This window comes from Neisseria sp. P0009.S008, from assembly GCF_051958615.1.
Taxonomy (GTDB): domain Bacteria; phylum Pseudomonadota; class Gammaproteobacteria; order Burkholderiales; family Neisseriaceae; genus Neisseria; species Neisseria subflava.
This window is the reverse complement of record NZ_JBQCVG010000001.1, coordinates 79634-137304: the sequence shown is the minus strand read 5'-3', so window position 1 is coordinate 137304 and position 57671 is coordinate 79634. Positions and strand designations below refer to the sequence as shown.

General features: G+C 46.6%; 49 protein-coding genes, 1 tRNA gene and 3 pseudogenes (1 of these 53 cut by a window edge). 26 read left to right on the top strand and 27 right to left on the bottom strand.

What is annotated here, in order from left to right; all coding sequences use genetic code 11:
* The 10 genes from cas1c to pip all read right to left on the bottom strand — a co-directional run.
* Positions 1–142, bottom strand: the 5' portion of a protein-coding gene (cas1c, locus tag ACTHSQ_RS00665) for a type I-C CRISPR-associated endonuclease Cas1c (RefSeq protein ID WP_440370925.1). Its footprint begins 872 nt before the window's first position; the window shows 142 of its 1014 coding nt (coding positions 1–142); its start codon is at positions 140–142; the stop codon falls past the left edge of the window.
* 343 nt (positions 143–485) lie between these two features.
* Positions 486–1280, bottom strand: a complete 795-nt coding sequence (locus ACTHSQ_RS00660; RefSeq protein WP_308887362.1) for a hypothetical protein — start codon at positions 1278–1280, stop codon at positions 486–488.
* Positions 1281–1338: 58 nt separating this feature from the next.
* A complete protein-coding gene (cas4, locus tag ACTHSQ_RS00655; protein ID WP_440370924.1) occupies positions 1339–1998 on the bottom strand; it encodes a CRISPR-associated protein Cas4 in 660 nt (219 codons plus the stop codon).
* A 14-nt stretch (positions 1999–2012) separates the two neighbouring features.
* The gene (gene cas7c / locus ACTHSQ_RS00650) at positions 2013–2879 is read right to left on the bottom strand and encodes a type I-C CRISPR-associated protein Cas7/Csd2 (protein WP_005636528.1); all 867 of its coding nucleotides are present in this window, start codon (positions 2877–2879) and stop codon (positions 2013–2015) included.
* Between the two features lie 11 nt (positions 2880–2890).
* Positions 2891–4669 carry a type I-C CRISPR-associated protein Cas8c/Csd1 gene (gene cas8c, locus ACTHSQ_RS00645; protein ID WP_440370923.1) on the bottom strand — a complete coding sequence of 593 codons (1779 nt, stop codon included), beginning with the start codon at positions 4667–4669 and terminating at the stop codon, positions 2891–2893.
* A complete protein-coding gene (gene cas5c, locus ACTHSQ_RS00640; protein ID WP_440370922.1) occupies positions 4666–5340 on the bottom strand; it encodes a type I-C CRISPR-associated protein Cas5c in 675 nt (224 codons plus the stop codon). The genes cas8c and cas5c overlap by 4 nt, the downstream gene beginning before the upstream one ends.
* Before the next feature lie 122 nt (positions 5341–5462).
* Positions 5463–7214, bottom strand: coding sequence for an ATP-binding protein (locus ACTHSQ_RS00635; RefSeq protein WP_440370921.1), 1752 nt, complete (start codon positions 7212–7214; stop codon positions 5463–5465).
* On the bottom strand, positions 7204–8253 hold the full coding sequence (locus tag ACTHSQ_RS00630; protein WP_440370920.1) for an SIR2 family protein: 1050 nt from the start codon (positions 8251–8253) through the stop codon (positions 7204–7206). The genes ACTHSQ_RS00635 and ACTHSQ_RS00630 overlap by 11 nt, the downstream gene beginning before the upstream one ends.
* A 110-nt stretch (positions 8254–8363) precedes the next feature.
* Positions 8364–10652: a CRISPR-associated helicase Cas3' gene (gene cas3, locus ACTHSQ_RS00625; RefSeq protein ID WP_440370919.1), complete on the bottom strand. Its 2289-nt coding sequence runs from the start codon at positions 10650–10652 to the stop codon at positions 8364–8366.
* A gap of 121 nt (positions 10653–10773) precedes the next feature.
* Positions 10774–11703: a prolyl aminopeptidase gene (gene pip / locus ACTHSQ_RS00620; RefSeq protein WP_070714186.1), complete on the bottom strand. Its 930-nt coding sequence runs from the start codon at positions 11701–11703 to the stop codon at positions 10774–10776.
* 124 nt (positions 11704–11827) lie between these two features.
* On the opposite strand from pip, the gene yciA reads away from it, so the two are divergent.
* Together yciA and ACTHSQ_RS00610 are read left to right on the top strand one after the other, a co-directional pair.
* Positions 11828–12262: an acyl-CoA thioester hydrolase YciA gene (yciA, locus tag ACTHSQ_RS00615; protein ID WP_003680677.1), complete on the top strand. Its 435-nt coding sequence runs from the start codon at positions 11828–11830 to the stop codon at positions 12260–12262.
* A gap of 246 nt (positions 12263–12508) precedes the next feature.
* Positions 12509–13300: pseudogene (locus ACTHSQ_RS00610) on the top strand (formate/nitrite transporter family protein).
* Positions 13301–13454: 154 nt separating this feature from the next.
* On the opposite strand, the gene ACTHSQ_RS00605 reads toward ACTHSQ_RS00610, so the two are convergent.
* A tRNA-Pro gene (locus ACTHSQ_RS00605) sits at positions 13455–13531 on the bottom strand.
* A gap of 154 nt (positions 13532–13685) precedes the next feature.
* Complete coding sequence (locus ACTHSQ_RS00600; protein ID WP_440370918.1) at positions 13686–15209, bottom strand: fumarate hydratase; 1524 nt, start codon at positions 15207–15209, stop codon at positions 13686–13688.
* 854 nt (positions 15210–16063) lie between these two features.
* Between ACTHSQ_RS00600 and ACTHSQ_RS00595 the strand changes: the two genes are divergently transcribed.
* Entirely contained in the window at positions 16064–16744 is a 681-nt protein-coding gene (locus ACTHSQ_RS00595) for an anion permease (RefSeq protein WP_440370917.1), read from the top strand.
* A gap of 105 nt (positions 16745–16849) precedes the next feature.
* Here ACTHSQ_RS00595 and ACTHSQ_RS00590 read toward each other — a convergent pair whose 3' ends face one another.
* The 4 genes from ACTHSQ_RS00590 to dndC are packed head-to-tail and all read right to left on the bottom strand — an operon-like array spanning position 16850 to position 21833.
* Complete coding sequence (locus ACTHSQ_RS00590) at positions 16850–18415, bottom strand: FtsK/SpoIIIE domain-containing protein (RefSeq protein ID WP_440370916.1); 1566 nt, start codon at positions 18413–18415, stop codon at positions 16850–16852.
* Positions 18416–18448: 33 nt separating this feature from the next.
* Positions 18449–20497 carry a DNA sulfur modification protein DndD gene (dndD, locus tag ACTHSQ_RS00585; RefSeq protein WP_440370915.1) on the bottom strand — a complete coding sequence of 683 codons (2049 nt, stop codon included), beginning with the start codon at positions 20495–20497 and terminating at the stop codon, positions 18449–18451.
* 2 nt (positions 20498–20499) lie between these two features.
* A complete protein-coding gene (locus ACTHSQ_RS00580) occupies positions 20500–20718 on the bottom strand; it encodes a DNA modification system-associated small protein (protein ID WP_440370914.1) in 219 nt (72 codons plus the stop codon).
* Positions 20715–21833, bottom strand: coding sequence for a DNA phosphorothioation system sulfurtransferase DndC (dndC, locus tag ACTHSQ_RS00575; RefSeq protein WP_440370913.1), 1119 nt, complete (start codon positions 21831–21833; stop codon positions 20715–20717). Before dndC ends, ACTHSQ_RS00580 begins: the two co-directional genes overlap by 4 nt.
* A 297-nt stretch (positions 21834–22130) precedes the next feature.
* Between dndC and trkA the strand changes: the two genes are divergently transcribed.
* A complete protein-coding gene (trkA, locus tag ACTHSQ_RS00570) occupies positions 22131–23543 on the top strand; it encodes a Trk system potassium transporter TrkA (RefSeq protein WP_070633363.1) in 1413 nt (470 codons plus the stop codon).
* A gap of 77 nt (positions 23544–23620) precedes the next feature.
* Here the strand turns inward: trkA and lgt are convergent, their stop codons facing one another.
* Together lgt and ACTHSQ_RS00560 are read right to left on the bottom strand one after the other, a co-directional pair.
* The gene (gene lgt / locus ACTHSQ_RS00565; protein ID WP_254324733.1) at positions 23621–24481 is read right to left on the bottom strand and encodes a prolipoprotein diacylglyceryl transferase; all 861 of its coding nucleotides are present in this window, start codon (positions 24479–24481) and stop codon (positions 23621–23623) included.
* Positions 24482–24555: 74 nt separating this feature from the next.
* Entirely contained in the window at positions 24556–25686 is a 1131-nt protein-coding gene (locus ACTHSQ_RS00560) for a M14 family metallopeptidase (RefSeq protein WP_440370912.1), read from the bottom strand.
* A 173-nt stretch (positions 25687–25859) separates the two neighbouring features.
* Here ACTHSQ_RS00560 and argB point away from each other — a divergent pair, with 173 nt between their 5' ends.
* From argB to qatD, 9 genes are all read left to right on the top strand, one after another.
* On the top strand, positions 25860–26747 hold the full coding sequence (argB, locus tag ACTHSQ_RS00555) for an acetylglutamate kinase (RefSeq protein ID WP_049328699.1): 888 nt from the start codon (positions 25860–25862) through the stop codon (positions 26745–26747).
* Between the two features lie 261 nt (positions 26748–27008).
* Entirely contained in the window at positions 27009–28295 is a 1287-nt protein-coding gene (gene eno, locus ACTHSQ_RS00550) for a phosphopyruvate hydratase (RefSeq protein ID WP_440370911.1), read from the top strand.
* A 23-nt stretch (positions 28296–28318) separates the two neighbouring features.
* On the top strand, positions 28319–28594 hold the full coding sequence (gene ftsB / locus ACTHSQ_RS00545) for a cell division protein FtsB (RefSeq protein WP_003679613.1): 276 nt from the start codon (positions 28319–28321) through the stop codon (positions 28592–28594).
* A 101-nt stretch (positions 28595–28695) separates the two neighbouring features.
* Positions 28696–29187 (top strand): DUF1841 family protein, encoded by a 492-nt coding sequence (locus ACTHSQ_RS00540; RefSeq protein WP_440370910.1) that lies wholly within the window; start codon positions 28696–28698, stop codon positions 29185–29187.
* Positions 29188–29298: 111 nt separating this feature from the next.
* Positions 29299–30006 (top strand): SIMPL domain-containing protein, encoded by a 708-nt coding sequence (locus ACTHSQ_RS00535; protein WP_440370909.1) that lies wholly within the window; start codon positions 29299–29301, stop codon positions 30004–30006.
* A 560-nt stretch (positions 30007–30566) separates the two neighbouring features.
* Positions 30567–32330, top strand: coding sequence for a KAP family P-loop NTPase fold protein (locus ACTHSQ_RS00530; protein WP_440370908.1), 1764 nt, complete (start codon positions 30567–30569; stop codon positions 32328–32330).
* Positions 32331–32333: 3 nt separating this feature from the next.
* Positions 32334–33074, top strand: a complete 741-nt coding sequence (locus tag ACTHSQ_RS00525; RefSeq protein ID WP_440370907.1) for a hypothetical protein — start codon at positions 32334–32336, stop codon at positions 33072–33074.
* A complete protein-coding gene (gene qatC / locus ACTHSQ_RS00520; protein ID WP_440370906.1) occupies positions 33074–34390 on the top strand; it encodes a Qat anti-phage system QueC-like protein QatC in 1317 nt (438 codons plus the stop codon). The genes ACTHSQ_RS00525 and qatC overlap by 1 nt, the downstream gene beginning before the upstream one ends.
* On the top strand, positions 34387–35118 hold the full coding sequence (gene qatD / locus ACTHSQ_RS00515) for a Qat anti-phage system TatD family nuclease QatD (protein WP_070608652.1): 732 nt from the start codon (positions 34387–34389) through the stop codon (positions 35116–35118). The genes qatC and qatD overlap by 4 nt, the downstream gene beginning before the upstream one ends.
* A 231-nt stretch (positions 35119–35349) precedes the next feature.
* Here qatD and ACTHSQ_RS00510 read toward each other — a convergent pair whose 3' ends face one another.
* The 3 genes from ACTHSQ_RS00510 to ACTHSQ_RS00500 form a co-directional block, all read right to left on the bottom strand.
* Positions 35350–35883, bottom strand: coding sequence for a single-stranded DNA-binding protein (locus ACTHSQ_RS00510; protein WP_440370905.1), 534 nt, complete (start codon positions 35881–35883; stop codon positions 35350–35352).
* 1 nt (position 35884) lies between these two features.
* Complete coding sequence (locus ACTHSQ_RS00505; protein WP_003685608.1) at positions 35885–37267, bottom strand: MFS transporter; 1383 nt, start codon at positions 37265–37267, stop codon at positions 35885–35887.
* Between the two features lie 202 nt (positions 37268–37469).
* Positions 37470–38093 carry a lytic transglycosylase domain-containing protein gene (locus ACTHSQ_RS00500; RefSeq protein WP_039863563.1) on the bottom strand — a complete coding sequence of 208 codons (624 nt, stop codon included), beginning with the start codon at positions 38091–38093 and terminating at the stop codon, positions 37470–37472.
* Positions 38094–38266: 173 nt separating this feature from the next.
* Between ACTHSQ_RS00500 and ppx the strand changes: the two genes are divergently transcribed.
* The 4 genes from ppx (at position 38267) to ACTHSQ_RS00480 (ending at position 41865) form a co-directional block, all read left to right on the top strand.
* A complete protein-coding gene (gene ppx / locus ACTHSQ_RS00495; protein ID WP_003685647.1) occupies positions 38267–39775 on the top strand; it encodes an exopolyphosphatase in 1509 nt (502 codons plus the stop codon).
* Positions 39776–39862: 87 nt separating this feature from the next.
* The gene (rbfA, locus tag ACTHSQ_RS00490) at positions 39863–40234 is read left to right on the top strand and encodes a 30S ribosome-binding factor RbfA (RefSeq protein ID WP_003685554.1); all 372 of its coding nucleotides are present in this window, start codon (positions 39863–39865) and stop codon (positions 40232–40234) included.
* Positions 40235–40301: 67 nt separating this feature from the next.
* Positions 40302–41216, top strand: coding sequence for a tRNA pseudouridine(55) synthase TruB (gene truB / locus ACTHSQ_RS00485; protein WP_440370904.1), 915 nt, complete (start codon positions 40302–40304; stop codon positions 41214–41216).
* A gap of 22 nt (positions 41217–41238) precedes the next feature.
* Positions 41239–41865, top strand: coding sequence for an NAD(P)H-hydrate epimerase (locus tag ACTHSQ_RS00480; protein WP_440370903.1), 627 nt, complete (start codon positions 41239–41241; stop codon positions 41863–41865).
* Positions 41866–41914: 49 nt separating this feature from the next.
* Here the strand turns inward: ACTHSQ_RS00480 and ACTHSQ_RS00475 are convergent, their stop codons facing one another.
* Positions 41915–42274, bottom strand: a complete 360-nt coding sequence (locus tag ACTHSQ_RS00475) for a CrcB family protein (protein ID WP_440370902.1) — start codon at positions 42272–42274, stop codon at positions 41915–41917.
* Positions 42275–42355: 81 nt separating this feature from the next.
* The gene (locus ACTHSQ_RS00470) at positions 42356–43033 is read right to left on the bottom strand and encodes an energy-coupling factor ABC transporter permease (protein WP_440371054.1); all 678 of its coding nucleotides are present in this window, start codon (positions 43031–43033) and stop codon (positions 42356–42358) included.
* 164 nt (positions 43034–43197) lie between these two features.
* On the opposite strand from ACTHSQ_RS00470, the gene ACTHSQ_RS00465 reads away from it, so the two are divergent.
* The 4 genes from ACTHSQ_RS00465 (at position 43198) to ACTHSQ_RS00450 (ending at position 47846) form a co-directional block, all read left to right on the top strand.
* Positions 43198–46251 (top strand): DNA translocase FtsK, encoded by a 3054-nt coding sequence (locus tag ACTHSQ_RS00465; RefSeq protein ID WP_440370901.1) that lies wholly within the window; start codon positions 43198–43200, stop codon positions 46249–46251.
* Positions 46252–46365: 114 nt separating this feature from the next.
* The gene (gene aqpZ, locus ACTHSQ_RS00460) at positions 46366–47100 is read left to right on the top strand and encodes an aquaporin Z (RefSeq protein ID WP_440370900.1); all 735 of its coding nucleotides are present in this window, start codon (positions 46366–46368) and stop codon (positions 47098–47100) included.
* 147 nt (positions 47101–47247) lie between these two features.
* Positions 47248–47580, top strand: coding sequence for a hypothetical protein (locus ACTHSQ_RS00455; RefSeq protein ID WP_003685466.1), 333 nt, complete (start codon positions 47248–47250; stop codon positions 47578–47580).
* Positions 47568–47846: an NF038104 family lipoprotein gene (locus ACTHSQ_RS00450; RefSeq protein WP_003685708.1), complete on the top strand. Its 279-nt coding sequence runs from the start codon at positions 47568–47570 to the stop codon at positions 47844–47846. The genes ACTHSQ_RS00455 and ACTHSQ_RS00450 overlap by 13 nt, the downstream gene beginning before the upstream one ends.
* Before the next feature lie 59 nt (positions 47847–47905).
* Here ACTHSQ_RS00450 and radC read toward each other — a convergent pair whose 3' ends face one another.
* Positions 47906–48580 (bottom strand): RadC family protein, encoded by a 675-nt coding sequence (radC, locus tag ACTHSQ_RS00445; RefSeq protein ID WP_440370899.1) that lies wholly within the window; start codon positions 48578–48580, stop codon positions 47906–47908.
* Between the two features lie 37 nt (positions 48581–48617).
* A pseudogene (locus tag ACTHSQ_RS00440) lies at positions 48618–49271 on the bottom strand (IS1595 family transposase).
* A 508-nt stretch (positions 49272–49779) separates the two neighbouring features.
* Here ACTHSQ_RS00440 and ACTHSQ_RS00435 point away from each other — a divergent pair.
* The 5 genes from ACTHSQ_RS00435 to trxB all read left to right on the top strand — a co-directional run bounded on the left by ACTHSQ_RS00435 (position 49780) and on the right by trxB (position 55274).
* Complete coding sequence (locus ACTHSQ_RS00435; protein ID WP_003685445.1) at positions 49780–50904, top strand: ABC transporter ATP-binding protein; 1125 nt, start codon at positions 49780–49782, stop codon at positions 50902–50904.
* Positions 50905–50919: 15 nt separating this feature from the next.
* A complete protein-coding gene (locus ACTHSQ_RS00430) occupies positions 50920–51885 on the top strand; it encodes an ABC transporter permease subunit (RefSeq protein ID WP_049329769.1) in 966 nt (321 codons plus the stop codon).
* Entirely contained in the window at positions 51885–52772 is an 888-nt protein-coding gene (locus tag ACTHSQ_RS00425) for an ABC transporter permease subunit (protein ID WP_049332683.1), read from the top strand. The genes ACTHSQ_RS00430 and ACTHSQ_RS00425 overlap by 1 nt, the downstream gene beginning before the upstream one ends.
* Positions 52773–52919: 147 nt before the next feature.
* On the top strand, positions 52920–54215 hold the full coding sequence (locus tag ACTHSQ_RS00420; RefSeq protein WP_440370898.1) for an NAD(P)/FAD-dependent oxidoreductase: 1296 nt from the start codon (positions 52920–52922) through the stop codon (positions 54213–54215).
* Between the two features lie 108 nt (positions 54216–54323).
* Positions 54324–55274 (top strand): thioredoxin-disulfide reductase, encoded by a 951-nt coding sequence (gene trxB, locus ACTHSQ_RS00415; protein WP_003685652.1) that lies wholly within the window; start codon positions 54324–54326, stop codon positions 55272–55274.
* Between the two features lie 168 nt (positions 55275–55442).
* On the opposite strand, the pseudogene ACTHSQ_RS00410 reads toward trxB, so the two are convergent.
* Both ACTHSQ_RS00410 and ACTHSQ_RS00405 read right to left on the bottom strand, forming a co-directional pair.
* A pseudogene (locus ACTHSQ_RS00410) lies at positions 55443–55787 on the bottom strand (transposase); the annotation flags it as partial.
* A gap of 219 nt (positions 55788–56006) precedes the next feature.
* On the bottom strand, positions 56007–57671 hold a 1665-nt coding region (locus tag ACTHSQ_RS00405; RefSeq protein WP_440370897.1), incomplete at its 5' end, for a transferrin-binding protein-like solute binding protein.

The following is a 57671-nucleotide window of genomic DNA, read 5'->3' as shown; positions in this document are numbered from 1 at the left end:
CAAAACAGAAAATATGCCCGATAGAATGCACCGGCAACTGCGCCACCTTCTTACGCTCCTGCTCCACCACCAGCGTCTCCCGCTCCTTATGCAGATAGCTGCCTTGGGTAGTGATATAGAGCGTGTTTTGCAGTTTGCGCATGGGAGACTCCTTGGGGGTGGCCGTAGTTTTGGGGCATTTAACAGAGTTTAGCTACCTGAAAAATGGTAGGTCGGATTCTCGAATCCGACACTTTCAAAATTACCGCAATAATTTCAAATCATATAAATATCAAAAGGTTGTCGGATACAAGTATCTGACCTACATAGACTGAAACATAAGGTCGTCTGAAAGTTTTAAACAATAGTTTGAACAGCAAAAACCGCGTGCGTGCGTACCGCACACACCCTACATTTTGGTTTTAAAGCTTGTATCGTCCACAGTAGGGTGTGTGGCGCAGCTACGCACGCAGTTGGTGGAGATGCAGGTTACAGCCTGCCGCTCATTAACAGTCTAACTTATTTTGAAAATCTAAAAGAGAAAGAACTTCAGTAGGAATATTTAAAGCACTATAAATAGCCTTTAATTTATTTATCATTTTTTTATCAGCAGAAACAAAAACATCGCAATAAGCACCGTATATCATATGAGAAACATCATGCAATCTAGATCTATATTTATTTTCTGATTCCCTATAATAACCTAATTTTTCTAGTAAATTAGCTGCTAAATTTATATATGCCTCAACAATATAAAACTTATCTTTTATATCATCAAATGTCCAATTAAGACTTTTTTCAATCTCAGATTCACTTAAATACCCTTGTTTATATAATGAACAAGATATTTGTTTCTTTCTAAACTGATCAAAAATATCTTCTGGTGAAATATTATTCATTTCCTTAGGTTCTGATAATGGATTGCTATGTGCGTCCTCAAGAATTTTTTTCTCAATAGGTTCTATCAGATCATTTCCTACATAACCACTGACAACTCTGTGGTAGCAATCTATAGGATATTCATCATAATATATTTTTAAAGTTTCACGAGTTATAGGTCTTAGCGAGTTTCTTCCTGCTATTGAAGTTAAAAATTCTATTTCTGATCTTATAACATCATCAGATGTTCCACATCTTATTTTTGATGCTGCAATATCCTCTAAATGAGCTGGACTAAATGCAATAGAGTAATTTTCTTTTATGAATTCAACCTTCTCTTTTAATTTGGGAGAAATATTTTTAGGAAAATTTCCTGTTCTTAAATAACTAATAACGTTGTAATCCAAATATATTATTTTCATAATATTACCTATTCTTGAATTGTATTAAAATGAGCCATTGAAAATAAAGGCTATTCAACTAACTCTCTACTAAAGAGAACAACCCCGCCACATACCCCACACTCCTATCCCGTTTCCCCAACAGCTCCGGCTGACAAATTTCCACCAGCGAGCAGGCTTTGCAGCGTTTACCGTAGTTAGGCGGCGGGGTTTGGCCGCTGTTTAGAAGTTCGCGCACGGCGGCGATGGTGGCGAGTGTTTGGGCGCGCAGGTCGTCTGAAAACACGACGGGGACGCGGTGGCGGGTTTGCATATACCACAGCGCGCCCTCAAAGACGGTTTGCCCCGTCATTTCTTCCAAACACAAGCCTTGGGCGCAAAGCTGGATTTCGTCCATTGGGTCGGGTTTGGGCTTGCCGCGTTTGTATTCCACAGGTTTCAGACGGCCTGTTTTTGTATCCACTTCCACCAAATCCAACACGCCGCTGATGCCCAGCTTCTCCGCCGACACATGCACCGTCCGCTCAAAGCGCACGCCCTTGCGCGTTTCTGGCTCGCCCGAATCCACCCGCTCATGCAGCGCTTTGCCCTGCGCGGTCAAATAATTCTCCGCCCACGCCTGCTCGTTGTGAATCAAGGCGCATTGGCGCGGGCAGAAGGCGTAGTGTTGCAGGGCGGAAAGGGGGATCAGGCGCGTGTCCTGATCTTCCCCTTGGGTTTCGGTTAAAAGTGCGGTCATCTTTTTAAGTGTTTTTACAGCAACTCTTCCACACTCACGCCATTGAGGCCGTCTGAAACCACGCTGATTTTGTAATCGCCAAAACCGCTTGCGGGCGTACCTGATTCGCCGTTTACGCGTTCGACTTTCACGGCGTCAAACAGTTTATGTGCAGGCTGGCTGCCGAGTGCGCTATCGTGTTTAAAAACAATCAATTTACGTGCCGCCATTTCGCCACGGGCGGCGGAGCGGTCGTGTTCAAACATAAGCGTCAGAGCTTGCCAGAGTTTGGCTAAGTCGTCGTCTGAAAAACCGGTTTTGGCGGCAAGGTTGGCGGAGATAAAGCCGTGCACGCGGTAGAGCGCATAAGGGACGATGTATTTGCGCCCCATGGTGCGTTCTTTTTCCAAGTCTTTTTCGTTGGTTACCGCCATGCGGGTGATGGAAACTTCCAGCGGCACAATCGGGTCGATGGATTGGGCGAATGCCAGTTGTACCGGGCCGCGCACTTGCCCGCTGTTGACTTCGGTGGTCATCACAGCGCCGAAAGTGCGGATATCGAAGAAGTTTTTACACATCCACGCGGTAATGTCGCGGGCTTTGGCTTCGTCTTTGGGCAGTTTTTTAGCTTCAGATTCAATACCAAGTGCTTCATAAGCGCGTTTGTTTTGCAGGTTTAACACGCTTTTTTCTTTGACGTAGATTTCGTAACCGGCTTCGTTTTCGCTGCTGATTTCTACAAAATTACGGATTTTGCGTTTCAGGCAGACATCGGTTACCAAGCCTTTGCTGGATTCAGGGTCAAGGCGCGGCATATTGCCCGCATCGGGATCGCCGTTGGGGTTGCCGTTGGTTACGTCAAAAAAGTAAACAAATTCATAGCGGTTTTGAATGGCAGACATTTTCTGGCTCCTTAGTTTTCAATAGTTTCAGCGGTTTCTTTTTTAGCAAAATAGCTTTGTTTTTGATGGTAATAGCCGATGGCGAAGCGGCCTTGCTCGTCAATGCTCAAATGGCGCGGAAAGGTTTCGGGCAGTTTGGCAATGATTTCGCCCAAATCTTTATCCAAATTCACAGCCATACCGGCTTTGTCTTTACGCAAGCGCGACAAATGGTGTTTTGCACCCGACAAAAGGCGCGGAAAAACAGAAAACGGCACGGCGGATGCAGAGCCGTAATAGCGGTCGGCAATGCCGGCGTTTAATTCGCCCAACGCCTGATATTGAATGCGCTCCAACACGGCAAACAGCCGCCCTAAAAGATAGGCGCGATTCGGGCTTTCATTGTTCAAACTCATAGGAACTCCTTCTTCGATAAAACCTTTTCTAAAACGCCGCTCTAATACGGCTTTCATCATTGCCACGTGCAGACCGTTCACGTCGCCGTCGGCACGGATTCGGGTAATCAGTTGCGACAGCAAGCTCATGGGATACGGCGTGCCGCAAATCACGGCACGGGTCATTTCGCCTGCCAATACGGGCGAGATATTTTCGCTTTTGCCCAATACGGCAGTTTGCAACAAGAGTCGCCAAATAGACGGCGGCGTTTTCCACGCGCAAGGCTCAAGGGCTAAATCTTGCCAATGCTGCGCCAAGTTTTCCGCCAGCTGCCCAAACGTGGTGTCCAGCCAAAACCGAACAGAAATCCGCGCGGCATTGGGGGCAAGCCCTAAGATATAAAAACGGGTATTGGGAGAAAGTTCGGGCGCAATTTCTTGCAGTGGACGGCCTTTGCCGATTTGTTCCAATACGTTGAAAACTTTGGCGCTTTCTTGTTCATCATCCGGCGGCGTGAACACTTGCGCGAAGAAGCCTTCGGCAGCTTGCGCGGTCGCGTTATCGTCCGCTTCCACCCAAAAGACCGTACTGGCATCACCGATGGTCAAGCAGTGATTGTTTTCGCGGCGCAACAGATAGTTCAGCGCGGTGGTGTAGGCAAACGCGGATTGTTCGGAAACGGGCGCATTTGCGCCTTGCTCTTTACCAAAAGAGGCAAAGGCTTCTTTATTGAACGAAATAATCGAACCGCCGGAGCTTTGCCCGCCAAACACGCCTTTAATCGCCGGATGCAGCCGCGCAATCGGGGCAGTGTCGCCGCTAATCAAGCACAAACCTTCAAGCGCTTCGTCGCTTTTTAGGCAGTCTGCCCACAAGGTTTGCGCGGCTTCGCGTTTATGGATAAGTGCGGTCGGTTTTTCAAGAGAAAATGCGATGTTGGCATCGAGCATTTCGGCAGGCAGATTTTCGGCAGTGAAATGTGCAGGCTGCCAGTTTTGCAGAAAACGGCACAAGGCTTGCAAGCCTTCGTCTTCGCTGTTTTGCAGTAAATCGAGATGGTATTGCTTGAAGGCTTCAAAAGTTTTTTCAGACGACGTAAACGACTTTTCCTTCGCCTCGGCTTTGTTTTTATTGGCTTCCACGCCGAGCGCGTAGGCGGTTTTATCCCACAAAAAATTCGGTTTGATACCCGATGTGCGTTTTTCAGGGCGCGGCACGCTCATCAGCTTCGGCTGCGGCTTTTTATCGGCAGTCAGATTCGGCACGGCAGTTTTCAGACGACCTTCTTTATCCAACACCAAAATCCAGCCGATTTTCTCCTCGCTAAAGCCATAAGGCGGCACTTTCGGGTTGCCCATTTCATCGGTTTCTGCTGCCAAACGGCGGTAATAGCGGGCAAGGGACGCAAGAATCATGCTTTCACCTCCTCGGCGTAAAACGGCGGTACATCAATCACGCCATCTTTCATTTCCGCACGGAAAAAATGCGGTGTGTTGCCGTGGTCAAAATCAATATCGTGCAGCATCCAGCCTAAATCGCGGTTTGCCTCGCTTTCCGATAACGCCGACGGCGGCAGCGGCTCGCCTTCGTCAATCAACGCAAAATCGGCAGGAAATTCACGCACACCCAAACAAGGCTGTTGAAAGCATTGCCCCTTTTTCGCACGGCGTTTGAACATCTCAATATGCTTGGTAACGGTCTCATCCGCCCCCGCTTTTGCCGTCAGCACCGCATGGGCTTCAATCACATAAGCCACGTCTTTAAGCACCGTCGCCGCGCGCTGCTGGCGGTCGTCTTCAATCAGCGTATATAAATCGGCAACGCTCTTACGCTTCATCGCGCCGCTGACCTTGCCCGCCGAAATCTTGCCGCCCAACTCATTGCGCCGCACCGACTCAAACCGAATCGGCTTTAACACATAAATCTTATCAATCACCCAGCGAATCGCCGGCTTCCAATGCACCGCCGCCAAAATCCCGCGCGCCGCCGATGGCGTGATGACATCATAAGACACCCGCTCCACCTTCATCTCCGGACGGGTAAAACAGGCATAATCGCCCCAAACGTGTAGGCGGATTTGGTTCATTTGGTTCTCCTTTTGGTTGTACACACGCCCCTTCGCAAGGAAGGGGCGGATTAGCTGACTAATCTAACTACTTTAGTTTCAATCCACGCACGGTTAAGTGCGAAAGGTTTTCAGACGACGTGTTATGCTCGAACTTGTCGGCGTAGTGCTTCAACAGCTTTTGATACAGCATCTGGTTTTGGTTCTTGGTTTGCCCAATCACTCCAGAATTGTCGCGTTGCGCTTTCAGGAGCTATTTTAGGCGTATCGAGTTTAATTCTTGTAGGAAGTAAAATTGAATCGCCTAATAACAATGCTTCACCCAAATCAAGCAGTGGCAAAATATCTGTAATTCCTACCATTGATTCAGGTAACAACCGTTTCACAACACTTTGATCTTGATCATTTGTTAGGCGAAGAACTAAGAAATTATTGCACTGGCTAAGGATTGTCCGGCTAACATCTGAAGGGCGCTGGCTAACAACTAATAAAGATACGCCGTATTTTCTACCTTCTTTTGCAATACGTTCAAAGGCTTCTAATGCTCGTTTTTCTGCTGCCTCTGCCGCATCACGAACTGGAAGATATAAATGCGCTTCATCGCAAACAATCGTTAATGGGTGTCGTGCATCTTTATCCATCCAGAATTGAATGTTATATAACAAGCGAGCGAGAACACCTGTAATAATTGGTAATACATCTGATGGAACTTCAGAGAAATCAATGATTTTAATGCCCCTTTGGCTCTCTGAAACGGCAAACAGTTTCATCAACATATTTTCTAGCCAACCGTAAGCATTACATTCTTCAGGAGGCTGAAACATAAACCCACAACGTCTATCATCAATTTTGGCTTTCAGACGACCTATAAAACGAGATAATTTCCCATACCAAGGTCCTTGCTTTGTTCCTGAGCCATTTTCTTTAGGAACCATCTCAACATTGTCATGATTTAAACAGCTCAGCAGAGAGTCAATATCATATGGAATCGGTGAATCAACCGTAAATGTCTCTAGAACCTCCGTTTTTCCTTCACTTTGTAAGGTCTGCTCTTTCAAAGTACGGACATGTTCGGTAAATCTTGCTGCCTGATTTGGTGCATTATCATCACTTCGGTCAAGAATCAAAGCCAGCATTTCTTCTCTGTTTAACAACCAGTAAGGTATAAACAGACTATTCGGATTTGAACCGTCTAAATCTCCTGGTCCTGCGATATGATATTGCTGTGCAATTGGATTTTCTCCTTCACACAAAGTTGAGTACTCTCCATGCATATCGAAAACGATAAGATTAGCCGATTTTAATGCGGCTGCTCTTTCTAAAATCAAAGCAACAGACCAACTTTTACCAGAACCAGTACTCCCCAGAATAGCAGCGTGCCGTTGAAAGAACTTATCGCCATTCGCTACTGCTATTGCTGTTTCATCAGCCATAAAATGACCTAATGTCAATCGCTCATTTTCTGCTACATTGGCTGATAGCAGATTCATAAATAATTGCAAATTGCTGCCACTGAGATGAAAGCAAGTTTTATCAATTTGAGGGAAGCAATCTGCACCACGTTTAAATGTATTGCTCAAACTCCCATCAACTTTCCTGTAAGTTCCAATCAGAACAGCCCTAATAAAATCATCTTGACTTTCGCCTAACGGAATTGAACCGTCATCAGATGTTTCATCCAAAAGTAATTTTTCACTAATTGATCGCGTTACCCGTTCAATGATTCCGATGAGGAACTCATTAGCTGTCCTACCATTGATTGCAATCAAATTACCAACAGCAATGCTGGTCATTTGTTCATGCTCTTCAACAGAAATCAAAACCCGACTTGTATCTACCGTTACGACTCTTCCAAGTTGGTCTTTATCTTCAAAATTTAATTTTTTAATTTCCATTTTCTAAAACCTCTTTCACAAAATATTCAATATCCCACCAGTTCACATCAGGAATAAACGCATCTTCTGAGTTACTAACAACAATAGTCCCTTGTGGATTTTTATTAAGAACAAGAGCCTTACAATTTGATGATGCTTTAACTACTTCTCGTGCATTATCTGATAAGGTCTTCGTTAATATTAATGTTTTAATACCGCTTTTAATCTGCGTGGTCAGATGAGTTTGAAGATGATCATCATTGAAACCATAGCCAATACATAAAATTGCAGAAGCGTCATCAATTGCTCTATTCCCTTGTTCTCGATGAGCATCAAATGGCTGCGCATAGCCCTTTTTATACTTACCAACACCAGGTGTAATAATTAGCGGTTCTTCCATTGCGCCTATGCAACTAGTCATTGGAGTATCTCCAGCCATAAACCAATCTAAACTGCCATGTGGTTTATAAATTTTGATATGATTTCGATAAACAAGTCTTGGCGTTTTTCCTTTTGCAACAACCTTTTCAACTAATAATTTTTCACTCAAATCAGGATTATGTCTCCCCCAGTACCGTCCAACCATCATCGAATCAACGCCCCAATCCTCACACTCAGCGGCAAACTCAATCAGTCTATCGTAATTTGTTGTAATCACACGAGCTGTCTTAGGGGTGCATGCTGAAATATGAGGCAATAAATAGGAGAATTTGAGTTTCTTATTTTCAGAAATACATCTATTAATTGCTTTTTGTTCTTCATTTAAAAAATATTCAGCCGTTATTTTGATTATTGCAGATTCAATTGCATCATTAGCTGGATGCTTTAATAAAGCACCTTCTAATCCGTCTGATTCAAGGCAGGCTGCAATCTCATTCCAAGTTTTCAAATTTTCATCGGAGATTTTGCTAGGTATCTCCTGTTTTAATTTCTCACCTAGATGCCACATACCAGGTAAACCTTCCGCACAAGATAGGCCTGAACCAACGATAATTACTAACTTATCTGTAAAGATCGCTTGCAGCCATCTTTTTAAATCATCAAGTTCTGTGTTATTCATTTTTTACGCTTTCTCCAGCATCCATTTTTTGTGTTGATAGCATATTACTCTTGTACATTTAAAAAATCAACTTCTAAAGAAGTTAAATTATATTTTATTAAGGACCAAAATCAAAAAACCAAACTCTCCCCCTTCAAAAACTCTGTATCCTCCCAACTCAAACCCGCCACATCATCATACAAATCCAGCCCAATCAGCGTATAAAACTGTTTGCCGAAGTTTTTCTCGTTAATCGGTTCGATACGCCCTGCTTTATATAAAGCGGCGAGGGCCTTTTCGGGGATTTGGACGATGTAGGGTTGCAGTTTGCGTAAGAGTCCGCCGATGTGGTCGGTATGGTGCAGGCTGCTAATGAGGTTTTCGGCCTCGTTATCGAACGGAATAATCAGCGGCTGCATATGGCTTTCGATCATGTGGAACTTGTCGGCGATGGTTTGGAATGGGAAATCAAGGCTTTGCCCTGTATCGTTGTGCATTTTCAGAATTTTTTTATTGTCCAGTTCGCTGCCTTTTAATTGATAAAGCTCGGAGAAGTAGGCGGCGACGGCTTGGGCGGATAAGAGATTGTCTGAAAAGCTGTCGGCAGTCAGGCGCATAACGGCGGCTTGGGTGGCAAGTTCGGGCGGAGCTTTCCATTGTTCTTCTGGCGCGAATATCCATACAAAGCTGTTTTCAGACGGCCTTTTGCCTTCGCGGTTACAGCGTCCGGCGGCTTGGGCAACGCTGTCTAAACCTGCTTCGGCGCGCATCACCAGCGGAAAATCGACATCAACGCCGGCTTCGATTAAGGAGGTGGCGATAACGCGGCAGGGTTCGCCGTTTTTCAGACGGCCTCGAATCTCATCAAGCTTTTGGCTGCGGTGTTTGGCGCACATTAAGGTGGTCAGGTGGAACGTGCCGTCAAGGTGTTTGGCTTGGTCATACAGGCTGCGGGCGTGGCGGCGGTTATTGACGATGACGAGCATTTGCGGGTGTTCGGCAAGTTTGGCAAGCAGGTCAGCGTCGGTTTGTGTGCCGATGTGTTGCACGGTGGTGCGGCGCAGTTTGTCGAAAAGTGCGGTCGGTTTTGGGGCGATTTCGCACACGTTTTCAAAGCCGCGATAGAAGCCGTTTTCGGCTTGCACGGCAGGCTGGGTGGCGGTGCACATGACGACGCTGCAGCGGTAGTTTTGCGCCAATTCTTTGATGGCTTGCATGATGGGCAACAAAAGATTGAGCGGCAGCATTTGCGCTTCGTCGAGAATGATGACGGAGCCTGCGATGTTGTGAAGCTTGCGGCAGCGCGAGGAGCGGTCGGCAAAGAGGGATTCGAAGAATTGCACGGCGGTGGTCACGACAATCGGCGCGTTCCAGTTTTCCGAGGAAAGGCGCAATTTGTCTTTGGTGGCTTCATCTTGCAGTTTACCGTCGTCGAAAGTGCTGTGGTGTTCCAACACGGCTTGTTCGCCCAATTCGCCAAAGGCTTTGCGAAACTCGGCGGCGTTTTGTTCGATGATGCTGGTGAATGGAATGACGTAAATCACGCGCCGCATATCGTGCCGTTTGGCGTGTTCCAGCGCGAACGCCATAGAAGTGAAGGTTTTGCCGCCACCGGTCGGCACGGTAAGCGTGAACAGCCCTTGCGCTTGTGCCGCTTGTTCTACGGCGTAATCGAGAATTTCGCTGCGCAGGCGGTTTAAGGCGGCATTACGTTTTTCGGCTTCGGTTTGATCTGGAGCTTGGGCGATACGTCGTCTGAAATCGTTGATAAATTGATTGAAATTGCGTTGTAAGGCGTTTAAATCGGGATAACCGCCGCGCTCGACGGCTTTGTTTTCTAGGTTTGAATAAAAGGCTTCAGTATCAAGATAATCGGCATCCACCAAGCAGGAATAGAGCATTCGAGTGAAGAAGGCGTAGGAGAAAAAAGGATGATGCGCGTCGGGTTCGAGTGGCGGTTCGGGCAGGTTTTGAGGGAGTTTGATTTCTTGTTGCCACAGGTTATCAAAAGCGGAAATATCTGCGCCAAATTGCAAGGCTAAACGCTGCTTTAACGTGCGGCGGTTATCACCTTCGCCGTTTCCATTTGCCAACCCGGCATGATGCCCCGCAATGCAAAACGCCATCAGCTTGCCAATAACATTTCCCCAACGCTCGACAGCAATTTTGGCTCCGGCAGTAGCATGATCGATTGATGGACCACCATGTAATCGGCGGTCAAATGGTTCCGAATATTTCCCTAAGTCATGAAGCTGTCCCGTCTGGCAGGCAATTTCCTGCGCACCAAACACCCGAGCAAACTCCGCCGCCATTTCACCAACATTGACCGAATGGCTTTGCAAGGTTTGCCAATGTTCGTAAGGCAAAAAATTGCTGAGTTCGTCTTGCGCGGAATGGGCGTAGTAAATTAGAGGTTTCATATTGAAATTCTAAAAAATTCAAACTGATATCATGCAATGATAATATGATATTAAATTTAATATGTAAATAGAAAAAATGCCGTCTGAAACTTTTTCAGACGGCATTGTCATTGATTAATCTTTATAACTTGCTTCTAATATCCTCCACCGCTTTCACTAATGCTTCGGAAAGCGAAGGATCAAAAGAAGAGTGGCCTGCTTGGACGATTCTCAATTCCGCTTCAGGGAAGGCTTGCGAGAGTTCCCACGCGCTTTGCATCGGAGTGCATAGGTCGTAGCGGCCTTGAACGATGATGGTTGGGATATGGCGGATTTTATCGATGTTTGCCAAAATGGCTTTATCGCCCTGTAACCAGCCTTCGTTCACGAAGTAATGATTTTCCATTCTTGCGATGGCAAGGGAGGCTTGTGGGTCTTCATCCACGTCTTTAGGTTCAAACTGAATAAGGTAGCTTTCCCAATCTGCCCATGATTTGGCCGCTTTGAGGCGTGTGGCTTCATCTTCGCTGAACAGCATTTCATGATAGGCTTTAATTAGGGCTTGGCGTTTGTTTTCGGCCACGGGGGCAATGAATTTTTGCCATTGGGCCGGATAAATTTGGCTGACGCCGCCTGCTTCGTTCAACCATGCCATTTCAGACGGTCTACACAGGAAAATACCGCGCAAAACTAAGCCGCTGACGCGTTCGGGATGGGTTTCGGCATAAGTCAGCGACAAGGTGCTGCCCCATGAGCCGCCGAAAACTAACCATTTTTGAATACCGAGCATTTCGCGTACTTTTTCAATATCGGCAACCAAGTCCCAAGTGGTGTTGTCTTCGATACAGGCATAGGGTTTGGAGCGTCCGCAACCGCGCTGATCGATAATGACGATGCGGAAATGTTCTGGATTGAAAAAGCCGCGACAGGCAGGTGATGCGCCTGCTCCGGGGCCGCCATGCAGGAAAATCACGGGGTGGCCATCAGGATTGCCTGATTCTTCCCAGTAGATTTCGTGAATGTCGGATACGCGCAAAAGGCCGCTATTTCGTGGTTCTTGAATCGGATGCATGAGCTTTCTCCTTTGTCTGATGAATATGTTGATTGTAACACTTTGCCTGCTGATTTTTCAGACGGCCTACATAGGTTTATTGCTACAAATGGCGTAAAATAGCACTTTTTTGACAGGATTATTTATGTCTGACAACAAACAAACACATGCTGCACCAGAAGGACAACTTTTATTGCGTACGGTAGCCATGCCGCGCGATACCAATCCTAATCAGGATATCTTCGGCGGCTGGATTATGTCACAAATGGATCTGGGCGGCGGCATTTTGGCGGCAGAAATCGCACAGGGACGAATTGTAACCGTGGCTGTTCAAGAAATGAATTTCATCAGACCGGTAAAGGTCGGCAACGTCGTGTGCTGCTACGGTCATTGCGTCCGCGTAGGCAATACTTCTTTGCAACTGAAAATCGAAGTATGGGTTAAGACTTTGATGAACGATATGGTAACGGAAGACCGCCAACTGGTCACCGAAGCCGTGTTCACTTACGTCGCTATCGATTCACAAGGCAATCCGCGCCCTATTCCTCGCGAAGGCAATGCAAAGCTGGCACATTTGTAAGTTTAAAAAATCAAAACAAGGCCGTCTGAAACCTCAACGTTCAGATGGCCTTTTTTCATACAGAAGCAAAATGTAATAATATTTCTTTTAAGTTAAAGCAAGGCGAAGTATCTGTTTTTTAGGTTTAATTCAGGCTGATTGATAAAACAAAGACCGTACACCGGCTCCTTATAACACTGCCCTACCGCGACAGTTTGCGCCACTTTTGAAACGGCGTTCCCTCCTCAACCCACTTTAAGGAACATCATGGCTTCGCGCGATTTATACCCACAGGAAATTTTACAGGTTGTTCTCGACAAAAGCTGCGCCAAAGCACAATCCAGCATTCCCACACTGGCAATCTTGAGCGTTTTAGCCGGCGGATACATCGGCTTTGGATATCTTGCCTATTTAAAAGTAGTCAGCGGCATTCCGCACGAATGGAGCGGTTCTGCCACTTTACTCGGTGCAGCCGTGTTCCCAATCGCCTTGATTTGCATCCTGCTTGGCGGCGGCAAGCTGGTAACCAGCAACATGATGATCATGTCTTTAGGCAGATTGGCCGGACGGATTTCCTCCAAAATGCTGCTGCGCAACTAGGTTATCGTCTGCATGGGCAATTTGGTGGGTACGCTGGCGATGGCGTTTTTCCTCAGATACTATGTCGGCATGATTGAAGGCAGCGTAGCAGAAAAAACCATTGCCGTAGCAGAAGCCAAAGTCCATATGGATTTCGGCCGCGCTTTTGTATCGGCAGTAGCATGTAACTGGATGGTCTGCATGGGCGCTTGGTTGCACTTTGCCTCTAAAAACACAACCGGAAGAATGCTGGCCATTTGGTTCCCCGTCATGATTTTCGTATTAAACGGCTTCCAACACCTTGTCGCCAATATGTTTGTTATCCCCGCAGGTATTTTGGCAGGCGCAAACATCACATGGGGCCAGTTTTTCTTCAATATGATTCCCGTATTCCTGGACAATGTCGTCGGTGGCGCATCCTTTGTCGGCGCGTCTTATCTTTATACTTATAAAGACACGCTGAAAGATAGTGCCGAATAGTTCTGCTTTGAAAACAACAAAACCTGCTTTGAGAAAGCAGGTTTTGTTTCAGACGGCATTGGTATTAAGTTTTAAAATCCATTCGGATACATTATTCAGATAAATCATCCAAACGAAAAAAGAGCCGTTTTTAAAACGGCTCTTTCCAATTCTTTGGTCGGAGTGAAAGGATTCGAACCTTCGACCCCTTGCACCCCATGCAAGTGCGCTACCAGACTGCGCCACACTCCGACTCGATAAGCCGTGAATTTTAGTTTCAAACGCTGATTTTGACAAGTGCTTTTTAAAAAGGGAAATTTACTCGTTTGAAAACATTTGAATTATTTGTAAACAAAAAAAGACCGTCTGAAATCGTTCAGACGACCTTTGATTATTCAGTCAAATATCAAGCTTCGACCGGAATAATACCGATTTTTGCCTGCCATTGTTTTGGCGCAATGGCGTGAACCGATTCACCGTTGCTATCCACCGCAACGGTAACGGGCATGTCTTTGACTTCAAACTCGTAAACCGCTTCCATGCCCAATTCGGGGAACGCCAATACTTTGGAAGATTTGATGGCTTTTGCCACGAGATACGCCGCGCCGCCGACTGCCATAAGGTACACGGCTTTGTTGTCGGCGATGGCTTCGCAGGTGGCTGCGCCGCGTTCGGATTTACCGATCATACCCAAGAGGCCGGTTTGTTCCAGCATTTGGCGGGTGAATTTATCCATACGGGTGGAAGTAGTCGGACCGGCCGGACCAACAACTTCGTCACGGACTGGATCAACCGGACCGACGTAGTAAATCAGTTTGTTGGTGAAATCTACCGGCAATTCTTCGCCTTTGTTGAGCATATCAACCAAACGTTTGTGTGCGGCATCGCGGCCGGTCAGGATTTTACCGTTTAGCAACAATACGTCGCCGGTTTTCCATGTGGCCACTTCTTCTTTGGTCAGGTTGTTGACATCGACACGTTTACCGTTGTCAGGGCTGTAAGTCAGATCCGGCCAATCTTCCAGAGATGGGGCTTCCAATTTAGCCGGGCCTGAGCCGTCCAATTCAAATTCGATGTGGCGGGTTGCCGCGCAGTTTGGAATCATGGCAATCGGTTTGGAAGCCGCGTGGGTTGGGTAGTCAAGGATTTTGACATCCAACACGGTGCTCAAACCGCCCAAACCTTGTGCGCCGATGCCCAAGGCATTTACTTTTTTGTAAAGTTCCAAGCGCAGGGCTTCGGTAGTAGACAATTCTGCACCGGAATCGGCTTTTTCTTTGAGTTCCTGAATATCGATATGGCTCATCAGGCTCTCTTTTGCCATCAACACTGCTTTTTCTGGCGTACCGCCGATGCCGATACCCAAGATACCCGGAGGACACCAGCCGGCACCCATTTGTGGAACGGTTTTCAATACCCAATCAACGATATTGTCTGAAGGGTTGAGCATGGCAACTTTGGTTTTGTTTTCAGAACCGCCGCCTTTGGCTGCGCAAGTAACTTCGACTTTGTCGCCTTTTACGATTTCCATGTGTACAACGGCAGGGGTGTTGTCTTTGGTATTTTGACGTTTGCCAGCCGGGTCGGCCAATACGGAGGCGCGCAGTTTGTTGTCAGGATAGGTGTATGCACGGCGTACGCCTTCGTTAACCATTTCCTGTACGCTCATCTCGGCATCCCATTGTACATCCATGCCCACTTTCAAGAATACGGTTGCAATACCGGTATCCTGACAAATCGGACGATGGCCTTCAGCACACATACGGCTATTGACCAAAATTTGCGCCATCGCATCTTTGGCCGCAGGGTTTTCTTCTTTTTGATAAGCCTTGTACAAAGCCTGAATGTAGTCTTTAGGATGGTAGTAGCTGATGAATTGGAAAGCGTCAAAAATACTTTGGATAAAGTCTTCTTGCTTGATGACGGTCATGATTGTGTTCCTTTTCGAAGTCATGGTAGGGAGGATTTGTTTATTTCTTAAGAGACCGATTTTTTCAGACGGCCTTCAATAGTGTAATAGTGCTTTCAAATGAATGACCCAGACAATATCATTTTCATACCTTATTGATTTAAATGAAATTTAATATCGCATTAAATTACTTGGTTATTGATAATCTATATCCACTAGCCATTCACTTAAATAGAAGTAAAATTACATTGTTTTTAAATGATAATCTTATTGCAAGGCCGTCTGAAAATATTTGCCTTAAGTATCTGAGAAAGAAATTTAGTAGCTTGTATTTAAAAGAAAAATACCAAAATTTTAGACAGCCTTTCTTATTTTCCAATACAATACACAATTGTAAAATCCGTGTCATTTTCTCCATCAATCTTCTTGACTGATATCAAACTTGTTTGATTTTCTGAAATTTTATAACAGTTTTTTTCACTTGCTTACGTAACAAAATATTATTCAATATATACAACAATCTATGCAAAATTATCTAATATATAACAATGATTTTTACTAGCAAATAGACGAATATTTTAAAATTTATACTAAAAAAGTAATTTTATTTTATATTTAAAATCAAATAATTGAAATAAATTTGTCTAAATAATAGGCATATTTTGTTTACAATCATTCCTCTATAAAACCTTAGGTTATCCCTATCATCAAAACCACTAAATTCTAATACACTTCGACTCATACAGATAAATATTGATTTTAAAAGAATTTCTGAGTAAATAACTTGGATATTTCCTCATACGCAATAAATGTAATAAAAATACAATTAATCAAATTACCCACTATTCCAACTTCCAATTTCACAGGAACAAACCATGAGTGAAAATTTGTTAACCCTAACCATAGACGGCCATGAAGTCAAAGCTTCCGCCGACTCGTCAATCATTCAGGCCTATGCCCATGTCGGCAGCGCGATTACTGCCAACGTCGGTTGTATGGGGCAAGGCGTGTGCGGTTCGTGCCGCTGCATGATACGCAAGGAAGGCGAGCGTGAGGTAACGACTGCGTTGGCGTGTGAAACCAAAGTCGAAGAAGGGATGCAGGTCAGCTTCTTGGACTACTTCATTCCCGAGCATATCCAATATTACGACGTGAGCGAGGTCGGCGACGGCTGGAGCTGGCTGGACGACACCGCTAAAGCCTTCCCCGAAGCGCAACACTGCCGTCATTGCGGCGGCTGCAACCGCGCCTGTCCTAAAGGTTTGCAAGTGGAAAACGGCGTAGCTCAAGTAGTTTCCGGCGATTTCGGCGCATTCTACGGCGCAGGCTTGGCTTTGGGTGCACCACCGATGCTGTTTGCCCTGGTTATGGCAGCCGCTACCGGCATCATGATGTCGCTGACCCACTACGCCACTGGTTCCGCTCCTGTCATTTACGACTCAAACTACGTCAACATGACCGAATGGTGGAAAGCCGGCTTCATCATGAGCGTGGTCGAAATTCTGATTTTCAGCACTGTCGGCATCTTGTGGTGGAAAGTTTTGGGCTACTGGTAATCCAATACTATCTAAAAACAGTAACACCAAATACTGTTTATTTACAACAAAATAAAAAATGCTGTCTGAAAAATCATTTTTCAGACAGCATTTTATTATATCTACTTAAACGTCAAATCCATGTAAAAACTGCAGAGTCCCATTATTCCATTTAACCAAGTGGTCACCTTTGCCAAGCAAATCTTCTGCACCTGTTTCATCCAAAATTATTTTGGATTCGGTTGATTTCTGAACTTGAAACGCAATACGTGTCGGCAAATTACCTCGTAGAGTGCCTTTTAAAGTTTCCGAATCGGGACGCTGAGTGCTCAAAATCAGATGAATTCCTGAGGCTCGAGCTTTTTCAGCAAGCATAACTAACTGCTTTTCAATATCAGTATGATGTTTTATTAAATTGGATAACTCATCAACCATAATGACACGATACGGTGGTCGAACATTCTCAGGTAATTGGGCAATTTTTTGAACACCATAATCTCGCATCAGAGCATAGCGTTTTTCAGACTCTTCAACTGAATCAATCAGTAAATTATACATTTCATTATAATCATCAATGATATGGTTCTCGAACAAATCTTCTTCATGCTCAAAAACTTGGTAATCCACTTTTTTCGGGTCTAAAATCGCTAGCTCCAGTTTATTTTGTCCCTTGCACAAATCAAAAAGACTTTGAAGTAAAGTACGAATAAAAACTGATTTACCTGAGCCTGTTGTACCACCAACTAGTAAATGTGGTGCAGTTGCCAAATCAGCAAAATGAGGTTTACCGTATTCATCTATCCCCAAACAAATCGGCAAAGCATAATCTTTTGAATAAGTTTGCAAGGCTTCACCAAATTTGGTGGCACCCAATTTATTCCAATTGTTTTCATCGCGCAATAATTTTACATCATAAGCATGGCTTTCATTATTATGGCAAGGTACGATGTGCAAACTACTATTTTTCACACCCAATTCTGAACATAAGCCTCTCATATATTTGCTCAAATCAATATATTTTGCCAATTTTAAACGATAAATATCGTAACGCACACCATGTTCTAAAAACTTTAATTCTGCAATTGAAATATTTTGTTGTTGAAAAGCAGAACATAAGCGTTTCTCCTGATGCTCATACTGCATTTTAGATCCTAAATCATTCACGCCTTCTGAAAAACTACCCGAACCTGCGTTCTTAACTGCCAAATCCATAAGTTCATTTAAAAAGGCTTGTCTGGCTGCTAAATCATCATTTTTTTTAAAACGTTTACAACCTTCCCAAAACTGATCCAATTCATATGCTCCTGTGTGCCATAAATCAGCAATCAGCCTATACAATTCATCTTTACTAACAGCCTTATCAGGATTGAAACGGAATAATACATCGCTCAACATAACCAGCCACAGGCGTGAAAAATCCTGGAAACAGGTTTGAAAAGTTGGGATTTCCGTACCTTTAGCATTTGGTGCAGTAATAATTTTATTTGGTTTGTCCACTAGATTTTTTGCAAAACAATACGCGATACATAACATTGCCCATTCAAAATTATTATCTAAATGTGGTAAGGCTCCTGCATGAGACAATTTCTCACGGATTTCTTTTGCTTCTTTGCTGGAAATAATCCGTTTTTCACTCATCAAGGTATGAAAATAATCGGTATCCCATTGTGCTTGATTTTCAAGTTGGTACATATTTGTTTTCCTGTTTGAAATGTTCAGACGACATCAGTCAAAATACACATCAGGAATTACCGAAGAACGAGCTCCTGCTGTATCCAAAGATTGGGCTTTAACCAGATACGTTTTGCTAATGTATGGCTCAAGTTGACGACATACCTCTGAAGTGATTTCCGTGTCTTGCGACAACAAAATTACCTGTTGTTCTAAACCACTCCAATGTTGAAATAAGCCTTGACGATGTCCCTCATCTAAACGTGCCAGTGGTGTATCAATCACAAACGGTGCTTTGTATTGCGTTACTTCTGCCAATGCTGACACTAGCGACATAATCAAGATCTGCATTTGACCTGCTGATAAATCTACCCGTGTTTCATTACCGTCCCGGCCAAATAAAGCCATACGTCCGGCGGCATCAATACTAATACGTTCAATACGTTCATCATGAGCAATTTTGCAGTTAATACGTGTAGCAGTTTCGCCCACTTCCTGAACTTTACGCTTCATTAATTCCTCAGTTAAACGCACGATGACTTTATCTAACTCCCCTGCGCGGCGTGATTTCAATAATTGTGGATTGTTGTTGCTGATCTCGTTTTGTAAGCGTTCTACATTAGCTTTTTCACGCTGATACTTTTGATTTTGCTGATATAGACTATTGCTCAAATTGCCTTTTTTATCAGAAAGCTGGGTAATTTGCTGTTGAGCCTCTTTAAGTTCTTCAATTAATTCGTCTTTATTAGTACCTTTTAATTTTTCCAACTCTTCTAAAACTTGCTTGCGCTCTTGCTCGCGTTGTTCTACGGCTTGTAACAAATTACCGATTTTGTCAGACGGCATTTTTCCCAGTTTTTTCATTTCATTTTGAATTTCAGCATGAGCATTTACAGACAAATAATTGTGTTCAATTTTATTCGAACAGCTTGGTGGCAAGGGATAAAACAGCTTTTCCCAGCAATCTTTAACTGCTTCTTTCAACAAAGGCTCACTAAAAATCGTTTTTGCCATTGCACCCATTGCTTCTTTGACTTTTTCACTGTTCACAAATGCATTCCAGAAATCATCAACTTTATCTTCAGTTTGTTCTTTGGCTGCTTCATGTTGCAAACGATTTTGCTCAGCAAATAATAACTCCTGCAATTCTTTCAGACGATCTCTTGGTAAAAAAGCCAGGGGCATAGCTTTAACAGCTTCTTTAACTTTTACATTGAAAGCTTCGATTTCTTTTTCTAACTTCATTTTCTGCTGTAAAAAATCATCAGAAGTACGAATATCCCCACCTGTCCCTAATTGCTGAGTCAGCTGTTCCTGTTTTTCCGTCCATGTTTCTAACTTCATACAGATTTCATCAAACTGCTCTTGAAACATATTCCGATAAATTTCTGCACTTTGCAAAGAACGTTCAGCCTTACTCAAATCATCTTGTATTTTTTGTGTAGTATTTTCCGAAATACATTTTTTGCGATACTCACTCAAACTTTCACGCAAACGTTCAAGCAAAGTGACACCTAATAAACCCTTTAACGCACTATTTAACCAATTCCCAGCCCCACTTTGTTTTGCTACCTGAACTATTTTCTCTCCATCAAAAAAGAAAAACGGTGCATATTCAAACGGTAAAGCGTAAGCATTCAGATAATGACCTGTTTGTTCATCATCAATGATTTGATAATTACCATCTTTATATAATTCAAAAATCTTTTCATTACTTGAAATCAACAGTTTTTTATTGTGATCAAAATGCCATTTTCGGCCAATTTTCAAACCACATTCTTCGCCACGATAAATCTGCCTCATTTCAATTTCCAAACTCATCGTGTATTGACCACCATACTTTGGTTCAGCTTTATGGTGCAATGCTGATTCAAGAAGCTTTGAATAATATGTTTCTCTAATATCTAAACCTGCACGTTTCAAATGATTAATTGCATCTGAATCATATAAACACAAATAAATTGCTTCTAAAAGTGTAGTTTTACCATGTCCGTTTTCCGCACCTATCAATACAATATTCTTACCATTTTCAGGCATAGTAAAACAAAAAGAAGCATTGTCGTAAGACTTAAAATCCCGTAAACGAATTGAATGTATCCACATAATTATTTCCAATATTCTGTATTATCAAAAACTGCATCAAATACTTCAGTCATACCTCTCCTACGTATGCGCTCCTGCTGCTCTCGCTCCCAAGCAACCAAATCTGCTAAAGCATCGATTGATACACCGCATTCTGCAGCAACCTCTTCCATAATCTCCTTTGCTTTACCATCACTCCATATTAATAAATCCCCTACCAATTCTTGTGTTTCCTGTTTCATTTCTTCTTCCTTTCATGAGCATGAATCAAGTCTTCTACCCAAATCTGTTTAATCAAATCTACCTCAGCTGGGGATATTAATTCACCATTAAACTCTTTTTGAATTTCCAATAATTTTTCCAAAATCATGCGTCTAGCTTCGATTGTAAATGGACCAGGGATGTGTTTACCATCCTTAATAGTAACCATGCCATTACGCCGCTCCAACTGACGGTACTCAGGCTTATTACGAATTTCCACTAACCAATCCCGAAAATCAATCAAAGGCTGATATTCTGATTTTCCAATATCAACAAAACCTTGCAGACTTTTATCTTTATTAACTACAGTACACGTCCAACAACCAAAACGGCTAGAATTTGTACCACAACCTGGAGCCTCCTCCTGTGACAACACAATCGGACACTCTCCTCCTGCTGCTTCGCGATATAAACGGATTAAATCATTATGCGTACCTCCCCAAGGGGGGTTATTACTCGCCAAAAATTCCCATACATCATCAGTTATCAAATCTACTATCGGGCGATAAACAAAAGCATTAGGTAGAGAACTGTGAGGTGTAAGATTCGAATTTTTTAAATTCTGATAACTTTCAATACTTGCTTTTCGTGTAGAAGATTCGTCTTTTCGTACACCCAAGATAATAATTACCGCACCATTTTGTGCTACTTTGTCTAGAATAAACTGGCTAGTAGGTTGAATTTTTAAACGATCCGTACACCAGCGCATGGTACGATTGGGTGATGGGTAACCTTTGCCAATCAAAAGCGTCCAAAATGTCTCTCTTAATTTGGGTACTGTAACTTCTCCATGTATAGGCAATTTTAAAATCTCTGCAGCTTTAATAATACGATTTAATTCACTACGCATATGTCTTACAACTAAAGGACTTTCCACTAGCGTATCATTAGATACAAAATAAACCTGTCTTTTTCTCATGTTTGGAGGCAGTGTAAGCAATGCTTCAAACACTAAATGAGCCACTAGCGTGCTGTCTTTACCACCTGAAAAAGTAACAATCCAGGGATAACACTGTTCACAATTTAGATATTCTGTAATAATTTCTTCACGGATGATATCAAAAGGATTTTCAATATGAATAGGGATAGCAGCCATTTTATATTTCATCTATTTAATTTTAGGTTCAGATGGCATTGTACCTAAATTTAGCATCACACAAAATATCCATGCTCACACATATTAATTTATTTGGCATAATGCATCCCTCTGCAACTATATAATGATGGTATTTGTATTTTTAATTTGTTAAATAGTGTACTTTAAGCATTTTTAGGCAATAATGACTAAACATCAAAAAACAATACAACATACTTGAGATAAGGCCGTCTGAAAACTCCAATTTCAGACGGCCTTTTGTTACAATTTCATTTTTACCGAACACACTCGATTACCGTGAAAATACTCATCCTCGGCAGCGGCCAAGTAGGTTCGACCGTCGCCCAAAACCTTGCCTCCGTTCCCAGCAACGACGTCACTATTATCGACATCGACGAAAAAGCGCTCAACCGTATCAGCAGCCGTCTCGATGTCCAAACCATCGTCGGCAATGGCGCATCGCCCTTTACCCTCGAACAGGCAGGTGCGGCGGACTCCGACCTCCTGCTTGCCCTGACCCGCAGCGACGAAACCAATATCGTTGCCTCCAAAATCGCCGCCGACTTGTTCAACATCCCCAGCCGCATCGCACGCGTGCGCTCAAGCGAATACCTCGAATATCCGGTTGCCGGCAGCGACAAACCCGAAGAAGGCAGCCTCAACATCTTCGGCATTACCGAAACCATCAGCCCCGAACAGCTAGTTACCGAACAACTCGTCGGCCTGCTCAACTACACCAGCTCATTGCAGGTACTCAGTTTCGCCAACGATAAAGTGCGCATGGTGATTGTTCAAGCCCGCAAAGGCGGGTTGCTGATCGGGCGTGAAATTGCCGACATCAACCAGCACCTGCTCGAAGGCGTTGACTGCCAAATCTGCGCCATCTACCGCAACAACCGCCTGATCGTCCCCACCCCGCAAACCGTCATCATCGAAGGCGATGAAGTCCTGTTTGCCGCCGACATCAACAGCGTTGAAGCCATCATGCGCGAATTGCGTCCGAAAGAAGCGCGTACCCGCCGCATCATGATTGCCGGCGGCGGCAACATCGGCTACCGCCTCGCCAAGCAGCTCGAATCCAAATACGACATCAAAATCATCGAATACAAACCCCACCGCGCCGAATGGCTGGCCGAGAATCTGGACAACACCCTCGTCCTGCAAGGTTCAGCCACCGACGAAACCCTGCTGGACGAAGAATACATCGACGAAATAGACGTCTTCTGCGCGCTGACCAATGATGACGAAAACAACATCATGTCCAGTCTGTTGGCGAAAAACCTTGGTGCCAAACGCGTAATTACCATCGTCAACCGCTCAAGCTACGTCGATTTGCTCGAAGGTAACAAAATCGACATCGTTGTTTCTCCCCATCTGATTACCATCGGCTCCATTCTGGCCCACATCCGCCGCGGCGACATCGTTGCCGTCCATCCTTTGCGCCGCGGTACGGCCGAAGCCATCGAAGTGGTGGTACACGGCGATAAAAACACTTCCTCCATCGTCGGCCGCCGCATCAGCGGCATTAAATGGCCGAGCGACTGCTACATCGCCGCCATCGTCCGCGGCGAAACCGGCGAAGTCATCATGGGACACCACACCGAAACCATCCTGCAAGACGGCGACCACATTATCTTCTTCGTCTCACGCCGCCGCGTCCTGCCGGAGTTGGAAAAACTCATTCAAGTTAAAATGGGCTTTTTCGGTTAAACCCGAAATCCGTTTGCTTGAAGCCATAAAAAGGCCGTCTGAAAAGATTTTCAGACGGCCTTTATTTATTATTTTATTTATGCTTTGGCAACACTGTTTTTACGGCCAAACCAAACAAAACCAATCGCACCCAATACAATCATCGGTACGCTCAACCATTGACCCATGGACAAGCCTAAGGTCAGCAGGCCGAGATAGTCGTCAGGCTGGCGGGCAAATTCGGCAATAAAGCGGAACAAACCGTAACCGCCCAAGAACAATGCCGCCGTTTGACCGGCTGGACGCGGTTTTTTCGAAAAAATCCAAACGATGACAAACAGGCAAATGCCTTCAAGGGCAAACTGGTAAAGCTGAGACGGATGGCGCGGCAGCATACCGTATTGTTGCAGCCATTCAGCCCACAAGGGATTGTGCGCCGCAGCTTCCGCATCTTCGTAACGCGCTTGCGGGAAACCCATAGCCCAGAAAGCATTGAGTTCGGTCACGCGTCCCCAAAGTTCGCCGTTGATAAAGTTGCCAATACGGCCGGAAGCCAAGCCTAGCGGTACGAGCGGCGCAACGGTGTCCATCAATTTCAAGATACTGATGTTGTGCTTGCGGCCAAACAGCCACATGGCAACGACCACGCCCAAGAAGCCGCCGTGAAACGACATACCGCCTTCCCAAACTTTGAAAATATCCAAAGGGTTGGCAAGATAGTCGGAAAATTTATAAAACAAAACGTAGCCGATACGGCCGCCCAAGATCACGCCCAAGATACCCCAAGTCAGGAAATCGTCGAGCATTTCTTTGGTAAACACAGAATTGCCCTGCGCGATACGGCGGCGGCCCAAAATCGTAAACAGGATAAAGCCGACGATATAGCTCAAGGCATACCAGCGGATGGCAAGCGGGCCGATGCTGATCAGCACCGGATCAAACTGGGGATGTATTATCATGATGTGTGTTCCTTATCTCAAAGGCCGTCTGAAAGCCTGAACTTTCAGACGGCCTGTATGCGGTGTCGGATGGTTTAACGCAAATCGCCAACCACATTCAAAATCGCAGATAACATTGCCTCGCCCAAACGCAGCGAACGTTGGCCGTTCCAGCCAAAATCGTCGTCCGGCAGGTTGGCATTGTCTTTAAACGGCATTTCCAAAGTATAGGCAAGGCAGTTGAAATGATTGCCGACCCAGTTGGTCGCCAAAGTCATGTTTGCCTGACCCGGCGCATCTTTGTCATAGCCGTAATCGTCTTGGAAATCGGGGCTGGCATTGAGCAACGCAAGTTTGAATTGGTCTTCCAAAGCTTCGATGCGCTCGTTATAGTTCGGCACGCCTTCGGTACCGGCCACAAAGACAAACGGCAGACCTTCATCGCCGTGAATATCCAAGAACAAATCCACGCCGGTTTCCATCATTTTTTCGCGGACGGCAAAGACTTCGGGGCTTCGCTCCAAAGTCGGGTTTTCCCATTCGCGGTTGAGGTTGGCACCAGCGGCATTGGTGCGCAGATTACCCAAAACCGAACCGTCCGGATTCATATTCGGCACAATGTAGAAAGTCGCGCGGTCAAGCAGCATGCGCGCGGTCGGATCTTGCGGATCAAGCAGGCGGCCCAGCAAACCTTCGACAAACCATTCCGCCATGGTTTCACCCGGATGTTGACGGGCGATAATCCAGACTTTCATGTCGCTTTCGACTTGGTTGCCGATGGTCAGAAGATTGATGTCGCGGCCTTGAACAGTGCTGCCCAAATCGTCGATACGGCACAAGCCGCTGCCCTGCGCATCGCCCAAAAGGTTCAAATGCTGCTCGTGGGAATAAGGCTCGAAATAAGCGTAGTAAACGCTGTTGGACAAAGGCGTATGGTTGATGGTCAACACGCCGTTTTCGTAGCTGGTCGGCACACGGAACCAATTTTGGCGGTCATAAGAGGCGCAAGCCTGATAGTCCTCCCAACCCAAAGGATACGCAGCGTCCGCCGCATTTTCAAAATGCATCACGCAGTTTTGATAGGCCGCACCCTGCAAACGGAAGTAAAACCATTGGGCAAACTCCGAAGCATTGTCGGGACGCAGGGCGAGACGGATATCGGCAGGGTTGCTCAAGTCTTTGACAACGACCGAACCGGCATCGAATTGGGTGCTGATTTTCATCATGGGTATCCTTAGTAATCGGCGAAGAGGCCGAAGCAAACCGTCATTTTACCGTTTGCATGAGGCTGGTTTCAACCATTTAACTGATTTAACAGGATTTCAAGCGCTTGGAAACATTGTTTCAGACGGCCTTTGGGATTAAGATAAGGCCGAAATCATGAAACAAGGTTGAAACCATGACCCAGCAACAATCTGTCTCCCCTGCCATCAAGGCGCGCGTCCTTGCCGAATCTTTACCTTATATCCGCCGTTTTTCCGGCTCCATCATCGTCATCAAATACGGCGGCAACGCCATGACCGAACCTGCCTTAAAAGAGGGTTTCGCACGCGATGTCGTCCTACTCAAACTGATCGGCCTGCATCCCGTCATCGTTCACGGCGGCGGCCCGCAAATCAATGAGATGTTGGAAAAAGTCGGCAAAAAAGGAGAGTTTGTTCAAGGCATGCGCGTAACCGACAGCGAAACCATGGACATTGTAGAAATGGTTTTGGGCGGACACGTCAATAAAGAAATTGTTTCCATGATTACCACCTTCGGCGGTCGTGCCGTCGGCATTACCGGCCGGGACAACCACTTCATCAAAGCGGAAAAACTCCTGATCGACACGCCCGAACAAAAAGGTGTGGACATCGGCCAAGTCGGCACAGTGGCCGACATCGATACCCGTTTGGTAGAAGGCTTGGTCGAACGCGGCTGCATTCCGGTCATTGCTCCCATCGGTGTGGGACAAAACGGCGAAGCATTCAACATCAATGCCGACTTGGTTGCCGGCAAACTGGCGGAAAAACTTCAGGCCGAAAAACTGCTGATGATGACCAATATCCCCGGCGTACTGGATAAAGAAGGCAAATTACTGACTACCCTGACGCCAAGCCGCATTGACGAACTGATTGAAGACGGCACGCTGTACGGCGGTATGCTGCCTAAAATTGCCTCTGCCGTCGAAGCTGCCAAAAGCGGCGTCAAAGCCACGCATATCATAGACGGTCGCGTTCCCAACGCCCTGCTTTTGGAAGTGCTGACCGATGACGGCGTAGGCTCAATGATTTTGGGCGAAGGCTAATCCGCTATTCAGACGGCCTTATGCCTTATTTAATCAGCTTTTCACCCTAAAAAGGGTAAAAAATGTTACACTATACGGCTTATGTTTGTTTGAGCAATATTGACGTGAAACAAACTTACAGTCAGTTTCATACCGACTCCGATACCATACTTGGCAAAGACGGTATAATGTCTGCATTCATCAGACTTTGGCAATCATCCTTAAGGCCGTCTGAAACGTAACAAAGCTACTTTTCTTTTACCATCCTATTTGGAGATATTCATGAGCGCAATCGTTGATATTTTTGCACGCGAAATTTTGGACTCCCGCGGCAACCCTACCGTAGAGTGTGACGTATTGTTGGAATCCGGCGTCATGGGACGCGCAGCCGTACCAAGCGGCGCATCAACCGGTCAAAAAGAAGCTTTGGAACTGCGTGACGGCGACAAATCCCGTTACTTGGGCAAAGGCGTATTGAAAGCCGTTGACCACGTCAACAACCAAATCGCACAAGCCCTCATCGGTATCGATGCCAACGAACAATCTTATATCGACCAAATCATGATCGAATTGGACGGTACTGAAAACAAAGGCAACTTGGGTGCCAACGCCACTTTGGCCGTTTCTATGGCCGTAGCACGCGCAGCCGCTGAAGATGCAGGCCTGCCTCTGTATCGCTACTTGGGCGGCGCAGGCCCAATGGCTCTACCTGTTCCAATGATGAACGTTATCAACGGCGGCGAACATGCCAACAACAGCCTGAACATCCAAGAATTCATGATCATGCCTGTCGGCGCAAAATCTTTCCGTGAAGCCCTGCGTTGCGGCGCCGAAATTTTCCACGCATTGAAAAAACTGTGTGACAGCAAAGGCTTCCCAACCACCGTTGGCGACGAAGGCGGTTTCGCACCTAACCTGAACAGCCACAAAGAAGCCCTGCAACTGATCGTTGAAGCAACCGAAGCAGCAGGCCATAAAGCAGGCGAAGACGTATTGTTCGCTCTGGACTGCGCATCCAGCGAGTTCTACAAAGACGGCCAATACCACTTGGAAGCCGAAGGCCGCTCTTACACCAGCGCAGAATTTGCCGAATACTTGGAAGGCCTGGTTAACGAATTCCCAATCGTTTCCATCGAAGACGGTATGGACGAAAACGACTGGGAAGGCTGGAAACTGCTGACCGAAAAATTGGGCAGCCGAGTTCAATTGGTCGGCGACGACTTGTTCGTAACCAATCCAAAAATCTTGGCTGAGGGCATCGAAAAAGGCGTGGCAAACGCATTGCTGGTTAAAGTAAACCAAATCGGTACTTTGAGCGAAACCCTGAAAGCCGTTGACTTGGCAAAACGCAACCGCTACACCAGCGTGATGAGCCACCGTTCCGGCGAAACCGAAGACAGCACCATTGCCGACTTGGCCGTTGCCACCAACTGTATGCAAATCAAAACCGGCTCCCTGTCCCGTTCTGACCGCATGGCGAAATACAACCAATTGTTGCGCATTGAAGAAGAGTTGGCCGAAGCCGCCTACTACCCTGGCAAAGCCGCATTCTACCAACTGGGCAAATAAGCAGAATATAGGATATTGATTGTATGAAGTGGGTGACTTTTGTTTTAACCTTCGCACTTTTGTGCTGTCAGTACAGCCTTTGGTTTGGTAAAGGCAGCGTCGGGCATACGGAAGAATTGCAGGAGCAGCTCGTACGTCAGGAGGAAAAAAACCAAACGCTCACTTTACGCAACAATTTCCTCAATGCGGAAGTTGAAGATTTGGCACACGGACAAGAGGCCATCGCCGAAATTGCCCGCGTCGAATTGGGCTATGTCCAAGACGGCGAAGTGTATTACCGAATCATCGACCGCCGCTAAAGCCTGCAAAACAAAAGCCGTCTGAAAACATATGTTTCAGACGGCCTTTTTTATCGTAATCGCTATATAATCACATATCCCAAAATCAAATTACACCCATCATGTATGACGTAAACACCCACGATGTCCGCCGATTCTTTGCACACGTCTGGCAACACAGGCTCGCGCCGCTCCAATTGGACGGCCTACAACAAAAAGCTTTGCGCATTATCGAAGCCCATCCCGAATACGGACACTATCTCGAAGACATCGAACAATATTTAGATAAAGAATGGTTGCCCGAAGACGGCGAAAGCAACCCATTCCTGCACATGTCGCTACACCTTTCCCTACAAGAACAAAGCGCCATTGATCAGCCCTCGGGCATCCGTGCCATCCACCAACAACTTTGCGCCCGTTACAACGGCGACTGGATCAAAGCCGAACACGATATGATGGAAGCCTTGGCAGAAACCATCTGGGAAGCACAACGCTACGAACGGGGCCTTGATGTCAACGCCTACATGACCCGCTTGCGGAAATTGGTCGGCTTAGGTCAAGAAGAAAAAGCCCGCCCCAATCCCCATGAAGTCGGCCTGATGGATACAAAATAACTTCTTTTCAGACGGCCTCAGCCCAGACAAATCCTTACGCTTGCCAAAGCCAACGTTTCCATCTTTCATGCTAAATTACTTTTTTAAAATCCGCATCACAAGGAAAACAAAATGCTCCGCCCAACCCTTACCGCCCTACTCCTAGCCGCCTCCCTGCCCGTTGCAGCAGAAAGCCTCAACTACAACATCGTTGAATTTTCCGAATCCGCGAATATGGAAGTGCCGCGGGACACCATGACCGCGCATTTCAGTGTCAACGCAGAAGGTAAAGACCATCAAGCCGTCAACCAAGCCTTCATGAAGAAATTCAACCAGTTCAACAAAATCTCCCAAAACAGCAAATTTAAAGCCGAGCTGATGGAGCGCAACGCATCCCCGCGCTATCAATACACTAACGGCAAACGCACCCAAACCGGCTGGGAAGAACACGCCTACTTCAAAGTAGAAAGCAAAGACTTTGAAGCACTCAACCGCCTGATTGCCGACAGCATCAATATCGCCGTTTTGGAAAGCTCCTCATTTTCCGTATCCAAAGAAAAACGCGAAGAAACCGTCGACCAACTGAGCAAAGCCGTCATCCTGCGCTTCAAAGACCGCGCCCAAAATCTCGCCCAAACGCTCGGCTTCTCCAGCTACAAAATCGTTAAACTCAACCTGGGCCATATCGGCAACCGCCAAGTCGGCGGCGACTTTGCACACGCCAAAATGCTGCGTGCAATCCCCGCCGCAGAGATAGCGGCAGGAATAGAAGATGGCATACCTGCCTCCCCTGGTTCAGAAGAAATCAGCCTGACCGTCAGCGGCTCGGTGCAAATGTAGAATTTTCTTTGAAATCATTTTAAAGGCCGTCTGAAAGTATATTTTTCAGACGGCCTTTTGTATTACTCAATGATTAGAACGGTTGTTTCTATTTTATAGTAAAATGTAAACTATAAAGATATTTAAAATCAGATAATTAAATTCTTATTATTCACTTTTCAATCTGGATTGCGTAAGAATAAAGTATGAAAAGATTAGATTTCAGATTTTATTTTTACACAATATGCTTGCTATGAGATACCAAGTTGACAATGTTTATCCATAAAATCATTGAAAGAAGGAAAAGCTGGTAGGTTATAGTAGAAATTATCACGTTTAACTCTAGTAAGAGGCATTGCTAAATTTGAGTATACTGTTTTTTTACGCTTATTGATTATAGTAGTTTAATCTGTTTATCTGTTTTATTCCACTTCCATCCCTTTCCCTAATATCTTTTAATTTCGATAACTCATCCACCAATATTGCTACTTTCTATATACTTATCATTATAAAAATATTAAAATGTTTACTAAAAATATGTAAAATGTAAAAAATTATATTTTATAAATGAGGTTAATTAAATGTGGTCAGATACTGAATCTAAAGAAGACTATCTCAATTTTGGCGAAGTGTCGCAAATTGTTACTGAAATATTAGAAACTGAAGCTATGCTTCCCGTTTCGATAGGTGTTTTTGGCAACTGGGGGGCAGGCAAGTCCTCTCTATTGAATTTAATTGAGCAACAAATCAAGCCTGATGAGTGGATTGTAATTAAATTCGATGCTTGGCTTTATCAAGGGTTTGATGATGCCAGAGCCGCACTTTTAGAAGTAATTGCCAGCTATTTGATTCAGGCTGCCAAAAATGATGAAACTATTTGGAAAAAATCTAAAAATTTATTTGCAAGAATTAATGGCTTACGTGTAGCTGGTTTAGTTGTAGAGGGTGCAGCTTTAGCAGCAGGCTTACCTGCTTTTGGTTTAGTATCCAAAATATTTGAAACAGCCCAAAATGCTTTGGATGGTATTCAAAATGAAACGGAAAGTAAGCAAGTTGTAGAAACAGTAAAAGAAATCGTTGATTCAGAAAAAAATCTTATCAAATCCAAAGAACAACAAACTCCACCAAAACAAATTGATGAGTTCAGAAAAGAATATGGCGAAATCTTACAGGATTTAGGCAAAAAGCTGGTTATTGTAATTGATAATCTTGACCGTTGTCTGCCTGCTAATGCTATTCAGACATTGGAGGCGATTCGTTTATTTTTGTTTTTAAATCGGACGGCATTCATTATCGCGGCTGACGAGGAAATGATTCGCCATTCAGTTGCGGAGCATTACAAAGATTTGTCGTATCGTCATCAAATTGATTATTTGGATAAGCTCATACAGATTCCTATTCGTGTACCCAAAGCAGGTGTGCTTGAAATTCGTGCGTATTTATATATGCTGTACGCCATTCATCAAAAAGTACCAACCGGAAAATTAGCAAGTTTACGCCAATTTTTAGAAAATCATTTGCAACAATCTTGGAAAAGTCAATCTTTAAATCCAGAAGAAGTGGCTGAAACTATTGAAGAGCAACACAATCAAACTCTATTGTCAGATTTTGAACGCGCAAACAGAATAGCGCCTTTATTAGCAAATTCACCTAATATTCAGGGTAATCCTAGAATTGTAAAACGTATTTTAAATACCATTAAAATGCGTACCAAAATCGCAAACAAGCGTCAAATGCCGTTAGATGAAGCAATTATTACCAAGCTGGTTATTTTTGAGCGATGCGTGGATTATGATGTGATAACAAAATTTTATCGGCTTGTTAACGAAAGAGAGGGTAAACCTGAACTATTAAAAGAGCTGGAAGATAACAATGAGCAAAATTTATCAACACTCTCTGAAAATAAGCCTATTCAAGCATTTATCAAAGAATGGGCAAAGTTAGAGCCCAAATTATCCAATGTTGATTTGCGTACGGCGATCTATTTATCCAGAGAAACCATACCGCTAAATACTTATACCGCTCAACTTTCTCAAAAAGCCCAAGATGCTTTAAACATTTTACTTACAACCACATCAAGAACAGGCTCACAAGGTACCCAAGATGCCATTCAACAACTAACAATGGATGAACAAATCTCTGTTATGGACGCGTTAGTGGAACAATTAAGAAAAGTGGATAATTGGGATAAAAGTCCAAATGGTTTTGCGGGGGCTTGTTTGTTGGCAGAAAATTCAGAAGATGGGGCAAGAATTTTAAACCGTTTCATTATTGGGTTAAAACAAAGTGTAAAAAAACCTTGGTTAAATACGGCTTTAAAAAATGCAAATTGGTATAAGGAATAATAAATGGGTACTTCACAGTCTAGCGTAGGACCAAATGGTCGTTCACCTCTGTTACCGGCTTGGGTTGATGACAGCCAAGCAACGACTCAAACGCCAGATCCACAGAGATTAAAGGGATTGCGTCAAGCAATCGGTAGGGCTGTACGAGGCAGTGGACGTGATGATGTACGTAAAGCACTTGGTCATTATGCACGAAAAGCCAGTGGTGGTAAGCATACAGCCGTCCAAAAATTAGGGAAAATTACCCAAGCAGGTTCGGATTTATTTGGCATTTTTTCAGGCAGCCAGCAGCAACAATATTCGGTTAATTTACATAGTTTAAATGGCCAGCCTTGTGATCAAGTCATCACCCAAATTACCGAACTTTTGGCTGGTCACCACGGTGATTCAGACAAAATTCGTGCTGCGATGAATATTGCTTTATCAGAAGCATTGGAAGGAATGACAACTTTTGATGAAAATAGCATTACTACTGAAGTCATTGGTGGAATGATGGTTTGTTATTTAACTGAAAGTATTTTTCTGCAAATTGCACACGATGCCGGCAAGGCTTGGAAGAAAGGTGATGATCCTTTGCAAATTGCTATAGCAGAAAATGATTTACGACAACTCATTCGTGAAGTAGTAGATATTAAGCTTGCCCCTAAATTTACGGATGATGTTTGCCAGTTAACAATTGAACAAATGCAAGAAATTCAAAATCAAACTATTTTGGAAATTTGGGAAGAGTGGGAGGAGTATTGATGGCTCAATTAGTTTTTCATCACGATATTGAACAATTAAAAAATCTACCAAACGGTGTAATACCTGTTCGGTTGTATGGAATGGGAGATAAAAATCTACAAATTGCTTATATCGGCAATAGGATTTTGAAACAAGTTAAAAAATTGGGTGTTGCACCCAGTGATACTGTAATGGATTTTTTGACGATTGCTTTGGCAGTAACGGCAGCAGACACTTTTGTTTTGCGAAAAGATACCGCAAATGGTTGGTGTCGTTCGTTTTCCATTACTTTACCTTTGTGCCAGCCTGATATTTGGCATACAAACAAAACCCATTTAGAACAGATCTTACACTTTTTAAGTGGCGATATTTGGCAGTTTAATTTTCAGGCAGGAGGGCAATTACCGCCACGGCCCTATAAATTAAATAGCCGAACCAAATTGGTGGATTTAAGAAATAAAGACAGCGTTTGTTTGTTTTCAGGTGGTTTAGATTCAGCAATTGGGGCGATTGATTTATTGGAGCAGGGACATTCACCGGTTTTAGTTAGCCATTCTTATAAAGGTGATAAATCACGTCAGCACGTCATTATCCAGAAACTTAATCAATATGGTTATACTGATCGATTTTCGCAATTTAATGCGATTGCACAGCCACATCTAAATAATGGAAAAACTGCTGAAATCACAATGCGAACCAGAAGTTTAAATTTTTTGGCATTTGCTATTGTATCAGCTTATACATTACAGGAAGTCGCGCAAAAAAAGATTGATATTTTAGTGCCTGAAAATGGGGTAATTTCAATCAATGCACCTTTAACAGTACGCAGAGTAGGCGCTTTAAGTACCCGTACCACCCACCCTTATTTTATCCAAGAAATACAAAAATTTTTCACTGCGGTCAATATTCCTTTCACTTTAAGAAATCCTTATCAATTTAAAACTAAAGGGCAAATGATAGCAGAATGTAAAAATTTACCATTATTACAGCAAATTATCCCTGATACTGTTTCGTGTAGCCATTGGAAACGCAAAAATAAACAATGCGGGGTTTGTGTTCCATGCCTGATTCGTAGAGCGTCATTGCATTATGCTGGTATTACCAATGATGCCCAATATGAATTTAATGATATTCGGCAAATTTTAATAAATCAGGACAGAAGAGATGATTTATTTGCTTTAATAAGTGCTATTCGTCAAAAAAATCATCGCAACATCAATCAATGGGTTTTACAAAGTGGTCCACTACCCACTCAACAACTAAATCAGTTTGCAAATGTTTTTAGGAGCGGACTGGATGAAGTGGAGCAACTTTTAATAGTGAACCAAATATTATGATGGATATGCATTGCCATTTGGATTTATATACTAATCCACAATACGTTGCAAAACGATGTAAAGATGAAAATATTTATGTTTTATCTGTTACAACCACACCCAAAGCGTGGTATGGAACAAGTTCATTAGCAAAAGATTGTCCTCGTATTCGTACCGCCTTGGGATTGCATCCGCAACTGGCTCACGAACGTTGGCAGGAATTGGATTTGTTTGATGAATTATTAAACCAAACTCGCTATGTAGGTGAAATTGGGCTGGATGGCGGAAAAGAGTTTAAAACACATTGGGAAACCCAATTAAAGGTTTTTCGCCATATTTTAAGAAGCTCAGCAAAATCTGGAGGAAAAATATTAAGTATACATTCTAGAATGAGTGCAAATGCTGTACTAGATGAATTAATTCAAGTAAATGGTAACTTACCAATCCTTCATTGGTTTTCAGGCACAAAACAACAGCTAAAACGAGCGATTGAAATAGGCTGCTATTTTTCTGTAGGACCTGCAATGTTAAGCAGTAAAAAGGGTTATGAGTTGGTCAAACTAATGCCAATAGAAAAAATATTGATTGAAACCGATGGACCTTTTGGGTGTTTTAAAACACAAGCTTTACTACCCTGGAATGCCAATATTGGCATTGCAATATTAGCAGATATTTGGGGGATGAATATTTCAGAAGCTGAGAATATATTGAGACTAAATCTGTTTAGCTTAGTTTCTAAACATATATAACCCCCTTATTCCTTATGGATATAGGAAAATTGACGTTTGAAAGGCAGTAACATGACAGCCTGAAAAACAAACGCCTCCCTAATTTATTGATTAAGCATAAAAACCTGACAAAAACCTTTGTAAAAATCCCCTAAATCTCCCCAAGACATTGAGGGATTTTTGGGGATTTTACAAAGATCTCAGGCCGTCTGAAAGTATATTTTTCAGACGGCCTTTGTATTTGTTCAATGATTAGAACGGAATATCGTCGTCGATATCATCAACCGGAGCAGTCGGTTGTGCCGGAGCAGGACGACGGGCTGGGGCGGCTGGGGGTTCTTGAGCCGGAGCAGATTGGTATTGCTGTTGTGGTGCTTGTTGGTAGCTGCTTTGGCTTGAATGACCGCCTTGGCCTTGGTTGTAGCCGTCATCGTATGGTGCGCCGCCGCTGTTGTCGTTACGGCTGCCGAGCATTTTCATCTCATTGGCAATGATGTCGTAAGCAGTGCGCTCGATGCCGTCTTTACCTTGGTATTTACGGCTTTGGATGCGGCCTTCCAGATACACTTGGCTACCTTTACGCAGGTATTGACCGGCGATTTCGGCGAGTTTGCGGTACATGGTGATGTTGTGCCATTCGGTACGTTCTACGCGTTGACCGTTGCGGTCGTTCCACGTTTCACTGGTGGCAACGCTGAAGTTACAGACGGCCTCGCCGTTGGGCATATAGCGGACTTCCGGGTCACGGCCGAGGCGGCCGATGAGGATAACTTTATTCAATGACATTTTACACTCCTGTGATAATTTTTTCGGCGGCCTCTTGGTCGAATCCTTTTTGCAAGGCCTTGATATAAATGGTTTGTTTGTCTGCGCTAAAGCTGATGCTTTCAACGCCTTCAATTTCGGTCAATTTTTGGTAGAGCAAATCCGGATTTTGTTGCCATTCGGCGTTAAGCGGATAGCTGAGGTTTTTGACAGGTTTCGGTGCCGGCGAAATGACTGCCAATACCAGCCACAGCAACATCAATACGCTACAAAAGGCAAATACGCCTACAAAACCGTATTTTTGGAACAATAAACCACCGGTTGCGCCGCCGACAAACAAGCCGACCGACTGCATGGTGTTATACACGCCCATCGCGGTGCCTTTCAAATCGGACGGAGCGATTTTCGACACCATAGACGGCAGACTGGCTTCCAATACATTGAAACCAATAAAATAAACAATCAGATAAGCGGTAATCAACCATACCGAGTGCATTCCAAACAGCAAACCTATTTGCGCCGCGGCAATGCAGACGATACCCAGGATAAACACTTGTTTGAGTTTGTTGCGTGTTTCGCCGACGATAATCAGCGGCACCATAATAATCAGGCCGGTAATGGTTGACGGCAGATAGACTTGCCAGTGATGGATTTTTTCCAAACCCAACTGTGTCATGGCAAACGGCAATGCGGTAAATAAAGCCATTTGCGCCGCATGCAAGGCAAAAATACCGAAGTCAAGATTGAGCAGTTGGCGGTTTTTCAATACTTCGCCCATACGCGAAGGCTGCGCCTGCGTGTCTTCGTGCATTTTTGATACTTCAGGATCAGGCGTCATCCAAGCAACCACGCCGATACTGATTACCGTCAGAATACCGGTCAGCGCAAACAGGCCGGATACGCCGATAAAGCTGGCAATCATCGGCGCAAGCACTAGGCTGACGGAAAAGGTCAAGCCGATACTCAGGCCGATCATCGCCATCGCACGCGTCCGCACTTCATTACGGGTCAAATCCGCCAGCAAAGCCGTTACCGCCGCACTGACGGCACCAGCGCCTTGAATGGCACGAGCGGCAACCAACATCTGTAGGCTGTCGGCAACTGCGGCTAAAAAACTACCTGCCGCAAACACAATCAAGCCGGCATAAATCACTTTTTTACGGCCGAACTTGTCGGAAGCCATACCCAAAGGCAGCTGCAGCAAAGCCTGTGTCAGCCCGTAAATACCCATCGCCATACCGACCAGCGCTTTATTGTTTTCTGCGCCGGGCAACGAAGCGGCATACATTGCCAAGACAGGCAATACCAAAAACATCCCCAACATACGCAGTGCGTAAACGCCGGAAAGTGTGGTACTGGCACGCCACTCATGCGGAAACATTTGAATGCGGTTATCTCTTGCCATAAATAATGTTTCAGACGGCCTTAAGTTTGCGAAAGGCCGTCTGAAAGTGTGAATTAACAGATTTTCTGATTATACAGGATTCAAAGGAATTGCATGGGGTCAAATCGCAAGCTGTTTATCGCAAACCTGCTTCATCGGTATAAAACAGTTTCAACTGAAAACCAGCATCACGCAAGATCTGCCCTATCCCATTTATCCCGAATCAACCCCACTGCCATCTATTTCGCCACGCGCCTAACACGGCGTTCGGATATTTGTTACTGCCCAAGCTGCCGTTAAACCTTGCCAAAGCGCGGACAATATTGCCTTTTTCGATATTGTTGTAATGGCGAAGAATGGTGCAGCCATAGCGCAAATTGGTGCGGATATCGAAAAGGTTGTGCGACGGATTGCCGATATAGTTTTTCCAAAACGGCATCACCTGCATCAAACCGCGCGCGCCCACGCCGCTGATGGCATATTGGCGAAACGCGCTTTCCACTTCAATCAAACCCAGAATCACTTGAGTGTTGAGTCCGGCGCGACTGCTTTCATATTGAATATTAACCAACAGGCGGCGGCGCTCGCCCTCATCGGGAATAAAGCGTGCCAATCGGGAAGACATCGCTGCCAACCAACGCTCCCCTTCCCTCGAATCGGCAAACACCAGCCGCGCTGGGCTGGCGCTATTAATCGAACTGCGCATCACGGAAGCCACATCATCGGCCAGCGTTTCTTCACGTTGCGCCCCCGCCCATGCGGTCGCAGGCGTCAAAAGCATGGCTCCGCCGACTTGCAACAGGCGGCGGCGCGATAAAAATAAAGAATCTTGGTTTTCCGATTTCATGTGTTTTCTCTTTTTAGGCCGTCTGAAAAGTTCAGACGGCCTTTGATATACTTGCTTAAAGTCAGCATTATAAAATACATCTATGAGCAGAATCAAAGAGCTGTATAGCTTTTATTGTCAAGTGATACCGCCTCAAGTAACATTTAGGTTTTTCTAATCAACCGGTATTTTTTATGACCACCACTCCCGCCAACGTTTTAGCCTCCGTCGACTTGGGTTCCAACAGTTTCCGCCTGCAAATTTGTGAAAACAACAACGGCCAGCTGAAAGTCATCGACTCGTTCAAACAAATGGTTCGCTTTGCCGCCGGCTTGGACGAACAAAAAAACCTGAGCGAAGCCTCTCAAGAACAAGCCTTGGAATGTTTGGCAAAATTTGGCGAACGCCTGCGCGGATTCCAACCTGAAAACGTGCGCGTGGTGGCCACCAACACTTTCCGTGTCGCCAAAAACATCGCCCAATTCCTGCCCCGTGCCGAAGCGGCGCTGGGTTTTCCCATCGAAGTCATCGCCGGCCGTGAAGAAGCGCGTCTGATTTACACCGGCGTAGTGCATACCCTACCGCCCAAAGGCGACAAAATGCTGGTTATCGACATTGGCGGCGGCTCGACTGAATTTGTCATCGGCTCGGATTTGCAACCGCTGACTACAGAAAGCCTACCTTTGGGCTGCGTAACGTACAGCATGCGCTTCTTCCAAAACAAAGTGACCGCCAAAGATTTCCAAGCCGCCGTTTCCGCCGCGCGTATCGAAATCCAGCGCATCAGCAAAATGATGAAGCGTACCGGTTGGGATTTCGCCATCGGCACCTCCGGTTCGGCAAAATCCATACGCGACGTTTTGGCGGCCGAATTGCCGCAAGAAGCCGACATTACCGCCCAAGGCATGCGTTATCTTGCCGATAGGATTATCGAAGCCGGTTCGGTTAAAAAAGCCAAATTTGAAAACCTCAAACCCGAACGCATCGAAGTTTTTGCGGGCGGGTTGGCCGTGATGATGGCCGCTTTTGAAGAACTCTCGCTGACCAAAATGACCGTTACAGAAGCCGCACTCCGCGACGGTGTGTTCTACGACTTAATCGGCCGCAGCCTCAATGTCGATATGCGCGAACAGACAACGGCAGAGTTCCAAAAACGCTACCACGTCAGCCTCAACCAAGCCAAACGCGTTGCCGATACCGCGCAAGCCTTTATGAACAGCCTGTGCCACGCCAAAAACGTAACCGTTCAAGAACTTGCCCTGTGGAACCAATACCTCAGCCGCGCAGGCCGTCTGCATGAAATCGGCTTGGATATTGCCCATACCGGTTATCACAAACACTCCGCCTACATTCTTGAAAACGCCGATATGCCGGGCTTCTCACGCAAAGAGCAAACCATTTTGGCGCAACTGGTTATCGGCCATCGCGGCGACCTCAAGAAAATGGCGGACATTATCGGCAACAACGAAATCATGTGGTGTGCCGTATTGTCCCTGCGCCTGGCAGCCCTCTTCTGCCGCTCGCGCCTGCCGCTTGATTTGCCACCGCAAACCCAGCTTCGCGTCGATGAAAACAACCACAGCTTCATCTTGCGCATCAACGCCCAATGGCTGGAGCAACACCCCCTCATCGCCGATGCGCTGGACTACGAAAGCGCGCAATGGCAAAAAATCGATATGCCTTTCTCGGTTCAAGCACAATAAACCGCGCTCCGTTATAATAGGCAGTTTTTCAAAATCCAAACCGCAGGCCGTCTGAAAACGACAGCCTGCCATACATCAAGGAAAACCATGAGAAAACCCCAACGCGGCTACGCCCGCCAAGACCGTGTCAAAGAACAAATCATGCGCGAGCTTGCCGAACTCGTCCGCACCGGCCTGAAAGACCCGCGCGCTGGTTTCATCACCATCAACGAAGTCGAAGTCACCCGCGATTACAGCCACGCAACCGTGTTTTATACCGTCCTTGACGACAGCACACGCGACATTACCGAAGAAGCTTTGGAACACGCCAAAGGCCATTTGCGCAGCGAATTGGCCAAACGCATCAAACTCTTCAAAACGCCCGAGCTGCACTTCAAATACGACGAATCACTCGAACGCGGCATGAGCATTTCCAGCCTGATCGACCAAGTGGCGGCGGAAAAACCGGTTGAAGACTGATTGATTAAAACACGCAGGCCGTCTGAACCCTTTCAGACGGCCTGAACATTAATATTTCTTAATTAATATGACCAATAAACCCACCAAACGCCCGGTCAACGGCGTTCTTCTCCTCGACAAATCCGAAGGCCTTTCCAGCAACACTGCCCTGCAAAAAGCGCGGCGCTTGTTCCGTGCTGAAAAAGCCGGGCATACCGGCGTACTCGATCCTTTGGCCACAGGGCTTCTGCCTGTTTGTTTCGGCGAAGCGACCAAGTTCGCCCAATATCTGATTGATGCCGACAAAGCGTATACAGCCACGCTGAAACTGGGCGAAGCCAGCAGTACGGGCGATGCTGAAGGCGAAATCATTGCCACCGCACGCGCCGATATTTCATTGTCCGAATTTCAGACGGCCTGCCAAGCGTTAACAGGCAATATCCGCCAAGTGCCTCCCATGTTTTCCGCCCTCAAGCACGAAGGCAAACCGCTGTACGAATACGCACGCAAAGGCATCGTTATCGAACGCAAAGCGCGCGACATCACTATTTACTCCATTGATATTACTGAATTTGATGCGCCCAAAGCTGTGATAGACGTACGTTGCAGCAAGGGCACTTACATCCGTACCCTCAGCGAAGACATCGCCAAACACATCGGCACATTCGCCCACCTGACCGCCCTGCGCCGTACCGAAACCGCAGGCTTTACCATTGCCCAAAGCCACACACTCGAAGCTTTGGCAGAACTAGATGAAACCGAACGCGATGCCCTGCTGCTACCTTGCGATGTTTTGGTGCAACTTTTCCCCAAACTTGAGTTAAACGACTACGCCGTTACCATGCTCAAACACGGCCAACGCCCCCAGTTTACCGAAGACATTTCTGCCGAGCAGCCCATCCGTGTGTACAGCCGAGACGGCTCATTTATCGGACTGGTGGAATATCAAAAAGAAATAGGCCGTCTGAAAGCCTTGCGCCTGATGAATACCGCCGACAAATAACTTCCTGTAAAGAGAGCCGATCATGAAAGTCTATACCGCCGCCCAGATGCGCGAACGCGAACAAGCAGCCGTCGATAAAGGCACAAGTTTCGACCAACTGATGGAAAACGCCGGCAGCTCAGCCGCCCAAGACCTCATGCAGCGTCATCCTCAAGCCGGACGCGCCCTGATCGTTTGCGGCAAAGGCAACAACGGCGGCGACGGCCTAGTCATGGCAAGATATATGCAGGCGCAAGGTTGGCACATCGACATTCTGTTTTTACTCGGAGAAAACCTCTCCCCCTTGGCTCAAACCAATCGCGAACGCCTCAACGGTTTGCCCCACATTGAATTGATATCCGCACAAGAACTGGAAGGCCGTCTGAAAAAAGGTTACGACATCATTATCGAAGGCATATTCGGCACAGGCTTCAGCGGCGCGCTTCCACCCGAAATCGCCGCCCTCTGCCGCCAACTCAATCATTCAGACGGCCTGAAAGTCGCCCTCGATATTCCCACCGGCCTCAACTGCGACACCGCCGAAGCCGATCCCGACACATTCCGCGCAGACCTGACCTACACCTTTGCCGCCTACAAACCGGCACACTTAAGCGAGTCCGGCAAAACCTATTGTCAAGAAACCGTCTGTTTACCTATTGGTATTGATTAAATGCCTATAAAAAACAACAGGGTGCAATTTTGCACCCTGTTATTTTTGCTTACTTCCAAATCTGTGCCAATTTAATCCCCAGCGCCGTCAAACCAAACGAACCGAAAACATGCAGACAGGTTGCCATCAAAGCCATGCCCCAACGTTGCGCCTGCATCAAACCCACCATCTCCACTGAAAAACCTGAAAATGTGGTCAAGCTGCCGAGAAAGCCGGTAATCCAAAGCAAACGCCATTGCGGATCGGTTAAGAGTTCCGCCAATACACCGATCAGCAGCGCACCCAGCCAGTTTGCCGCCAATGTACCGATAGGAAAAGGCACCGAAGACACCAGCACCAAGCCAAACAGCCAACGCAATACAGCCCCGATAGCGGCACCGCAAACAATGGGAAAAATATAAGCAAACATAACAAGTTAAACATTCAATTCAAAAAACAGACAATCCGGTCATTAGGCCGTCTGAAAACCAAGCAAGGATGCCTTCATGTCTTACTGCCAAATCTTAGGCGCGGATTTCAAATATCTGTCGTCATCGAAAGTACAAATCCATTGCGGCTTGAGCGCGATAAAAATGGCTGTTGAAATACCGCTCAAAAATGCCTCCGCCCAAGCGATTAAGAAGAAAACAGGAAAAGCGGTTCTCCATAATACCGCCGTATCAAACACATCCGCCCAGTCCAACAAACCGACCAAAACCACACCGGTAAACACCATTCCGACCGCCGCAGCCCAAAAACCATTCAGAAAAATAAAGATAAAGATATTGGCAGGCAAACGCGATACCCAATGGCGGAAACCCAAGTTCACCAACAAAGGCGGAAGCAATACGGACAAGGCGTTGATGGGAAACATATGCCAATCGCCCCAAAGCCACAAATATGGAAAAAACAGTAAAACGCCAAGGCAGAATGTAGCAGAGGTGCCCAGCATTAAAGCCGTCAGGTTTAAAGCAAGCAGATGATAGCTCATGCCGGCCAGTTGTCCGCTTTCCGGGGAAGCATTCAAACTCCAAGCCAGCGGCAACACCACGGCAGCCACCAAGAATGCGGAACGATGCTGCGATACTGACACCCATGCCTGCTTTGCACACAAAGCAAAAATCACCAGCAACACAGGCCATGCCGCCATCACGACACCAACGGGAAACCATCCGTTTTGAAAAATCATCATCTCATCCGCAAAATGTTCAGACGGCCTATTATACGCGTCTCAAGCCACAGCTTTGACAATCCTGTCTGCCTTTGCCGTTAAAGCTTGTTTCGGCTGGTTTTGTTTACCCGAAAAAAGCGTTAGAATAACGGACTTTGCCGTTTAATTAAGGGGATGGACGCATGCTTTGGACAATATTGGCTTTAATTCTGCTGGCTGTCATAGCCGGCTTGTTCTGGTGGCGCCAGAAACAAGAGCAAAAGTGGCGCCATGAATTGGCCCGACTCAGTGGCGACGAACAAGAAATAAACGAAGAAGACAGCCCGGTCGGTTTTTTCGACCAACTGGACAGCCTGAAACGTTTGTTCAGCATGAACAAGCGCACTGCCGACAACCATAAAATTGCCCGCATCCGCCTGCTTTCCGTGCTCGAACACAATAAAATGAAACGCGCCGAAACAAACGAAGAGCACGCAGCAGAACCGTTTACCGAAGAGCTGGAACACATCACAGCTACCGAAGAAGAAATCAAAGTTGCACCTAAAACCCGCAAATCTGCCAAACCGGAACGTATTCCTAAAATAACGCCGTTTGCACAGATGGAAACGCCCGAATACAGCCCGTCTTTGGTGCAAAACAGCAATTTTGAAGAAATCACATTAGAAGAAGCCACCCGTTCCCTGCACGAAGCAGCGGTTGAAGAATGGAACGAGCATTTGGCCGAAAAAAATGCGCCAATTTACAAAGACGAAGTCGAAACCCCATTATTGCGCGCTTCATCCCTGCCGATGACCGGCATGGAAATCATCGACTATAACGACCCTATCTTGCGCCGCACACGCGAACGTGCCTTGGCGCGTGCCAATAATGTCCGCGTGGCAGAAGCCAATGCGCCGCATATCGAAACCGTTCAGACGGCCTTAAGAACTGCCGAAAAAGAAGCCATCCTCCCCTATACTTCCATGCAGGCATTCCCTTCTGAAATCCAAGCGGAAGATATTCACAACAACCTTGCCCGCCGCACCGCCGCCCGCCACAAACTGGCCGAGGCCGTCGCCCCATTACGCGGCTACTCTCCGCGCACCATCGAAAATGACGAAATTTTGGCCAACTTGGGACAAATCAGCCGTCCTGCCAGCTTGCGCCGTCAAGTTCGCTATACCGAAGCGGCCGCCGAAAGATGGGCGCGTAAACAAGCTGCCACGGAAGCTGTTGCACCACGACCTTCCGCACCGGCAACGCCGTCCCGTCCGAAACCGGCTGCGCCTGTTAAAAAATCCCCTTATATCTCCCGACCTGCCACGCCAAACGCAACCGTAGTCGAGCCGCCTGCCGTACCGGTTGTCCCTATGGCTAAAACCGATATTCCTAAGCCGCCCGTTTTCCAAACCTCGATTGCGCCAATTGATATCCCCGAGCCGCCTGCTTTTGAACATAAAATCCAAGTACCGATTTTTGATGCACAAGTCAATGCACATGTCAGCAATCAGCCTGAACGCAGTATCCGTGATTATTTAATCAGCGAATCTGCCGTCGAAGAAGCGGAATTCGATAGTGAGCCGGAAGCTCCTGTACAACCGGACACAGAAGCTATTCAAGCGGTTGAAACCATTAAACCCGTTGAATCTGTTGAAACAATCGCAAGGCCGTCTGAATATACACAGACAGTCGTTGAAACACCTGTGCAAACCGTAAAACCAAGCATTCAAGAGAGTACGCCAAGCGTAGTTCATCCAACTTCGGCAACACTTACCGATGCACGCCTGCCGACTACCGCCCTGCTTCTGCCGCCGCAATTTGACCCAAGCGCATCGCAAACTGAAGAACAGTTGTTGGAAAACAGCATTACCATCGAAGAAAAACTGGCCGAGTTCAAAGTTAAAGTCAAAGTGATGGATTCCTATTCCGGCCCGGTCATTACGCGCTACGAAATCGAGCCTGATGTCGGCGTGCGCGGCAGTGCCGTTTTGAACCTTGAAAAAGACTTGGCGCGCTCGCTTGGCGTGGCTTCCATCCGCGTGGTGGAAACCATCCCCGGCAAAACCTGCATGGGCTTGGAATTGCCTAATCCGAAACGCCAAATGATCCGCCTGAGCGAAATCTTCAATTCGCCTGCATTTACCGAATCCAAATCCAAACTGACCCTCGCTCTCGGCCAAGACATTACCGGCCAGCCTGTTGTGACAGACTTGGCCAAAGCGCCGCATCTGCTGGTTGCCGGTACGACTGGTTCGGGTAAATCCGTAGGTGTGAACGCCATGATTCTGTCCATGCTCTTCAAAGCAACGCCTGAAGACGTGCGCATGATTATGATTGATCCGAAAATGCTGGAGCTGAGCATTTACGAAGGCATTCCGCACCTGCTCGCCCCCGTCGTAACCGATATGAAGCTGGCCGCAAACGCCCTGAACTGGTGCGTCAACGAAATGGAAAAACGCTACCGCCTGATGAGCTTTATGGGCGTGCGCAACCTTGCCGGTTTCAACCAAAAAATTGCCGAAGCCGTCGCGCGTGGCGAAAAAATCGGCAGCCCGTTCAGCCTCACGCCTGAAAACCCTGAGCCATTGGAGAAACTGCCGTTTATCGTGGTCGTGGTAGATGAGTTTGCCGATCTGATGATGACTGCAGGCAAGAAAATTGAAGAACTGATTGCCCGTCTTGCCCAAAAAGCGCGTGCAGCCGGCATCCATTTAATTCTTGCCACCCAACGCCCAAGCGTGGATGTCATTACCGGCCTGATTAAAGCCAATATTCCGACACGCATTGCCTTCCAAGTATCCAGCAAAATCGACAGCCGCACGATTCTTGACCAAATGGGCGCAGAAAACCTGCTCGGCCAAGGCGATATGTTGTTCCTGCCACCCGGCACCGGTTATCCGCAACGTGTACACGGCGCGTTTGCTTCCGACAACGAAGTACACCGCGTAGTGGAATACCTGAAACAATTCGGTGCGCCTGACTATATCGACGATATTTTAAGCAGCGGTTCGACCGAGGACTTTACCGGCACCAGCCGCAGCAACGACAGCGACCTCGACCCCATGTATGACGAAGCCGTTTCCGTTGTCTTAAAATCGCGTAAGGCCAGCATTTCCAATATCCAACGCCAACTGCGCATCGGCTACAACCGCGCCGCCCGCCTGATTGACCAAATGGAAGCCGATGGCATTGTTTCCCCGGCGGAAAACAACGGCAACCGCACCATCTTGGCGCAAAGCAGCGAGCATCTGGATTAATTTATCCTTGTTTAAGATTAAGGCCGTCTGAAAACTTTTCAGACGGCCTTTTGTCAAGACCGGAAAAAAACAGGTAAATCCGTTTTTCGCTTAGAAACAATCTTATTATGATTCATGCCTTCGGCAACACCCCACCCTTTACGAGGAAAAACAAATGAAAAATATTTTGCAGAATTTTTCGGCACTTTCTGGCTGGTATTCGGCGGCTGCGGCAGCGCGGTTTTGGCAGCAGCTTACCCAGAACTTGGCATTGGCTTTACCGGTGTCGCTTTAGCATTCGGTTTGACCGTACTGACCATGGCTTACGCTGTCGGCCACATTTCCGGCGGCCACTTCAACCCTGCCGTTTCCGTCGGCCTTTTTATCGGCGGCCGTTTCAACGGTAAAGACTTGTTGCCTTACATCGTATCCCAAGTGATCGGTGCGATTGCTGCTGCGGGCGTTCTGTATCTGATTGCTTCCGGTAAAACCGGTTTTGATGCTGTTGCTTCCGGCTTTGCCAGCAACGGTTTCGGCGAGCACTCTCCTAACGGTTACGACATGATGGCCGCTTTGCTGATCGAATTCGTCCTGACCACATTCTTCCTGATCATCATCATGGGTTCTACCGACAAACTGGCTCCAGCCGGCTTCGCTCCTATCACCATCGGCCTGGGTCTGACCCTGATTCACTTGATCAGCATTCCTGTAACCAATACTTCCGTTAACCCTGCACGTTCTACCGGTGTTGCCTTGTTCCAAGGCGGCTGGGCTGTTGAACAACTGTGGTTGTTCTGGTTGGCTCCTATTGCCGGCGCAGCAGTTGGCGCGGCTATTTACCGCTTCGTTTTGGCTAACGACGACAAATAATCTTGACGGAATGACATTCCCGGTGTGGCTGACACTCTAAACTGACCGCACCCAAGTTGCCGAGACACAAACGCACCGCCTGACTCAGACGGTGCGTTTGTTTTTGCCATGTTACAATACTTCCTTTTCCCACATTCTCAAACTATTATGCAAACCTTACCTTTTCAAACCGATATCGCTGACAGAATGCTGGTCAATACCGAAAACGAAACCATCCATCCCGATGCCGTATTCGTACAAACGCAAAACGGCTATTGGATTGCTTGGCACGACCAGCAAGCCGCCCTGCTTGCCCCCGACACACCACCCGATATTCCCTGCTTTTGGGTAGAAGGCGCAGAAAGCCTGGAAGAGCTGGTAAGCATGGTAGAAAACGGCGAATTTGACGAAGTTGAAGAATTTGACGGCGATGATGATGCTTGGCAAGAAGCACTCGGATGCGGCCATCATCACGAAGGACACTGCGGATGCAGTCATTGAGATGCACCAATCGCCTGATTCCGGCACTTGCCCTTTGCCTGACGCTTAACGGCTGCGTTGTAGGCGCGGCTGTCGATTTGGCCGCCACAACCGTCCTGACTGCCGGAAAATTGGTTGTTAAAGGAACCGGGGCAGTGATTGACGCCGCCATTCCTGACGGTAAAAAAGACAAGGATAAAGAAAAAGAGAAGGAAAAGAGCAAAGAAAAGCCAAAATCGGAAGAAATCGTCTATAAAGAAGAATCCTCCGACGAAGTAACGCAATAATCCTTCAGACGGCCTCAGCAAGGTAACCAATCCTACTGAGGCCGTCTGAACATTCATCCTTACATATAGCCCTGTTCGCGCAAAGAGCAGGTTTCTTTTGCCGTCACGATAAAATGGTCCAACAGCGTAATATCGACCAAACTTAAAGCCTGTTTCAAACGCTCTGTAAACTGCACATCAGATTCAGACGGCCTTGCCGAACTGCCCGGATGATTGTGTGCCAAAATCAAACTGTCGGCATATTCATCCAATGCCAATTTGACAATTTCACGGATATAAACCGTATTTTCCGCCACCGTACCGCGCGACAATTCCCGTACCGCAATCAATTGATTTTGACGATTGAGCAGCAAAGCAACGCTGACCTCGATTTTTTCATGCCCAAGATGCAGGCGCAGATAATCCGCAACCGATTTCGGGTTTGACAAAACAATCTGCTCCTGCAAATCCTCACCTAAAATCCGCCGCCCGATTTCTTTGACCACGGCAAATTGAGTATAGCTTGCCAAACCCATGCCCTTATAAGCAGCGAGTGTTTTGGCATCCGCACTCATCAGCTTCCCCAAACTGCCAAACTCACTCAACAAATAACGCGCCAAATCAACCGCGCTCATACCGCGCGTTCCAACACGCAATAAAATTGCCAGCAACTCCGCATCACTCAACGCCGCCGCACCATGCGCCAAGAGCTTCTCGCGCGGCCGCTCCCCCTCGGGCCATTCTTTGATACTCATATTTTCCCTTTTATTTTGGGGCTGACGTAGATTAGCCCTAAATTCCACACCAATCCCGCAGGATTTTAAGCTGTTGAGACGGTGTGCCGAAGTTAAATCGAAATTCGCATTCTTTCAAGAACAGCGGGAAAGATTTGCGATCGATTCCGTTGTATTTTCACAAGACACGTTTTGCCTGATTCCAAAAATTCTCAATGCCGTTAATGTGGTTCTGACGGTCGGTAAATTCCTTGGAATGGTTGATGCGGTAATGGATGAAACCGCTCACATCCAACTTGTCGTAGCTGCTCAGGCTATCCGTGTCAACAATGCTGTCCAGCATGATTTTCTTTTTGATGACAGGGAGTAACGTTTCAGACTTGGCATTATCCACCACAACGGTATAGACCCGTCCGTTGCGTTTCAGAATACCAAAGACAACCACTTTTCCTGCCGCGCCGCGACCACGTCTGCCTTTACGCCGTCCGCCGAAATAGCTTTCGTCCAACTCGACAGGGCCCTCAAAAACCTCATCGGCAACCAAGGCCAGATAATGGCTGATAACCATACGAATTTTGCGGTAGAACAGAATAGCGGAGTTGGGCTGAATGCCCAAAATATCGGCAGCGGAACGGGCGGTAACTTGGAGTACAAAAAATTCAAGTAGTTTCTTTTGAACTCTCTTTCTTAATTTACAATTGGTTATCTGCATTTTCGTAGCCTAGCATAACTGCTAATCTACGTCAGTCCCTTTATTTTTTATATAGCGGATTTAGTTTCAATTTTGAGCAAACTGCCCCGCCCGATATAAAATGTAATCCATTATGGTTTTAGCAAATAAATGCAATTTGCGTATTTTATTCTATTTTGAATAATTATTTAAGACATATAAATAACAATTAAGCCACTTTGTGCAGAAAAACAACGTTACCCATTTTTACTATCGTGTTTCCCTGCCTGCCTTTCCTTTCATATTTGTTTCAAATCAGCCGATACAAGCAATTTCATATTGCCCCTATGAGGCTTAGGCTAATATAATATCGAGTTTGCCGAGAGCAAAAGCTTAGGCTTAAACTGCTTTCTATCCACGCTGCCCGTGCGCTTTACAAGAGTTTCAGACGGCCTCCGTCCGACTCCCGCCAGCAATCAAACAGCTTTTTATCACCCATTCGAAAATCCGTTTTGCCGGTACTCGTCTTTCTTTTTGGAGTATTGCCATTATGACCGCAACCACTGCGTCTTCAGCCAAACCTTATCTGCAAATCCAAGGCTTGGTGAAAAAGTTTGGTGACAATTACGCTGTCGATAACATCGACTTGGACATTTACCAACATGAAATCTTTGCCCTTTTGGGCAGCTCAGGCAGTGGCAAATCCACGCTGCTGCGCATGTTGGCAGGCATGGAAAGCCCAAATCAGGGCAAAATCATTCTCGACGGCCAAGACATTACCAAGCTTGCTCCGTACGAGCGCCCAATCAACATGATGTTCCAAAGCTATGCTCTGTTCCCACACATGAGCGTTGAGCAAAACATCGCTTTCGGTCTGAAACAAGACAAAATGCCTAAAGGCGAAATCGACGCCCGAGTGGAAGAAATGTTGCGCCTAGTGCAAATGACCAAATACGCCAAACGCAAGCCGCACCAACTCTCCGGCGGTCAGCAACAACGTATCGCTTTGGCACGCAGCCTGGCGAAACGTCCTAAAATCCTGCTGCTTGACGAACCTTTGGGCGCACTCGATAAAAAACTGCGCCAACAAACCCAACTGGAATTGGTCAACACGCTGGAACAAGTCGGCGTAACCTGCATCATGGTTACCCACGACCAAGAAGAAGCGATGACCATGGCGACCCGTATCGCCATTATGTCTGACGGCCAATTGCGCCAAGTTGGTACGCCTAGCGACGTATACGATTATCCTAATAGCCGCTTTACTGCTGAATTTATCGGCGAAACCAATATTTTTGACGGCGTCGTTGTTGATGACCGCGCCGATTTCTCCATCGTCAAATGTGACGGCTTGGAAAACCACGTCCGCATCGACCACGGCTTGGGCGTTCCGAACGACCATGAAATTTGGATCAGCATCCGCCCTGAAGACATTGATTTGCACAAAGAAAAACCAGAACACTTAGGCGCGCACAACTGGGCTCAAGGCACAGTCAAAGAGATTGCCTACCTGGGCAGCTTTGCGATTTACCACATCAAACTCGCCAACGGCCGCGTCGTCAAGAGCCAAGTTCCCGCACCTTATTGGTATGTGCGTAACATTACGCCGCCGACTTGGGATGAAACCGTCTATATCAGCTGGCCTGAAAACCAACCGACACCTCTGTTCAGTTAATTTGAGGGAAATGAGATGAACCTTAAAAAACTGAAAAATAAACTGTTCCGCCACCCTGGCCAGCGTGCAGTTATTGCTGTGCCGTATATTTGGCTTTTGATTCTGTTTCTGATTCCGTTCGCCATCGTCTTGAAAATCAGCTTTGCCGAACAAGAAATCGCCATTCCGCCATTTACGCCGTTGACAACGATTGATGAAGATTTAGGCCGTCTGAATATTGCCATCAGCTATCAGAACTACGCCGACATCTTCCAAAACTTTTGGAATACGCTCAATCCGTTTGGCGACAGTGAAAACAGCAATATCTATCTGATGACCTACTGGTCTTCGATTAAGACTGCGCTGACGACAACCATCATCTGCCTGCTGATTGGTTATCCGACCGCTTATGCCATTTCACGCGCCAATCCGGCTGCGCGCAACGGCCTGCTGTTGGCAATCATGCTGCCTTTCTGGACCTCTTTCCTGTTGCGTGTTTACGCATGGATGGGTTTATTGGGACACAACGGCATCATCAATAATTTCTTAATCAAATATGGAATCATCAGCGAGCCTTTAGACCTGTTCTACAATTCTTTCTCGCTGAATTTGGTGATGGTTTACGCCTATCTGCCGTTTATGATTTTGCCGCTGTACACACAACTGGTAAAACTGGACAACCGTCTGCTCGAAGCTGCTTCCGACTTGGGCGCAGGTCCGATCAAATCCTTCTTTACCATTACCCTGCCTTTATCCAAAACAGGCATCATTGCAGGCTCTATGCTGGTCTTCGTGCCGGCCGTCGGCGAATTTGTGATTCCTGAATTGGTGGGCGGTTCTGAAAACCTGATGATCGGTAAAGTATTGTGGCAGGCATTCTTCGACCAAAACAACTGGCCGCTGGCTTCTGCCGTCGCCGTCGTTATGGTTGCCCTGCTGGTTGTACCGATTGCCCTGTTCCAGCACTATGAAAACCGCGAATTGGAAGAAGGAGGCAAATAATGCAGAAAACCAAATTATCCTGGTTCTTGAAACTGATGCTCCTGCTCTCGCTGGCATTCCTCTACATTCCGCTGGTGGTTTTGGTCATCTATTCTTTCAATGAATCCAAACTGGTTACCGTTTGGGGCGGTTTCTCAACCAAATGGTACGGCGCATTGATGGAAAACGACACCATCTTGGAAGCGGCCTGGCTGTCATTGCGCATCGCCATCGTTTCCTCACTTGCCGCCGTAGCACTCGGCACATTGGCTGGTTACGCCATGGCGCGTATCAAACGCTTCCGTGGCAGCACCCTGTTTGCCGGTATGATTTCCGCACCTATGGTGATGCCTGACGTGATTACCGGTTTGTCCATGCTGCTGTTGATTATTCAGGTGCAAATGTTCCTGCAAGGCAGTGAATTGCTGCAATCGCTCTACTTCGATCGCGGCTTCTTCACCATCTTCCTCGGCCATACGACGCTTTGTATGGCATACATTACCGTCGTCATCCGTTCGCGTCTGGTGGAGCTTGACCAATCGCTCGAAGAAGCCGCCATGGACTTGGGTGCCCGTCCGCTAAAGATTTTCTTCGTGATTACCCTGCCGCTGATTGCCCCTGCGATTGCTTCCGGTTTCCTCTTGGGCATTACCCTGTCTTTGGACGACTTGGTGATTACCTCCTTCCTGTCAGGCCCGGGTTCATCGACATTGCCGCAAGTGATTTTCTCCAAAATCAAACTCGGTCTTGACCCGCAGATGAACGTTTTGGCAACCATCCTGATCGGTATCATCGGTACGCTGGTGATTGTCGCCAACTACTGGATGATGCGTCAGGCAACCAAACGGGAACGCGAGGCTGCCGAAGCCTACCGCCAAGAAAAATTGGCAGCCGAGAAAGCCGCCTAATATGCAGACAGGCTGTCCGATAAAGCGTCGGAACAGCCTGTTTTATTAACTGCATCTTATCCTTTCAGACGGCCTGAACCCAAACCCACATTCCAGGCCGTCTGAAAACCTGTTTTCAATAAAGTTAAAACCAACAAAGCCCAAATCATGATCAATCCCAGCTTCAAAGAATACCTTCCTTCCTACTATGTCAGCACAGCCAATCCCCATCCGTCTTATCCGACGCTCGAAGGCCGTCTGAAAACTGAAACCTGCGTTATCGGCGGCGGCTTGACCGGTTTATGCACCGCCCTACCGCTTGCCGAAAACGGCCATGAAGTCATCGTGCTTGAAGCCGCCCGTATCGGTTTCGGCGCATCAGGCCGCAGCGGCGGACAAGTCATCAGCGATTTTGCCTGCGGCATGGAAGAAATCGAGAAACAAGTCGGCTTAGAACAGGCCCAATGGTTCTGGCAGCAATCCCTGCAAGCCGTTGAACTGGTTGACTCGCGCATTCAAAAACACAATATCCAATGCGATTGGCAACGCGGCTACGCGACCGTCGCCGTCCGTCCTCAGCATTGGGAAGAATTGCAACAATGGCACGAACACGCCCAAAAACATTATGGCGCAAGCCATTACCAGCTTTGGGATAAAGCCACGCTGAAGCAACAACTTGCCAGCGATAGGTATCAAGGCGCGCAATTTGATCCTTTATCCGGCCACTTGCACCCGCTCAATTACACCCTAGGCATTGCCAAAGCGGCAGCCGATGCAGGCGCACAACTTTTTGAGCAATCCCCGATGACGCGTATCGAGCCATGCGATAATGGCTGGCTGGTTCATACACCCAATGGCAGCGTTGAATGCAAAAACCTCGTTTATGCCGTCAACACTTATGCAGGCTTACACCCGAAATTCAAAGTATTGGAACAAAAAGCCATTGCAGTCAGCACCTTTATCATCGCCACCGAGCCTCTGGGTGAGCGTGCCAAAGACCTGATCCGCAACAATATGGCCATCTGCGACAACCGCCACGTCCTCGACTACTACCGCCTCAGCACCGACGGCCGCCTGCTCTTTGGCGGCAAAGACAACGAATTTATCGACGATCCAGACCGCATGACCGAACTCGTCCGCCAAGACATGCTGAAAGTTTTCCCGCAACTTGCCGATATCAGAATCGAGCATTCTTGGGGCGGCGAATGCGACATCACGCACAATCTCGCCCCACATTTCGGCCGCCTCGCCCCTACTGTTTTCTACGCCCAAGGCTATTCCGGACACGGCATGGCGATTACCGGCATTGCCGGTTTGGCGATTGCCGAAGCCATCATGGGCGATGAGGGCCGTCTGAAACCTTTTGAGCAACTTCGCCACAGCAATATCATTACCCAGCCTTTCCTGCGCAAACTCGGCTCTTTCCTCGGCTCAAAATACTATCAATGGAAAGACAGCCACTAAACCCAAGCAACAAACATATTTCAGACGGCGGCAGATTCAAGTAAAATTCAGGCCGTCTGAAAGCTTAGATACGACAAAATTCAATCATTTATCAGCAAGGAAACCATCATGAGCAACCATCACAAACTCATCATCCTCGGCTCCGGCCCTGCCGGCTATACTGCCGCCGTCTATGCCGCCCGTGCCAACCTCAACCCTGTGATCATTACCGGCGTTGAGCAAGGCGGACAACTGATGACCACCACCGAAGTGGACAACTGGCCTGCCGATGCAGGAGGTGTACAAGGTCCGGAACTGATGGCCCGTTTCCAAGCTCATGCCGAACGCTTCGGTACTGAAATGATTTTCGACCAAATCCATACCGTTGATTTGCAAAACCGTCCTTTCACCCTCAAAGGCGATATGGGCGAATACACCTGCGATGCACTCATTGTTGCTACCGGCGCATCCGCCAAATATTTAGGTTTGCCAAGCGAAGAAACCTTTGCCGGCAAAGGCGTTTCCGCCTGCGCAACTTGTGATGGTTTCTTCTACAAAAAACAAGATGTTGCCGTAGTCGGCGGTGGCAATACCGCTGTGGAAGAAGCCCTCTACCTTGCCAATATTGCTAACACTGTTACCCTGATTCACCGCCGCGACAGCTTCCGCGCCGAAAAAATCATGGTGGACAAACTGATGCAACGCGTCGAAGAAGGCAAAATCATCCTCAAGCTCAACAGCTCGGTTGATGAAATCTTGGGCGACGAAAGTGGCGTTACCGGTGCACGCCTGAAACACAATGACGGCAGTACTGAAGAAATCGCCGTCAAAGGCGTTTTCATCGCCATCGGCCACAAACCCAACACTGATATCTTCAAAGGCCAACTCGATATGGATGAAACCGGCTACCTGAAAACCAAAGGCGGTACCGGCGACAATGTCGGCGCAACCAATATCGAAGGCGTATGGGCGGCAGGCGACGTCAAAGACCATACCTACCGTCAAGCCATCACCAGCGCAGCTTCCGGCTGCCAAGCCGCGCTTGATGCCGAACGTTGGCTCGACCGCCACGGCGTATAAGCCTCTAAGCTACGCCCTATTCTTTAAAACATAATAAAAGGCCGTCTGAAATTTCAGACGGCCTGAGACCTTTGCAAAATTCCTTCCCCCAACAGCCGAAACCTAAACACAGGTTTTCGGCTGTTTTTGTTTCAAATATCCACTGATTTTACTCAAATACCCCCTTATGTCGTCTTGCGCCAGCCAGTTACGGTAGCGGCATAAGGTGCTGTAATCGGGGATGCTCAGTTCGTCAAAACGGCAAAACAGGTTGAAATCGATGCGGGTAATGAGGCTATGTTCGAGTTCGGGATCGGAGAGGCTGTGCCATTGTCCGAGCAGGACGGCTTTGAACATGGACAATAGGGGATAGGCGGGACGGCCTCGGTGGTCTCTAAGATAACGGGTTCTTTGACGATTCAGGTACTGCTCGATCGGCTGCCAATCAATCACCTGATCCAACTTCAATAGTGGGAAGCGGTCGATGTGTTTGGCGATCATGGTTTGTGCGGTTTGTTGGAAGAAGGTGCTCATGAGAAATCCCCTAAATGTCTTGATGGGAATTTAGGGGATTTTGGGGAATTTTGCAAAGGTCTCAGATTATCTGAAAATAAGATTCAAGGTTTTCAGACGACCTTTTAGCGGGTAAATTGCTCTCTAGATTGTTGTTACCGTAAAAGGTCGTCTGAAAATCCTACCCACTCAAAAACAAACCGCCCTTTCAGGCGGTTTGTTTTCAGCTTAAATAAACGGTTATTGCTTTTTACCGCCGAATACACCAAAGGCATTGTTACTTTTATCTTCTTTGTCTTGATAACTGTATCGCCCAGCCATTTCGGCAGCTTTGTCACCGTAGAATCCGCCGGTTACAGAGCCTTGTGCATTTGAAGTCCATTTACCATTAAAGCTGCTACCTGTAATACCTGCGGTAAAGGCTCGTTCATTCATGAACCATCTGTCACCACTATTGATTTTACCTGCGATAGTCTTGGTATCGAAGTTGACATCTGCGGTAAATGAACCGGTAGTACGGTAGCCTCCTGTATCACCCACCCAGTTTTCCTTATTATCCAAGTTGCGGGCACGGAAATTCAACACATCGCCGGCATACTTGGCTGTCCCTGACGGTAGAGAGGCACTCATTACCCCCTGAACAAACAAGGAGTAGGCGTTATCGGCAAGTTTTGCCGCACCGAAGACAACATTGCTCAAATTGCCTGAAGCAACAAACGATTTGTAGTCCGAACCCAATTCAGTTCGATAGAGCTTGTTGGTAACAGGTGACAAAGCGATTGTCGTACCGTTGATAATGACTTTGGTCAAGTCCGCGATATTCGATAAGACGTATTGCTCGCCTGTTTCACCTTTTTTCAATTCGGCCGCAGCGGCATCACCTTTAGGTTTGGTTACGGGCGTATCAGGTTTGGCAACCGGCGCATCAGGCTGTCCGCCTGCTTGAGCTACCGCATCTTGGCGTTTTGCACCAAACACACCGCGCGCCACTACGTCTTCATCACGTTGGTTTTTGCCTGCCGCACTATATGTACCGGCAAGTTGGTCTGCCTTCGCGCCAAAGAATCCGCCTTGCATCGTACCTTGCTTGTTGGAGAAGGTGTTGCCGTGCAAATCGCCATTGAAAGACAGATTTTCCGTCATATCGCGCGCATTGGATTTGACGACACCTGCAATCCTGTTGCCACCACTACCACCGCCAACCGTTTGATCGGAATAGCGGTTGATGCTGACATTGATGGTTTTTTGGTCGAAATTGACTTTTGCGGTAACATCGGTTGCTTTGGCAGCAGGATACAGATTGGCCAGCTTGGCTTGCGAACCGGTTTCAAAAATTTCTTGCAGACCTCTTGTATTGATCGGCAGTCCGTTTTGGAAATGCAGGCCGATGCCTTTATAGGTTGCATCCCCTCTTTGGGCTGCAACGGTATCACTGCCTGATGGCGTGCCTTGGACAAACAACGCCTGTTTCACATCACGCAGATCACTGACATCGGCAACACCGCCGTAACGAACGTCAGGCAACAGGTCGCCGCTGTGTACCGCATATTGTGCTGCATCGGCTTTACCGCCGTTCATACTTTTTTCGCCTAACGTAAACTCACCTGCTTTAACGTCTTTGGTATTAATGGCGACACCATCAAGTACGACGCTGTTTTTATCCGAGGCAGTCGGAGCTTCGGTTTTGGCATATTCCAAATCGCCGGTTTCACGTTTTTTCGCTACCAAGACACCGCCATCCAAAGCCTTGCCCATTACTTTGCCTTCGCCGCCAAAACCTTGACCTGAATTGGCCTCATTGGCTTTCTTAGCTTCTTCAGCTTTCTTGGCTTCTTCAGCTTTCTTGGCTTCTTCAGCTTTCTTGGCTTCTTCAGCTTTCTTGGCTTCTTCAGCTTTCTTGGCTTC

Coding starts and splice junctions, on each gene's coding strand:
- ACTHSQ_RS00660 (WP_308887362.1), bottom strand. CDS start 1,280: ATGAAAATAATATATTTGGATTACAACGTTATTAGTTATTTAAGAACA.
- cas4 (WP_440370924.1), bottom strand. CDS start 1,998: ATGACCGCACTTTTAACCGAAACCCAAGGGGAAGATCAGGACACGCGC.
- cas7c (WP_005636528.1), bottom strand. CDS start 2,879: ATGTCTGCCATTCAAAACCGCTATGAATTTGTTTACTTTTTTGACGTA.
- cas8c (WP_440370923.1), bottom strand. CDS start 4,669: ATGATTCTTGCGTCCCTTGCCCGCTATTACCGCCGTTTGGCAGCAGAA.
- cas5c (WP_440370922.1), bottom strand. CDS start 5,340: ATGAACCAAATCCGCCTACACGTTTGGGGCGATTATGCCTGTTTTACC.
- ACTHSQ_RS00635 (WP_440370921.1), bottom strand. CDS start 7,214: ATGGAAATTAAAAAATTAAATTTTGAAGATAAAGACCAACTTGGAAGA.
- ACTHSQ_RS00630 (WP_440370920.1), bottom strand. CDS start 8,253: ATGAATAACACAGAACTTGATGATTTAAAAAGATGGCTGCAAGCGATC.
- cas3 (WP_440370919.1), bottom strand. CDS start 10,652: ATGAAACCTCTAATTTACTACGCCCATTCCGCGCAAGACGAACTCAGC.
- pip (WP_070714186.1), bottom strand. CDS start 11,703: ATGCATCCGATTCAAGAACCACGAAATAGCGGCCTTTTGCGCGTATCC.
- yciA (WP_003680677.1), top strand. CDS start 11,828: ATGTCTGACAACAAACAAACACATGCTGCACCAGAAGGACAACTTTTA.
- ACTHSQ_RS00600 (WP_440370918.1), bottom strand. CDS start 15,209: ATGACCGTCATCAAGCAAGAAGACTTTATCCAAAGTATTTTTGACGCT.
- ACTHSQ_RS00595 (WP_440370917.1), top strand. CDS start 16,064: ATGAGTGAAAATTTGTTAACCCTAACCATAGACGGCCATGAAGTCAAA.
- ACTHSQ_RS00590 (WP_440370916.1), bottom strand. CDS start 18,415: ATGTACCAACTTGAAAATCAAGCACAATGGGATACCGATTATTTTCAT.
- dndD (WP_440370915.1), bottom strand. CDS start 20,497: ATGTGGATACATTCAATTCGTTTACGGGATTTTAAGTCTTACGACAAT.
- ACTHSQ_RS00580 (WP_440370914.1), bottom strand. CDS start 20,718: ATGAAACAGGAAACACAAGAATTGGTAGGGGATTTATTAATATGGAGT.
- dndC (WP_440370913.1), bottom strand. CDS start 21,833: ATGGCTGCTATCCCTATTCATATTGAAAATCCTTTTGATATCATCCGT.
- lgt (WP_254324733.1), bottom strand. CDS start 24,481: ATGATAATACATCCCCAGTTTGATCCGGTGCTGATCAGCATCGGCCCG.
- ACTHSQ_RS00560 (WP_440370912.1), bottom strand. CDS start 25,686: ATGATGAAAATCAGCACCCAATTCGATGCCGGTTCGGTCGTTGTCAAA.
- argB (WP_049328699.1), top strand. CDS start 25,860: ATGACCCAGCAACAATCTGTCTCCCCTGCCATCAAGGCGCGCGTCCTT.
- eno (WP_440370911.1), top strand. CDS start 27,009: ATGAGCGCAATCGTTGATATTTTTGCACGCGAAATTTTGGACTCCCGC.
- ftsB (WP_003679613.1), top strand. CDS start 28,319: ATGAAGTGGGTGACTTTTGTTTTAACCTTCGCACTTTTGTGCTGTCAG.
- ACTHSQ_RS00540 (WP_440370910.1), top strand. CDS start 28,696: ATGTATGACGTAAACACCCACGATGTCCGCCGATTCTTTGCACACGTC.
- ACTHSQ_RS00535 (WP_440370909.1), top strand. CDS start 29,299: ATGCTCCGCCCAACCCTTACCGCCCTACTCCTAGCCGCCTCCCTGCCC.
- ACTHSQ_RS00530 (WP_440370908.1), top strand. CDS start 30,567: ATGTGGTCAGATACTGAATCTAAAGAAGACTATCTCAATTTTGGCGAA.
- ACTHSQ_RS00525 (WP_440370907.1), top strand. CDS start 32,334: ATGGGTACTTCACAGTCTAGCGTAGGACCAAATGGTCGTTCACCTCTG.
- qatC (WP_440370906.1), top strand. CDS start 33,074: ATGGCTCAATTAGTTTTTCATCACGATATTGAACAATTAAAAAATCTA.
- qatD (WP_070608652.1), top strand. CDS start 34,387: ATGATGGATATGCATTGCCATTTGGATTTATATACTAATCCACAATAC.
- ACTHSQ_RS00510 (WP_440370905.1), bottom strand. CDS start 35,883: ATGTCATTGAATAAAGTTATCCTCATCGGCCGCCTCGGCCGTGACCCG.
- ACTHSQ_RS00505 (WP_003685608.1), bottom strand. CDS start 37,267: ATGGCAAGAGATAACCGCATTCAAATGTTTCCGCATGAGTGGCGTGCC.
- ACTHSQ_RS00500 (WP_039863563.1), bottom strand. CDS start 38,093: ATGAAATCGGAAAACCAAGATTCTTTATTTTTATCGCGCCGCCGCCTG.
- ppx (WP_003685647.1), top strand. CDS start 38,267: ATGACCACCACTCCCGCCAACGTTTTAGCCTCCGTCGACTTGGGTTCC.
- rbfA (WP_003685554.1), top strand. CDS start 39,863: ATGAGAAAACCCCAACGCGGCTACGCCCGCCAAGACCGTGTCAAAGAA.
- truB (WP_440370904.1), top strand. CDS start 40,302: ATGACCAATAAACCCACCAAACGCCCGGTCAACGGCGTTCTTCTCCTC.
- ACTHSQ_RS00480 (WP_440370903.1), top strand. CDS start 41,239: ATGAAAGTCTATACCGCCGCCCAGATGCGCGAACGCGAACAAGCAGCC.
- ACTHSQ_RS00475 (WP_440370902.1), bottom strand. CDS start 42,274: ATGTTTGCTTATATTTTTCCCATTGTTTGCGGTGCCGCTATCGGGGCT.
- ACTHSQ_RS00470 (WP_440371054.1), bottom strand. CDS start 43,033: ATGATTTTTCAAAACGGATGGTTTCCCGTTGGTGTCGTGATGGCGGCA.
- ACTHSQ_RS00465 (WP_440370901.1), top strand. CDS start 43,198: ATGCTTTGGACAATATTGGCTTTAATTCTGCTGGCTGTCATAGCCGGC.
- aqpZ (WP_440370900.1), top strand. CDS start 46,366: ATGCCTTCGGCAACACCCCACCCTTTACGAGGAAAAACAAATGAAAAA.
- ACTHSQ_RS00455 (WP_003685466.1), top strand. CDS start 47,248: ATGCAAACCTTACCTTTTCAAACCGATATCGCTGACAGAATGCTGGTC.
- ACTHSQ_RS00450 (WP_003685708.1), top strand. CDS start 47,568: ATGCAGTCATTGAGATGCACCAATCGCCTGATTCCGGCACTTGCCCTT.
- radC (WP_440370899.1), bottom strand. CDS start 48,580: ATGAGTATCAAAGAATGGCCCGAGGGGGAGCGGCCGCGCGAGAAGCTC.
- ACTHSQ_RS00435 (WP_003685445.1), top strand. CDS start 49,780: ATGACCGCAACCACTGCGTCTTCAGCCAAACCTTATCTGCAAATCCAA.
- ACTHSQ_RS00430 (WP_049329769.1), top strand. CDS start 50,920: ATGAACCTTAAAAAACTGAAAAATAAACTGTTCCGCCACCCTGGCCAG.
- ACTHSQ_RS00425 (WP_049332683.1), top strand. CDS start 51,885: ATGCAGAAAACCAAATTATCCTGGTTCTTGAAACTGATGCTCCTGCTC.
- ACTHSQ_RS00420 (WP_440370898.1), top strand. CDS start 52,920: ATGATCAATCCCAGCTTCAAAGAATACCTTCCTTCCTACTATGTCAGC.
- trxB (WP_003685652.1), top strand. CDS start 54,324: ATGAGCAACCATCACAAACTCATCATCCTCGGCTCCGGCCCTGCCGGC.